A 55,729-nucleotide genomic window follows, 5' to 3' on the forward strand; every position below is an offset into this window, starting at 1 on the left:
GCCATACTAAATTCTCTCAATATCTACTTGATTTATTATTCCATTGGACAGGTATTTCTTAGTAAGCAGACCGTTCCATTTCGCTGCGGCGGCTGCTTTCCGGCGGGGAGGTAGCCTGAGCCGCTTCGGCTGGCGCCTCCAGGGTCTCAACTTTGCCTCTGATCCACGCAGGAGTCGGCCGCGACCCTTTATACACGGAATAGGAAAGGAAGGTAGCCCTTTCTTACGTTGCTTGGAGTCAATCAAATTGTATAAAAAGAAAACCCGAGCCGAATCTCATAACGAGAATCGGCTCGGGTTCTTTTGTGCTTGGTATGAATCAGAAGCTTTCTGTTTTCAATTCCACGTCGATGTTGCCGCGTGTTGCTTTGGAGTAAGGGCAAGCTTGGTGGGCTTTTTCGATCAGGTCTTTTGCTTCGCTTTCGTCTACGCCATTGATGGCAGCTGTGAGGACTACTGCGAGTTTGAAGCCTCCGTCGGTGTCTTTGCCGATGGATACTTCAGCTGTTACGCGTGAGTCGATTTTCTTGCGTTCTTGACGTGCAACCATGTTAAGGGCGCTGTCGAAGCATGCTGCGTAGCCTGCTGAGAATAGTTGTTCAGGGTTGGTGGAATCCATGTCTCCAGATCCGCCGAGGGATTTAGGCATGGCCAAATCAAAATCGATCAATCCGTCGCTGCTTACCACTTTACCTGTACGTCCGCCGTCTGCTGTTGATTTTGCTGTGTATAATGCTTCCATGTTCATTCACTCCTTAAATTTTTTATTTAATTAGGTTGTGTACAATTGATTACTACAAAACCTATATTACATCTGTATGTTTTAGTTGTCAACGATTTAATTGCGCGCAATTAAATTTGATGATTTTGTTCTTATTCTGTATGATATCGATAATGAGTTTAAATAAGAAAGGACATGAAATGCATGAAGGAATTATTGCTTCTTGAGAATCAGATTTGTTTTAAGATTTACTCTGCCGAGCGGGAGATTACGAAATTATATAGAGAACTTTTGGATGAGATCGGCCTCACATATCCTCAGTATCTGGCCATGCTGGTTCTTTGGGAGAAGGGGAAGGTGACCGTCAAAGAGCTCGGGACACATCTTTTCCTTGATTCCGGTACGCTGACTCCGATGCTGAAAAGGATGGAGGCGAACGGGTTGGTGGAACGCCGGCGTTCTGTTGAAGATGAACGTAGTGTATGTATTACCCTCACACAGGAAGGGGAAAACATGAGGGAAAAAGCTGAATGTGTGCCGACCCGCCTTCTTGAGAACCTGGATATGAACCCTGAGGAATTGATGCAGCTTGATGGCACGCTATCAACGATCTTGAAGAAGCTGCGGCATCAGGAATAAGGTTATTCGGCTGTTTCCTTCATCCCCCTGTAAGTCAGGAAAGACGTCTTCATGGATGCGAAGCTGCCGATGGCTGCATATCCATAAAAGAAGCCCATGAAGATCCCGGTGGCAAGATGACCTTTGTGGCTGACGAATATTGAGAGGAGAAGTCCGATGATGGTGGCAATAGTCGGTACCCAGAATGGGCGTGGTTTGATGGTGACCTTGATCAACTGGGTCAGGACGATGATGATGGGAATGGCCGTGACGGCATCCCAGAAATTCGTATGGATCGTCGGAAAGTCCATGCTGTCTCCACCTCTTCAACTGAATTAGTAGTAGTATAACCGGGTTCCCATGGCTTATTCTTTTGTAAACGTGGAGCACAACGTAAAAAGCCAGGCATTGACCATGCCTGGCTTTTTGAAATGGTGTTTATATCGGTTACTTGAATGCTTCATTCCAGCGTGCTGCTTTAAGAAGGGATGCTTCATCATTCAGGATTTCGCCCGGTTTGACACCGGCACCTATGATATAGTCGACAAATTCCATGTTTACGAATTCGCAAATGTAATTGAATTGCTGTACAAGGGGGAGCCCCTTCACTTTGGCGCTGGTACCGCCTGTGATGATGACGTAGGCTTTCTTTTTCTTCAGTTCTTCCTTCAGGTTGAAACGGTCATCGCGAAGATACTGGCTCCAGCGATCGAAGAAGTCCTTCATCGGTCCGCTCATTCCGTACCAATACAGAGGGGTGGCGAATAATAGGACATCATGCTCTTCCATGAGGGTGACGAGTTTTTCGTAATCATCATCCACCGGTGAGAATCCTTCAGGCGTGTGCCTGAGGTCGGTGATGGCTTCAATGGTAAGGTCTGCCAGGGTGACGATGGTGTGATCGGTCCCTTCCACTGCTTTACGGGCAAGGGTTTCTGAATTCCCATTTTTTCTCGTACTACCTAGCAACGTCAAAATCTTCAATCGAAGTCACTCCTTTTGTGAAATAGGCGATAGTATATTTAGTATGTCAACACACTTTGGTAGGTGTCACTTTCTTTTCTTACTTCCGGTGCTTGAAGCCTTCTTCCCGGAGATAATGGGCAGCGTCTTCATATCCGCCGAAACTGTCTTCGAGATTTTCCCCTGAATAAATATTCCAGCGATCATCTTCTTCAGTGAGCAAGAGGGTGTGTCCCTCTGCGTCGATCCAGGTCTGTTCTTCAGGCGGAAGGATTTCTTCTTCCGTACTTAGGAAGGAGATTGAATCTGCGATGATTGTGCGTAATTGCTCTTCATCAAAGTCCCTTACATTCACAAGTCCTTTGGCATTTGGCGAATAACCCGGAAGATTGCCTGTATAGACGAAGCCGTTCCCATTCGGGTGAAGGTGATAAACGACGGTCGTTTTTTCGTACAGGCTGTCTTCGAAGTGATAGTTCACCCGGCCGAGGGATACGTCCTTGCGGGTCAGCTCCTCGAACCCTTCTATGATCGTGCATTTTTGTTCAAACGTCAGCATGTTTCATCCTCATTTCTGTTTTCGATTGTCCCATTATAGCATAGAGCCTATGTATCTTGGTTCGTTCCATGTATAATGGACCAAGAGGTGACAGTATGAATGAGTTTAAAGAGTTAGGCATTAATCAACAGTATATCCAGGCATTGGAAGGGCAGTCCATCACGGAGCCGACCCCGATCCAGAAAGAGACGATCCCCTTGCTCATGGCAGGAAAGGACGTCATCGGGCAAGCCCAGACGGGGACAGGGAAGACCTTGGCCTTCCTGCTTCCGATGCTTCATTCCATAGATAGTAACAAGGACACGATCCAATCACTGATCGTGACTCCGACGCGCGAATTGGCGATCCAAGTCACAGCAGAGTTGAAGCAGCTTCTTGCTGCAACCGAGGAAGACATCAATGTCCTCGCCGTATATGGTGGTCAGGATGTTGAAAAGCAGATCCACAGGCTGAAAAATAAAGCCATCCATGTGGTGATCGGGACTCCTGGGCGGATCCTTGATCACGTTCGGAGGGGAACGATCGAATTCATCGATGTCTCGTTCCTTGTACTCGATGAAGCAGATCAGATGCTTCATATCGGATTCTTTGATGAAGTGGAATCCATCATCAGGGAGACGCCATTCACAAGACAGACGGCTTTATTCTCGGCAACCATGTCCAAGGATATCCGCAAGATCGGGAAGCGCTACATGAAGTCCCCAAGCAATGTGGAGATCAGGACAAAGGAGCGGATCGTCGAAGAGATCCGTCAGGAAGTCGTCGAGACAACAGACAGGAAAAAGCTCGATGCCCTCTCCAAGGTGATCAAAGAAGAGCAACCATTCCTTGGCATCATCTTCTGCAGGACGAAAAGAAGGGTATCAAAGCTTTACGGAGAGCTCAAGGCACGTGGCTTCCTCGTGGACGAACTCCACGGAGACCTTTCCCAGGCTAAACGTGAAGGCGTGATGAAACGGTTCAGGGAAGTGAAGCTCCAGTACCTGATCGCAACCGACGTAGCCGCCCGAGGTCTCGATATCGATGGCGTCACCCATGTGTTCAATTACGATATTCCTCAGGATGTGGAAAGCTACATCCACCGGATCGGTCGTACGGGAAGGGCGGGGAAAGACGGCCTTGCCATCACATTCGTGGCGCTTAAGGACAAGCAGGATCTCCAGACGATTGAAAAAGGACTGGGATTGAATCTTCCGCGCAGGATCGTGGAAGTAGCGTTATCCCAGCCGACTCCAAAGGTGTCGGGCGGAGAGTCCACCAAAGATCGCAGGGAAAAGAACATCCGCGAAAGCCGGGATCGCAATCGGGGGAACCGCTCGAAGGAAAGACCGAGAGCCGGTAAATCCCAAGGTTCTGGTTCTTCACGCCGAGGCGGGGAGCGGAAGAGAAGCACAGATCAAAGAAGAAGTCGATAATGTGAACGGAGGCGATCATGCCTCCGTTTTTTTTGCAAGGAGAATCGGATGTAACCGACCGCCATTAGAAAAAGGGGGTCACAGGATTCCCTTTTATAAAACGAAATGATTGAAAATTCACATAAATTACCTTATAACTGAATCAAGGACAAAATAAGGGGTGGAGTTCATGCATGTACCATTGGTTTTAACAGATTTTTTGGACAGGGCCGTTGAATTGTACGGTGATAAGGTCGCGGTCATTGACGGGGAGAGGAAGTTTACTTATAGTGATATGAACCGTCGGGTCAACCGTCTGGCCCGGGGATTGAAGAACGCCGGTGTGGAGAAGGGGGATAAGGTTGCTTACCTTGCTCCGAACTCGGTGGAGATGCTTGAAGGATTTTACGGCGTATTCAGTGTCGGTGGCATTATGACCCCGCTCAATACCCGTCTAAAACCGGAAGAATACCGGTTCATCCTCACTCACAGTGAAAGCAAGGTACTTCTTGTTGATCACGAGCTCCTTCATCTCGTCGAGCCGATCCTTGATCGGGTGCCCGCACTGGAGAAAGTAGTGGTCCATGGAGACTATAGCGGGAAGCATGCCAATTATGAAGAATGGATTGCTTCTTTCGGAGGGGACCCTTTCAAACGGGAGCCGCTTGAGGAGACGGATATTGCCTCCCTTCTGTACACGAGCGGTACCACGGGCGATCCGAAGGGCGTCCTGTTGACGCACCGTACCAACTACCTGCACACCATGTCTGCTATGCACCATTTACGTGTATCCGACAGGGATACGCTTCTGCATGTCCTCCCCATGTTCCATGTGAACGGCTGGGGCTCGCCTTTCTACTATACGGCAAATGGTGCCACACAGGTAATGCTGAGGAAGGTGGACCCGAAAAACATCTTCCGGCTTCTTAACGAGCACAAGGTAACGGTCATGCATATGGCACCGACGGTCCTTACGATGATATTCGATGAGTTCGAAGCATCGAATCCCACCCTGAATCAAAATGTAAGGGTTATCATCGCTGGTTCTGCCCCTCCTCCTGCTTTTGTGAGGAAAGTGGAGGAGGACCTTGGATGGGAGTTCGTCCAAGTATACGGAATGACCGAAATCGCTCCCCTCATCACCACCTCAGTGATTCGCTCAGCCGGAAAGGAAATCGAACGGGAGGATCGATACCGGTTGAAGGCGAAAGCCGGTTATGCCATGATTGGATCCCGCGTGAAGGTTGTGGATGAACGCGGAAGGGAGGTTCCTCATGACGGGGTGACGACAGGAGAGATTGTCACCCGGACCAACACGGTGATGGAAGGGTACTTTAAGAATCCGGATGCAACCTCTGCTGCGATCCGGGATGGGTGGCTCCACACGGGAGATATGGCGACGGTGGATGCCGACGGCTACATTGATATCGTTGACCGTAAGAAGGATGTCATCATCAGTGGAGGGGAAAACATCTCTTCTATTGAGGTGGAGGGGATGCTTTATGAGCATCCGGGTGTGTTGGAAGCTGCGGTCGTCGCCGTACCCCATGAGCGGTGGGGGGAAGTCCCCCATGCAGTGGTCGTGGTGAGGGGAGGGGTGGACGTCACGGAAGAAGAATTGATCGATTTCTGCCGGGACAGGATGGCGCACTTCAAGGCACCTAAAGGGATCACCTTCACGGATGAGCTGCCAAAGACTGCATCGGGTAAGATCCAGAAGGTCGTCATCCGGAATGCATTTTGGAAAGACCGGGACCGGTTGGTGCAATAACGAACGCTTTGTCAGACACCCTGCTCAACTCCTTTATATGGAAAGTCCATTGAGGTATGCTGGGCTGAAAGGATCCATTGGTTTAATTAGACGTTTTGGATTCATACTAAAAGGGAAAAGGTTCAGACAGAGAATCTTTATTGAAGGGGTGTCACTATGAGTTTACATTTCCCGGTGATGGGGGATGCCATCCATTGCCCGAATGAATATGATCCACTAAAAAAAGTGGTGGTCGTTTCACCAGAGTACATGCACATAGAAGAAATCATCAATGAAACCCAAAAGCATTTCCTGAAAGAGAATATCGATACGGAGAAAGCGGTCAGGCAGCACCGTGAGTTCGTCAGGGTCCTTGAAAGCAACGGTTCCGAGGTCATCCATCTCGATCCTTCCAAAGAACTGAACGAGCAGGTGTTCACTAGGGATATCGGAATCTCTATCCATAACCGGTTCTTCGTTTCCGCCATGAACACGGAGATTCGTCAGAATGAAGTCATCACGTTGAAAAAATGGCTTGACGAGGAGGATATTCCGTATCACGAACTGCGGCATTCCATTGAGGGTGGGGATGTCCTTGTTGACGGGGAGCATGTCTGGGTAGGCATCAGCGGACGCACGAATGACCTCGCGGCTCAGCATTTGAGGAAACAGCTGCCGGATCTCAAGGTCCATACGCTGCCTCTGAATGAAGGCATCCTCCACCTCGACTGTGTGTTCACGATCATATCAAGTGAATGGGCCCTCGTTTATCCGCCGGCATTCACTGAATCCGATTATGAAGAAATCAGGAAGCATTACAACGTCATCACGGTTTCTGAAGAAGAGCAGTTCAGGATGGGACCCAATGTCCTTTCCATCGGGGACGGCAAGATCATCAGCCTTCCACAGAATAAAGAGTTGAACCGACGTATTGCAGCTGAAGGGTTTACCGTAAAGGAAGTGGATCTGTCTGAAATCATCAAATCTGGTGGATCTTTCAGATGCTGTACGCTTCCGTTAATCAGACAATGATGATGAGACCGATTGAAAAGACCGCATCCGTGGTAAAGGATGCGGTCTTTTCAATACGGATTAAATCAATGGTCCTTATTTGTTTTATTCTGCTGATCTTTATTATGTTTATTTCCCTTGCTGTTATCGCCACTTGTGATTTCTTTGGCGAATTCAGTTGTTCCACGCTTTGGTGAATTTTGATTCTGGCTCCCATTATTCGGTGATCTGGTCATATCAAACCCTCCTTTATCTATTCAGATTCTTAAGTAGGATTTCCCCACAAAGAAAACCTATTCAGGTCCTGAGGACAAAAAAACCGACCAGATCCGCATGGGCCTGGTCGGCTGTTGAGCTTTTATAAGCTGCTGAGGAATTCGGTTACCTGCTCTGGTGATTTGGCATTCGCACTGTGAAGATGGGCAATCTTTTCGCCATCCTTGTATACCAGCAGGCTTGGAATGCCCATGACGTCGTATTTTTCGGCAAGAGCAGGAAGCTCGTCCTTATTCACATCGTACCATTTGAACTGATTGTATTCAGCCATGATGTCGTCAATGAACATATCCATCCGGCGGCAGTCAGGGCACCAGTCTGCATGGAATTTCACGATGACTGGGTCACCAGAGTTGATGAATTCATAAAAGGTTTCTTCGTTTTTAATGGATTGCATGATGTATTACCCCCTTATGCCCATTTATTATACCGGATAATGAGAGATTGTAAATCGCTTCTACTCGACGGTACCGGCTTCAAGAATTTTGACCTTGGCTTTCACCTTGATGTCGGCTTTGGGGTAGATGTCTTTTTTCCATTCTTTGATATCGAACCCGCGGACTCCATGCTTTTGGTATTGGCCGATTCCTAATGGGTCGATTCCTTTTTCTTGGAAGGATTTTACCATAGCAAGGCATTTCTCTTCTATATCCTTTTTCATTTGAGCTTCCACCGCAGCCATTTGTTTTGAGCCGAGGAGCTCTCCAGTATATTCTTTAATAATTCCATCAATGGTAACTTCTATTCTCACATTGACTGGGGAGGACTGTCTATCAATCGTGATTTTTTGTTTAGAGTATAAGCTGGTTACAGAAGCTTCCACATTTTTTTTGGGTTTCTTCGGATTTTTCCCCATTTTTACGACATGACTGCCCTCTGCAATCCGGTCTACCATGATTTTAAAGAAAAACATTTCTTCATCAGGGATTTTTCCGACTACCTGGTCGTAGCTTAATAACGCAATTCCTGTAATCTTCACATTTCCATCGTCTGTTTTTTTGACTATGGGCAGATAAGATGATTGCCCTTTCTGATAATAGTCATAAAGGAACATATGAAGATTGGTCTCGGGCAGCTCTCGTTTATTGATATTATGCTGAATGAGGTTGGAAAGATAAATCCCGTTTCCTCGATTTCCATAATTCCCTTGAATTACTTCTCCAGCTTCGCCTTCTGTAATAATGAGGAAGACTCTGGCCCCAACACTGGCATCACGTTGGAGTGAATCTGCGATATCTATAATTCCTTTTTCACTTAGTTTCTCCCCTATTAATACCACATCAAGTGCTCCCCGGACCAATGGCTGTTGAGCTCTTCTTTCAATTTTTTCTATAACTTCCTGAGTAGACGAGGCTTCTTCAGAGAGGAAACCGTTCTTTATCGTTTTGTCTGGCATATAAATGGGGAAGACTGCCGTACCTCTGATTTTGTTTTCAGAGACGTAATCATATGCTTTGCCAGTTTCTAAATACAGATCGTCCAAGATCTCTTTCTCTACACAGCCCGACAATACTAGGCAGATTGTACATAAGACCAATGGAATTACGTATTTCATTGTTTCTTCACCTTCTTCACAACCATTACCAGAACAAAGAGTAGTGGAATGTACAGGAAATTAAAATAAAATCCAGTCTGACCAGAAATTGTATTTAACATATTGATTTGATCCCTTTTATCAACGAAGGTCAACACACCTAAACATAAAATGCTAATGATGATGAGTGTGTTACGGTGTTTAATAGGGGTTATCCGTTTGATTACCCTACTGGAGCACCAAAGCGTGATGCAAACATTGGGTAGGATAATTAAGCACCAGTTGGCAATTCCTATATACTCAAATCGTTCAACGAAGGGCATTTCCACTATTTTCCACATTGATAGTGTAGCCCAAATAGTTTTATCAAGTTGAGCGGGTGCAAAAAATCCAAACGATATAATCGCTATTACCGTGTATATTGTCGTAGTGAAAAATAAACCCCACTGTGAAAATTTCAAGGACTTTTCAGGGTTCTTAATAAAAGGGTAAAGCATGAGTATAGCTTCATATCCCAAGTAAGTAAGGGACATATCTCTCGTTGACAATAGAATATCCATCACACTGTGATCAAAAACAGGTAGAATATTTCTGAAGTCAGCGTACTTAAACGTAAATACAAATGTCAGGACGAGATAACTAGGAAGAATCGTACCCAGATAGGCTGTGCCAGTTATCGTTCTTACTCCACCATTTACGATATAGTAAGTGAGCAGTAAAAAAAACAAAGAAAAGATAAAGGTACCTAAGCGGGGGTACATCCAAACCTGTACTACTTCAATGTAAGAACGGATGATGGTTATAACAAGCATACCGAAGTATAAGGAATATAAAAGAGAGAAGAAGTGACCGATCCATTTACCAAAAACAAAAGAGTGGATTGATACAAGGTCACCATGCACGGTTCCCAACATTTTGTACATCATATACATGAGAATATGAGTGAATGCACCTGCAAGGATAACCGACATCCACCCGTCGTAACCAGCATGTTGAGATATGATCCGTTGAAACCCTAGCACTCCTGTCCCTACCTGGGTAGAGTGTACAAGGAAAAAGGCAAGGCCAGGGGATACTTTGCGGTTTTCAGGTATCGGTTGCATTAATGTTCACCTCCGGGTATCACTCATCAATATCCTTTTTCTTCTTCTTTTTATCTGATTCTTGGAATCGTAAAGGTTTCTGTGTTCGTAGAAATTGAGGACGCATCGTTTGTAAGTTAAAAGGTAACCGAATAAGCGAATCCCTAAGATCCTTTAATCTTGGTGGATAGATAGGTGCAAGAATGGGACGTCCAAGGGAAGTGAGTTGAAGCAGGTGGCCCATTAAGAGACAGAAACAAAAAACGATGCCAAGGAGCCCCCACAATTGTGCAAATAATAAAAATGGGAATCGCAGGATCCGGATCGTATTGCTCATCCGGTAAACAGGCGTCGTGAAGGATGCCAGGGCAGCAAGGGCGACGAGGATCAGGAGGACGTTACTCGTGATACCCGCTTCCACCGATGCAGTCCCGATGACGATACCGCCTACGATACCGATTGTCTGACCAACCTTCGTTGGAAGGCGTGCGCCTGCCTCTCGAAGCAGCTCGATCGTCAATTCAAGGAAGAGTGCTTCCAGGATCGGTGGCAAAGGTACTTCCTGACGCGATGTGACCAGGGTTGCCGTCAAGTCCTTCGGGATCAGCTCATAATGATAGGTCAGGGCAGCCACGTAAACCGGTGTGATCAAGACAGAGAACGCCACGGCAAAAACACGGACAAGCCTGAAAAATGATGCAATGGAGAAATTGAGGAAGTAGTCCTCATATGCCGAAAAGAATTCCACTAGGGTGGTCGGTCCGATCAGCACGTGGGGAGACCCGTCGACCATTATCCCGATCTTCCCTTCTGCGAGGACCGATGCCACCCGGTCGGGACGCTCCGAATCCAGCAGTTGGGGGAAGGGGGAGTAATTATTGTCGGCGATGATCTGCTCAATAAAGGAGCTGTCCATGATCTGATCGAAATCGATAGCCTGAAGACGATTCTTTACAATCTCGACGTTGGCTTTATCGGCAAGTCCGTCCAGATAGACCAGTGCAACCCGGGTATGGGTCATGGATCCGATGTTCATTTCATCCACCACCAGTTCCTTGATCGGAAGCTTCCTCCTGACAAGATTGATGTTATCGCTCAGGTTCTCAACGAATGCTTCCTTCGGGCCGACGACGCTGAATTCCACTTCAGGTTGTGACACTTCACGTCCCAACTCATTTTTCGTGGCAATGAAGGCGAAGGATTGTCCGCTGTTCATCTTCAGGAGGGTATAGCCGTTAAACAGCTTCTGCTCGATGTCTTCTTCCTTCTTTGAAACCTGGATGTCGAGGATGGGTACAAGGGTAACCAGATCGTCGATGGAGTGGAATTCTTTCGATAATAGTGAAGGCAGGACATCCTCCTGAAGGATTTTCGGATCGATCAGGGTGGTGATGAAGAAAAGACTGAACTCAGCACCTGTGAACGGGTTCTTATAGTGGGATTCCTTGAAGTCCGCAGATTTCCCTGCGGTCTTGACCACTGTTTCAAAGCTTTGTTTCTTCTCATTTTCATTGGTGTTTTTCTTTTTCTTAGATTTGAAAAATGGAAACATGCTGATCCCTCATATCGATGTTTGTCTAGGGAGTAGTGTTTCCGAATATAGAAGAATTATGAATGAATAAGGGGAATCGAGCGTGGAACAAAAAAACGACCAAAAGGAGGTTTCCTTTTGGTCGAGCCGGTTTATTGTTTATCGAGGAAGATCTTTTCGATATCATCCAACATCTTGTTTGCTGCAAGTACACCGCCTGCTGTATTCCAGATGGCATCATTCACTTCATACACCTGATCTTCTTTTGAGACCTTCAGGTTTTTGAAGAGGGGATCGTTCAGCCAATCTTCAGCCAGTTTGTTGGCTTCACCGTCTCCGGTTTCGTAAGTGAAGTAGAAGAGGACGTCCCCATCCATGGCAGGGATCCGTTCCTTCGTCACGCCTTGCTCGGCGAGGTCATCGACTTCCTGTGATTCAGGACGTGCGAACCCAAGCTGGTCTAGGATCACACCTGAGAAGGAGTCCTTATGATAGATGCGGACATCCCCAGAGATGAAGCGCACCATGGATACTTCTTTCTTCAGCTGGTCGCCAAGCTTTCCCTTCATGTCTTCCACACGCTTGTCATAGTCGGCTATGACCTTCTCGCCCTCGTCTTCTTTGTTCACAGCTTTAGAGTATAGCTCGAAGTTTTCTTTCCAGTTGCCGCGCAGGGTCTCGGCCATGACGGTCGGAGCGATCTCCTTCAATTGGTTATATTGCTCTTCCTGTCTCATCTTGTTCCCGATGATGAGATCAGGCTTGAGTTTGACGATGGCTTCAAGATTCAGTTCGCTTTCGGTACCGACGACTTCCACATCCTTCATATCATCTGCGATGTGATCGTACCAAGGATCACCAGTCCACGATTGGACGGCTCCGACCGGCTTCACACCAAGAGCGAGGAGGGCTTCCGTTCCTTCATTCGTCAAGATTACGACCCGCTTCGGAGTTCCTTTGACGGTTGCAGTCCCCATGGCGTGCTCGACTTTATAGCTGTCTTCCTTGCTGCCTGAAGAGTCTTCCTTCTCTTCATTGTTGCCGCAGGCAGCGAGCAAGAGTATGGAAGAAATGAATAATAGCGTCAGTAAACTTTTCCATTTCATATGTACATATCCTCCTGAGTGATAATCGTTATCAATTACAAATTTTATAATAATTGAGAAGGGTTTCATTGTCAATCCTTAATTGATAATGATTTTCAAAGTCATTGACGCAACCTTCAAACTTCTTTAAAATAGATAGAGATAAAAAGAGAACGGGCGGGCGTGAAGACCGGTAGCGGATCTGCGTCCGGGTCCTGGTTAATGGAAAGGGAAACAGATGATGAAACCGAAGAATCAGCTGCTTGTATTCATAGGGACGGTCGTCTTGCTGGTGGCTTTCATTGCACTGAGCATCGTGTATGGATACACGGATACGTCCTGGAAGGCAGCGTTCGATACATTTATGGAACCAGATGGGTCGACTGAACACCTGGTGATCCAAAATATCCGGCTTCCCCGTGCGCTCATTGCTGCGGCAGTCGGGGCTTCCCTGGCCATTTCAGGGGTGCTTATGCAAACCTTGACGAAGAATCCCCTTGCTTCACCCGGAATCTTTGGGATCAATGCGGGAGGAGGATTCATGGTCGTCATGGCCGTGACCCTGTTTGGCGTCACGAGCCTTCAATCTTTTGCATGGCTTTCATTCCTGGGTGCCGCCATCGCTGCTGCCGGGGTCTTCATCATCGGCGGCGCATCCGGCTCCAACGGACTGACGCCCATGAAGCTGACGCTTGCGGGCGCGGCCATCACCGCGATGTTTTCATCCTTCACCCAGGGACTTCTTGTTCTGAACGAGTCGGCACTTGAACAGGTGTTGTTCTGGCTCGCAGGTTCGGTACAGGGAAGGAGCCTCGAAATCCTTGCCGGGGTGTTTCCATATATTCTTGCAGGTTGGATCCTTGCCCTCATGATAGCCGGTAAGGTGAATATACTTGCCATGGGGGAAGACGTCGCCAAAGGACTGGGCGTCAAGACGAATATCCTGAAGGTGATCTCCCTCGTTGCAGTGGTCCTTTTGGCAGGAGGATCCGTGGCGGTGGCAGGGCCGATCGGCTTCATCGGGATTGTGATCCCCCACATCGCCCGGAAGATGATCGGAGTGGATCACCGCTGGCTCATCCCGTATTCCGGCCTGCTTGGTGCCATTCTTCTATTGGCAGCAGATATCGGGGCCCGCTATATCATCATGCCGCAGGAAGTGCCTGTCGGCGTGATGACGGCTGTCATCGGGGCACCATTCTTCGTGTATGTGGCCAGGAGGGGGTACTGAGCAATGAGTCGTTTTACAGGGAAAAGATGGTTGAAAGAACGGGTATCCGTTCTTATGGATACATCGGCTTTAAAGAAAATCGTTCTGCTGATGGTACTCACAATGCTTGCCGTGATCATCAGCACCGGCATCGGTGATATGCAGATCGCGCCGTGGAAGGTGGTATCCGTCTTCTTCGGGGGCGGTTCGAGCATCGATCAGCTGGTGGTCACATCCTTCAGGCTTCCAAGGATCCTCATCGCGCTTCTGGCAGGGATGGCCCTTGCCGTTGCAGGTGGGATCCTTCAGGGCATGATCCGCAACCCCCTTGCTTCCCCGGATATCATCGGGGTGACAGGTGGTGCAGGGGCAGCCGTCGTCGCTTTTCTGACGATTTTCAGCAACAAGGATAATACATTGATGGTCAGCATCAAATGGCTCCCGGTGGCAGCTTTCATCGGTGCGGCGGTCATCGCATTCCTCGTCTATTTCCTGGCGTGGAAGAAAGGTGTTTCCCCCGTAAGGCTCGTCCTCATCGGAATCGGGATCTCAGCCCTTACACAGGCATGCACGACTCTCCTGATGATCATGGGGCCGATCTACCGGGCAAGTCAGGCAAACATATGGATCACCGGCACGGTGAATGGATCAGACTGGCAGGACGTATGGATCCTGCTTCCGTGGAGCATCATCTTCATCTTCCTGAGCTTCATGATCACCCGTCAGCTGAACATTCAGGAGCTTGGTGAGGAAGTGGCGACAAGTGCAGGTGCCAACGTCCAGCGACAAAGATTCATCTTGCTCCTCATGTCCACGGCATTGGTCGGGGGAGCGGTCGCTTTCGCAGGTGGGATCGGGTTCGTCGGATTGATGGCCCCCCATATGGCGCGGCGACTTGTGGGCTCGTCATTCGGGGCACTGCTTCCCGTGGCGGCACTGATCGGCGGACTGCTTGTGATGCTCGCAGACCTGATCGGAAGGACACTGTTCCTTCCCCTGGAAGTACCGGCTGGCGTGTTCACCGCCGCGATCGGAGCCCCTTACTTCATCTATCTATTATTCAAAACCAGACATTCTTAAAGGAGTTGGCCAGAATGAGCAAGTGTCTTCAAACGAAGGATCTGACATTGGCATATGGAGAAAGAACGATCATCGATCAGATGGACCTCGACATCCCCAAGGGTGAAATCACGGTTTTCATCGGAGGGAATGGCTGTGGGAAATCGACGCTGCTGCGATCTATCGCCCGCTTATTAAAACCGAAGGAGGGGTCCGTCCTTCTTGATGGTGAATCCATTTCCCGTTTGTCGACGAAGGAAGTTGCCCGGAAAATGGCCATTCTCCCGCAAACTCCGGTATCACCTGAAGGATTGACAGTCCTTCAACTTGTGAAGCAGGGAAGGTATCCCCACCAGTCATGGCTCAAGCAATGGTCCCGAAAGGATGAAGAAATCGTTGAAGATGCGCTTCGTGCAACGGGAATGGAGGAATTCCGCGATCGCAAAGTGGATGAACTATCCGGTGGTCAGCGTCAGCGTGCATGGATTGCCCTGACCCTTGCACAAGATACGGATATCATCCTCCTGGATGAGCCGACGACCTATCTCGACATGACCCACCAGATCGAAATCCTCGATCTCCTGTTTGAGTTGAATGAAAGGGAGGGCCGCACGATCGTCATGGTCCTTCATGACATCAACCTTGCATGTCGATATGCTCACAATATCGTGGCCATTCGTGACCGGGAAGTCTATGCACAAGGTAAGCCGGAGGATGTCATCAGCTGTGAATTGGTGAAGAATGTATTCGGCATGGACTGTCAGGTTTCAAGTGATCCATTATTCGGTACTCCGCTCTGCATTCCGTTCGGGAAAGGGCGCTGCATCCTCAAACCTGTCGGTGTCACGGGATGACGGTAGCCGGTCTGAGCAGGGACCAATGGCGCATACTGGAGAAATATCGTTTCACGGTGCACGATGGTGAAGACGGTACCGATGTGGCATCTTTACTCGATCCTGCCGAATTGGACGTGTACATCTCAAACAGGCTCCATTTAATCGGGACGAAAGACCGTACGGCAGCCGCATCGATCTTTATGAAACGATACGCTTTCACCGCTGCCATGGCGCTCATGGCAATGACCTACTGGAATCGTAAGGTGGACGTGAACCTAGAGAATATGATCCTTGTCGATCATATGAAGAGTGGACTATGGCTTCCCCATGTGCATGTGAAAAACGCGGGGATGGAAGCTTTCCATTCTAAGGAAGAGAAAAGGGCATATATCCAAAACCTCTTCCATAAAACCATCGTTCCGATCATCCAAGCTGTGAGCTCAACATTCAACGTGTCAGAGATGATTCTTTGGGAAAATGTTGCCGTCTATATCTACTGGGTTTATGAAACGGACGATTTTTTCATCGGGGAAGGGAATGAATCTGACAGGGAAGAAGATTTCCGTATGATCCTGTCTGAAGAAAACGCCCACTGGTTCGGCACCTGCAGGAAAAATCCCCTTAACCGCTTTTTCAGAGAGAAATCCCCGGTTGACGGGGAAATGATCAGAGTCAGAAAAACCTGCTGTTTTTCATATCGTCTCGACGGAGCTACCGGTAAATGTATAACCTGTCCCCTTCATGACAGAACCAGAAAGGAGAGTTGAACCATGAGTGAATTCGACGATCAGTTTGATGCCTTGATTGAAAAATACACGGAGCTGCTCCTTGGTGAGAGCACATCTGAAAAGAAAGAGATGGTCACCCGCTATGCGCTGTATTCCTTCATTGCCAAAAATATGCCTGCCCTCGTCAAGCATTGGAACTCCCTATATCCAGAAGGAAAAGCGGATATGAAAGAGATGGTGGAGCAGATCAAGGAGTGGAACAGGATCCACCGCGAGCAAACGAAAGGCCAGGATGATTCATAAGAGCCATTCCCAAACGGATCGCAGAATGCGGACCGTTTCGGGTGGCTCTTTTTGTATCATGTTTTAGGGAGGGAGAGAAGGGAAAATAATCTATGTATTCAACAAAAGGTGGTGCAACTTTATGAAAGGATATTATCTCGGAGCGGCATTTTTGTTGGCAGGATTCCTTACGTTGTCGGCGTGCAGCCAGGACAGTAGTGCTACAGATGACGGGGATCAAAAGGTTGCCTCCCAGGAACAAACTGACCAGGCCAATGAAATGGAAGAAACTCAAGGGACGTCAGTATCCGATGAAGATGAAATGAATGATAGTAATGAAGACAAAGAAGAGCAGGCGGCAGGGGAGCAGGAAGGTGAGAATCAACTAAATGTTGAAGAGGAAAAGTATGAAACAGCTGAAAAAGCAGCAGGGTCCATCAAAGACTATTCGACAGTGGAACAAACCAATACCGATTTGGGCCATGGACTCAAAGCGCTTCAAGAAGGAGCGGCAGGACATGAATATGTTTCATGGAACGAAGGAAACTGGCTGATCAGGGTCGATTTCCCTACTGACGGGCAATATGCCATTGACGGCTATGATGGGGGCCTTGATATGGCCAAAGAGGTTGTGGCCTACCTTGAAGACCACGCTCTTCCTGCCCCGCATGACAGAGGGGTCATCACCATCAACGGATTCAAGGAGCATCCCGGTACGGAAGTGATGTGGCAGGATGGGAAAGTAGTCTATACCATTGATTCAGATGACAAGAATCCCTTCAATGCCATTCAGCGTGCCGTCGATGAAACGTAAGAGTACAAACAAGCCCGTCCCGATGTGTGATGAAACACAGGGACGGGCTTTATTATGGAACGGGTATCAGCACTTGTACTGGACATCCGGTTCAGTCAGATTGTAATACGTGGTCCTGACCTCCGCCGTCCAGAAGGCAAAGACCTCTCTCCAAGATACGCTCTCGAAGAATTCATCCACGGTTTGGTTCTCTGAATCCCATTCGATCAACGTGTTGAGCGGTGGGATGCCTCCTAGCCATAGACCGTTTGTCAAATCTGTTCCTTTCTCCCTGACCAGAAGGATCGGGATGCCTCGCTGGAAGGCCATCGCGGGCTCGATCTGAGCAAAGCTAGAGCCCTGCCAAAACGGTTCAGGAGAAGGTGTCCCTCCTACATTGGTATCCACCACTTCTACAAGAAAGCGGCGGAAGTTCATAGCCAGCATGCCGTAGCTTGATGATACCAGTCTTCGAACGTTGGTTAAAATGGTTTCCGGATAATTTTCGGTAATAGGGCCGGTGCGTGGAAAGAGAAGGGCTTCTTCCATTTCTGCGATCAGCCGGTTAAGGAAGCGCTGCTGGCGGGGATTGAGGGTGTTGGTAGTACTTAAGAAAACAGGAAGGCGAAACGCCCTGTCCATACACTCCTTGTGAACCATGCACGTATCATCGTGATCCGAAGAAGCAGGAGGAACTTCCCCTCTTTGATGCCTTCGGTTTCTTGCCATGTAATCACCTCCGTTTCTAGTAATAGTATATGAAAATGATAGAGAAGGGTTCGGACTATTTCTGCAGAATTTAGAAGAGTAGACTTCTGATGATCGCTCTTTACCAATCGGCCAGTCCCCTCTATTAAAAAAACGCCCTGATAAAAGGGCGTGGATAGTGAGTGTGCAAAATAATCGACCAAATCCTAAATGAATAGGCCATTTCTTGAGGGAAACTCAAAAAAAGCAAGAAGGAGCGATGTAAGCTCTGTGATGTTAATAGGGGTGGTATATGTGTGAAAAGGTGGAATACCAGAAAGCAATTATTCCTCCAGATGCAGACAGTGCAACGGAGGTTACCCGATAAACATAGGAAAAAGTGGGCTGAATGAAAAGCCAGCTCGCTTGCCGAAGCGGCTCACCCAAGTCCATGTAAGTAAGGCGACCCGAGCGGAAGAGAAAGCCCGTCTTCCATCCATACCTAATGAAAAAGAGGATTACCAGATAACGACAATCAATCCAGATGCACACAGTGCAGTGAAGCGAAGGCCACCCGACTCCTATGGGAAAAGCGGGCAAGGTGAGACCCTGCAGGCCTGCCGAAGCGGCTCACCGCAGTCCCATGTAAGTCAGGCGATCCCAGCGGAAGAGAAAGCCTGTCTTCCATCCATACCTAATGAAAAAGAGGATTACCAGATAACGAAAACCAATCCAGATGCACACAGTGCAGTGAAGCGAAGGCCACCCGACTCCTATGGGAAAAGCGGGCAGGGTGAGACCCTGCAGGCTTGCCGAAGCGGCTCACCGCACGCCCCATGGAAAGCGGGTGGCCGAAGCGAAACGGAACGGACTCCTGACCTTTCCATATGAATCAAAAGATACTCTCCTTGCCCTTCCTGGAATAAAAACGCCCCCGTGCTTACACTTGATCCAGATAAACAAAAACATCCTCTTTATCCATGCTTGAAGAAGCCTTCAATACTCTCCATCCCTTCAGCCTGCTTCCACACTGGAAGGAAAGCGATTCTCCTTCAGATACACGGAAGGGGATTTTCTTACTCTTGCACCAGTCGATCTGCAACTGTATGACATGTTCACCTGGAGTGACAGATATCTCTTCTGTCCCCCCATTTTTGATTTCCCCCGTTTTTTCCCCATCCACATAGATGTCATAACTGCGCATTTTGTTCATGAATTGTGATTCTCTTGAAATTTCAATTTTACCCATTTATATCCTCTCCTATCATCTTTTTAATCATCATACCATGATGAGCAGCCAGGAGAAGAAAAAAAGCAGACAGGAATGTTCGCCTGTCTGCTTGTGGGATTATTGAATGGGCCCATTCCCCTTATAAGGGAACTGGGATGCGGTCTGCTGATGCTGAATGAGGGACTGCTGCAGTGTTTGGCTGTCCGCTGCTTCGAGTGAATACCAGCCTTTCCGGAACATCTCATTGTAGAGCTCCCGCTGGGCATTCTGGGTTTCCGTGAAGACGGAGAGGATATCCTGGTACAATCCGTCATGGCTCGCTTCGTTCAATGCGGTCCCGTAAGATGCAGTCATATGCTTTTCAAGTGACAAGATGTCGGTCATGAAGTCCCGATCATTCATCTGTGGTGTGTCGGGTACTTGGGTCTTGGGGTTTTGAATCTTGGACTGATCCATGTGAATTCCTCCTTATGATTGTTGCATCGTATGCTTCTGAAGATGACTCATCAATTGTTCGTAATGTCGCTGATGCATCTGACCGCACCGATCGAGCATGGAGCGGATGGATGGGTCTTGTGAATGGGCAGCGGCAAAATGACATTTTTTCATGGCATTGAGGTTCCATGCCAACATATCGTTTATATAAAGGGAATCCTTTGTTGTGATCACTTGCGGCGGTTGTTGATAGACGGTACCTTGGGAAATATTCATTGGTTGTTGTTCCAAAATGGGTTCCTCCTTTTCTTAATGGGCGAACATGTATTATTGTGCCTCACCCACAATCAAGTATTCAGTCGGAACGTTCTCCTGATAAAGTAATCAAACGCTATATTCAAACTCGACAAAAGGTGATAGAATGTTGGTAAATATGATAATTGTTTGAACATTTTATTTTTTGGCACTAAAGAAAACGTTTTCCGAATAAAGATAATTGTTCTACAGGGGGCATAACAACATGGAACAGGCAATGCGTAATTTCTTTTTATTCCTTTCAAAAAATAAATCAATGACGAAGCTTGCCAAGAAGTACGGTTTGCGATTCGGTGCCGCACGTTTCGTGGCAGGATCATCGATCGTCCAGGCAACAGAGGTCATACGGGAGCTCAACAAACAGAATCTTGCCGTCACCATCGATTACCTTGGTGAATTTGTGGATAACGAAGAAGAGGCGAATGCCATGGCGAGGGAGTGCGTAGAGGCGATCCGCGCCATCGGGAAAGAACATCTGAACTCCCAGTTGTCCTTGAAGATGACGTCCATGGGACTGGATATCTCAGAGGAAGTGGTCATGAAGAACATGAGGATGATCCTCGATGAGGCAACAAGGCAAAATGTATTCGTTACCATCGATATGGAGGATTATGGACGATGCGGCCAGACCATCGATATTTTCAAGAGGCTCAAATCCGAATATGACAACATCGGTACGGTCATTCAAGCCTATCTATATAGAACGGAAAAGGATATCGACGATCTTAATCACTACTCACCCAATCTGCGCTTGGTGAAGGGAGCATATAAAGAATCACCCGAAGTGGCGTTCCCAGACAAAAAAGACGTGGACGAGAGCTTCAAGCGTATCATCAAGACCCATCTCCTGAACGGTAATTACACCGCCATCGCGACTCATGATGATGCCATGATCGAATACACGAAACAGCTCGTCGAGGAATATAACATTCCTTACGACCAATTTGAATTCCAGATGCTGTTCGGTATCAGAGTGGAGCGTCAACATGAACTCGTGAAGGAAGGATACAAAATGCGGGTCTATGTTCCGTATGGTACCGACTGGTATGGATACTTCATGAGGAGGCTCGCTGAAAGACCGGCAAACGTCGCGTTTGTTCTAAAAGGGGTCATGAAGAAATAAGAATGGCAAGGACCCCTCTATTGGGGTCTTTTTGGTTGGATAGAATGGAGGGGTGGAATGGAGCTTATACCGATGGAGATCCACAGTCCTTATTTTCCAAGGATGGTGAGGTTGTACAGCAGACTTTTTAACGTGGAACGCATACCGATGGAGATCCAGTTCAGAAAACATGCGAAATACCCAGGGCATGAAGGGTATCTTGTGGTGGAGAACGGGGCTGTTATCGGATACATTTATGGTTACACGTCACTTGCCGGCCAGTATTATCACGATCTTCTCGCCCGGCATCTGCTACCTGAAACACAATGGATAAGGAACGCCATGGAACTTGTGGAACTGGGCGTGGCTCCTGAACATAGAGGAAAAGGAATTGCAGGGAAACTCATGGATAACCTCTTTGAAGGGAGAAGGGAAGAAAAGGCACTTCTGACTGTCAGGAAGGAAAATACAGGAGCGATTGGATTTTATGAAAGAAAAGGATGGGTGGTCGTAAAGGAAGGATTCTACCCCCATGTACCGGAAGAATATTTCATCATGGGCAAAAGACTTACGTAAACAGGCGTTCCCTTTAGGAAACGCCTTCCGCATTACGGTTGTTTTTTGTATTGGTTGTTCTGGCTATTGCGCTTGCCGCCAGGTTCAGTACCAGGACCGGCATCCCCTTTGATGCTGGCTGCGCTGACCCCGCCTTTTGATGGATCCTTCTTATGTTTGACCACGTTTCTCACCTCCATCCTTAGCGTGCCCGCAGGCGGAGAGGGAGATGTACCGTTAACAAAAAATAGAATTTTTAAACGTTTAAATATTGCGATAGTTTTGATTTTCGTTTATATTATAGGTAACAGAAACTCATTCGGGTCTTTTTTTTCGACATAAAATGAATGAGTATTCATTCAAAACCTTCAAAGGGGGAAAATAGATTGGTACGTAGAATTCAGAAAGCGGCAGTATTGGGATCGGGTGTCATGGGTTCCGGCATCGCTGCACACCTTGCAAATATCGGGATCCCCACCATGCTTCTCGACATCGTCCCTAAAAACCTCTCCGACAAAGACGCAGCAAAAGGATGGACAATGGAGCATCCTTCTTTTAGGAACCAATTTAGTGAAAACGCTTTAAAGAAGCTATTGAAACAAAAACCGGCACCACTCACGGTAAAAGGGAATCTCAGCTTGATCACTCCAGGAAACCTGGAAGACGATCTTGAATCACTGAAAGACTGTGATTGGATCATTGAAGTGGTCGTTGAGAACTTGGATGTGAAAAAACAGGTGTTCGAGAAAATCGAGTCGTTCAGAAAAGAAGGGAGCATCATCAGCTCCAATACGTCCGGTATTTCCATCGAAGCGATGAAGGAAGGGCGATCTGAGGACTTCCGCAAGCACTTCCTCGGCACCCACTTCTTCAATCCTCCCCGCTACCTGAAGCTGCTGGAGGTCATCCCGACGGGCGAAACCGATCCTGAGGTCCTGTCATTCATGAAGGAATTCGGCGAAGATGTGCTTGGGAAGGGCGTCGTCCTTGCGAAAGATACGCCGAACTTCATCGCCAACCGTATCGGGACGTACGGCCTCCTCGTCACAGTACAGGAAATGCTCAAAGGCGGATACAGCGTCGGCGAGGTGGACTCCATTACGGGTCCTGCCATCGGACGGCCGAAGAGTGCGACATTCCGGACCCTTGACGTTGTGGGGCTCGATACATTCGCCCATGTGGCGAAAAACGTGTACGACCAGGTGGACGGAGATGAGAAAAACGTATTCGAGATCCCGGCCTTCATCCAGACCATGCTTGAAAAAGGGTGGTATGGAAGCAAGAGCGGTCAGGGTTTTTACTTGAAGCAGGGTAAAGAGATCCTTGAGCTTGATCCGGAAACACTTGAATATGGCCCGAGGAAAAAATTGAAAACGGCCTCAACAGAGCTGAGCCGTAATGAAAAAGGCTTGAACAATAAGATGAAAGCATTGGTCTATGCCAAGGATCGTGCTGGTTCCTTACTATGGAATATATTATCTCCGGTCCTTCTCTATTCCGCAGAGCTCCACGGTGAAATTGCCGACGATATCGTTGCCATCGACCAGGCGATGAAATGGGGCTTCGGCTGGGAAAAGGGACCGTTTGAAACATGGGATGCCATCGGAGTGGAGCGGTCCGTCAGTTTAATGAAGGAACAAGGGCTGAACGTCCCTGCTTGGGTAGATCAAATGCTTGAAGCTGGGTTCAAGACGTTCTATAGCGAGGATGAATCCGGGGAGCGATCCTTCTACCACGAAGGAAGCTACAGAACGGAAGAGAAAAATCCCAAGCATATCAGTTTGAAGCAGCTGAAGAAGCAAGGGAAGGTCATCAAGAAAAACACAAGCGCAAGCCTGATCGATATCGGCGATGGCGTGGCACTCCTCGAGTTCCATTCTCAGAATAATGCCATTGGTCTCGACATCCTGCAGATGATCCATGCTTCCATTGATGAAGTGGAGAAGAATTACAAAGGACTGGTCATCGGAAATCAGGGCAAAAACTTCTGTGTGGGGGCAAATCTCGCCATGATCCTCATGGAAGCGCAGGATGACGTGTTCGAATTGGATATGGTCGTCCGCCACTTCCAATCGGCAATGATGAAAATCAAGTATTCATCCAAACCGGTTGTGGCTGCACCATTCGGTATGACACTCGGGGGTGGGAGCGAAGTCTGCCTGCCGGCAGCCCGCATCCAGGCAACCATGGAAACGTATATGGGACTTGTTGAAGCCGGAGTCGGATTGATCCCTGGCGGAGGAGGCAATAAGGAGCTTTATATGAAGCACCTGCAGGACCTTCCGAACGGAGTGGACTTCGACCTTCAGAAGGTAGCGAATAAAGTATTCGAAACAATCGCCATGGCAAAGGTGTCCACGTCGGGTGATGAAGCGAGGGAAAACAATTTCCTCAGTAACCGTGACGGTGTGAGTGTCAATCAAGATCACCAGCTCTATGATGCGAAGCAGGCGGTCCTTGCCCTCCATCAAACCGGGTATCGCGCCCCGCAACGCAAAAAAGTGCCGGTCGTGGGTGAAACAGGCTACGGGACATTATTGCTAGGAGCACAAGCGATGCTTCATTCCGGGTATATCTCGGAGCACGATCTGAAGATCGCCCAGAAGCTTGCCTACGTGATTGCAGGCGGGAAAGTTCCATTCGGTACGGAAGTGGATGAACAATATCTTCTGGACCTTGAACGGGAAGCGTTCCTCAGTCTTGTAGCAGAACCGAAATCACAGCAGCGGATGCAGCATATGCTCGTTAAAGGAAAACCATTGCGCAATTAATCGAAGGAAGCGGGGGAATCATCATGCGTGAAGCAGTCATTGTCGCCGGTGCTCGTACACCGGTGGGGAAATCAAGGAAAGGTTCGCTTGCCGGGGTGAGACCGGACGATCTTGGAGCACTGGTCGTCAAGGAAACGTTGAAACGCGCAGGCGGTTATGAAGGGAACATCGATGATCTCATCATCGGCTGTGCCATGCCGGAAGCAGAACAGGGATTGAATATGGCCCGTAACATCGGTGGCCTTGCGGGTCTTCCAGATACGGTTCCAGCCATTACCATCAACCGCTATTGTTCTTCCGGTTTGCAATCAATTGCCTATGCAGCGGAGAAGATCATGCTGGGCCATTCAGACACAGCCATCGCCGGCGGTGCAGAAAGCATGAGCATGGTCCCGATGATGGGGCATGTGGCACGACCGAATCCAACCTTGGCTGAAACAGCACCTGAGTACTATATGAGCATGGGCCACACGGCTGAAGAGGTGGCCAGGAAATTCGGTATATCACGTGAAGATCAAGACGCCTTTGCGGTTAGAAGCCACCAAAAAGCCGCCAGGGCCATCGCAGAAGGAAAGTTCACCGACGAGATCGTACCGGTCGATGTCGTGAAACGCTCCGTCTCAGATGCCAACAAACTGGTGGAAAAATCATTCTTATTCGCTACAGATGAGGGGGTTCGGGAAGGAACGAGCACCGACGTACTGGCTAAACTTCGTCCGGCATTCAACGTAAGGGGGTCGGTTACAGCCGGGAACTCGTCCCAAACGAGTGACGGGGCAGCTGCGGTCATGGTCATGGATCGCGAAAAAGCTGGCTCACTCGGACTTCAGCCATTGGTGAAATTCAGAAGCTTTGCCGTTGCAGGTGTTCCACCTGAAATCATGGGGATCGGTCCTGTTGAGGCGATTCCAAAGGCACTCAAGATGGCTGGGCTTGAGCTCTCAGATATCGGCCTGTTCGAACTGAATGAAGCATTCGCATCCCAGTCCCTCCAGGTGATCCGTCATCTTGGTCTGGACGAAGAGAAGGTGAACGTGAACGGAGGGGCCATTGCCTTGGGGCATCCCCTTGGATGCACAGGATCGAAACTCACCCTCTCCTTGATGCACGAGATGAAGAGGCGCAATGAACAGTTTGGGATCGTCACGATGTGCATCGGTGGTGGAATGGGCGCAGCAGGAGTCTTTGAACTGATCTGCTGATTTCCAACACTAATGGATGAATAAACGTATGAAACCATAGAAATTGGAGGAGACCAAAATGGCAAATCAAACAGATAAATTGATCAAAGGTGGAAGCTTCCTGATTGAAGATGTAACGTATGAGCAGGTGTTCACGCCTGAAGACTATAGCGATGAGCACAAAATGATCGCCAAGACGACGGAAGATTACGTACTGAACGAAGTTGTTCCGGTCATCGATAATCTTGAAAACCATGAGTTCGATCACTCCGTGCGCCTCTTGAAAGAAGCGGGTGAGCTGGGACTTCTCGGTGCAGATGTACCAGAGGAGTATGGTGGACTTGGCCTCGATAAAGTGAGCTCAGCCCTGATTGCAGAGCGTATGTCAAGAGCAGGAGGATTCTCGATTTCGCACGGTGCACACGTGGGGATTGGTTCCCTTCCAATCGTCCTCTTCGGGAATGAAGAACAGAAAACAAAGTATCTGCCGCCTCTTTCCACGGGAGAAAAGCTTGCGGCGTACGCTCTGACAGAACCGGGATCAGGATCTGATGCATTGGGGGCAAAAACGACTGCCAAATTGAACGAAGCAGGGACCCATTACGTATTGAATGGTGAGAAACAGTGGATCACGAACTCCGCCTTCGCCGATGTCTTCATCGTATACGCCAAGATCGATGGCGAGCATTTCTCCGCCTTCATCGTAGAAAAAGAATTCCCTGGGGTATCGACGGGTCCTGAAGAGAAGAAGATGGGAATCAAGAGTTCATCCACACGTACGCTGATCCTTGAAGATGCAGAAGTACCGGTTGAAAACCTCCTCGGTCAAGCCGGGAAGGGGCATATCATCGCATTCAACATCCTCAACATCGGCCGTTATAAGCTCGGGGTAGGGGCAGTCGGGGCAAGCAAGCGAGCATTGGAAGTAACGGTAGCCTATACGAATCAGCGTCAGCAGTTCAAGACGCCGATCTCTTCTTTCAACCTGACAAAAGAAAAACTCTCAACCATGGCATCCAAGCTATATGCCGCAGAAAGCTCCGTCTATCGTACGGTCGGTCTCTTTGAGGATAGGATGAGCAAGCTCTCTGATGAAGAAGTGAAAAACGGGGCGGAAGTGGCTAAATCCATTGCTGAGTATGCCATCGAATGCTCACTCAATAAATTCTTCGGTACGGAAGTGCTGGACTATATCGTGGATGAAGGCGTACAGCTTCACGGTGGTTACGGATTCATGCAGGAATATGAAATCGAGCGCCTTTACAGGGATTCCCGTATCAACCGGATTTTCGAAGGCACAAACGAAATCAATCGTCTCCTTGTACCTGGCACCTATTTGCGAAAAGCCATGAAAGGCGAACTTCCACTGCTGCAAAAAGCACAGGCCCTGCAGGAAGAACTGATGATGCTTATGCCTGAAGAAGTGGGCGACGAGCCTCTTGCACAGGAAAAGTACCTGGTGCGCAATGCAAAGAAAATCGGCTTGATGCTTGCAGGACTTGCCGCGCAAAAATTCGGTAAGGCCCTTGAGAAAGAGCAGGAAGTCCTTGTGAATATCGCTGATATCGTCTCAGAAGCATATGCAATGGAATCCGTTGTATTGAGGACCGAAAAAGCGATCGAAACGACTGGTTTGGAGAAAGCTAAGCAGAAGCTCCTCTATACTCAGATCTTCTGTCAGGAAGCTTTCAACAAAATCGAGCAGCATGCCAAAGAAACATTGGTGGCTACGGAATCAGGTGACACGCTCCGCATCATGCTGTCGGCCCTGAAAAAATTCACCCGCCACACACCGGTCAACGTCATCGCCCTCAAACGCGATGCATCCGTGAAACTGATCGACGCTGAAAAATATATCGTGTAAGAAGAAAGGGGCTGCCTGCATGCAGCCCCTTTTTAATGGAAGCATAAGAGTGGGAGCTCGATAGGAGTCCTGATATGCAGAACAGAATGTTGATGCATGCAGATCCTGCTTACCCATCGCCCTCTTTCCGCCTATGTGATTCCTGGAAGTTGCGCATAGCAGCAGATTGTGCTTTTTTAATGGAACAGACGACAGCGTCAAATCATTCTCTACAACAATCGACAGCCGGTATTGTTCGCCAAGCACAAAAACGGATATAATGATGAAGAAAGCACTCAAATGAAAGGTGGTGAAAACAATGGCAATCACATTCTATTCCTACCCTAAATGCGGGACGTGCCGCAAGGCGAAAAAATGGCTTGAACAAGAAGAGGTTGATTTCAACGAAATACATATTGTCGAGGAGCCACCGTCCAAGGAGACGCTGAAAGATCTTTATGAAAAAAGCGGACTGCCCCTGAAAAAATTCTTCAATACAAGCGGCATGAAATACCGGGAACTGGGCTTGAAAGACAAGGTCAATACCGCCTCAGAAGATGAACTCCTCGAACTACTGGCTTCAGATGGGATGCTGATCAAGCGCCCCCTCACGACCGATGGTCAAAAGGTAACCTTGGGCTTCAAGGAAGAAACGTTTGAAGATACTTGGAAGTAATGGAAGCAGCAGAATATTTGTGCAAGACTTCCTTGCTTTTCTCTTAAAGAATGTGTCAATATTAGTTTGTATAACTAGCATGGAGGGATAAAGATGAGCACACCGAAAGAACTGCGTTATTCAGAAGAACATGAATGGGTAAAGTCCGAAGGCGGCAACGTCCGAATCGGGATCACAGCATTCGCACAATCAGAACTTGGTGACATCGTCTTTGTCGAGCTGCCGGAAGTCGGCGATGAAGTCAAAGCGAACGAGCCTTTTGGAAGCGTTGAATCGGTCAAGACCGTTTCTGAACTTTACGCTCCTGTATCAGGAAAAGTGGTCGAAGTGAACGAAGACCTGTCTGACAGCCCTGAATTCGTCAACGAATCTCCATACGAGAAAGCATGGATGGTTGTTGTGGAACCTTCAGACGCTGGTGAAGTGGACAAACTGATGACATCTGAAGAATACGATAAAATGATCAACGAAGGCTAAAACAGGAACACCTTGGGATAAATTCTCAAGGTGTTTTTTTATTCTCAAGGGCAAGATAAATTCAACCTTTAATGAAAGGATGATGGTCATGCTCACACCTAAACAGGCCGATGTGACCGATCGTGTCATCGGAAAAGTGAAGGATGGCTCCATTGAGCTATTCCTTGATAACCAATCAATCGGGAAAGTCCCCCTTTCGTTGGAGGGGATCAGCATGCAGCCGAATTTCGAGGCGAAAGAAAATAAAATCTACCAGAGCTATACCTCATCAGAAGGGCATGACGCCCGCTATACGGATTGCGATGAAGGTGGATGGTGTTAACATGACATCGGGGGATTCCCCCCGGTGTTCTTTAGGATCAAATCCTTTGCAAAATACCACTGACATGAGAAAATAGAGATAATAAGTGGACCATTAATAATCTTTTACTACTTCACTGAAAGTCAAGGTGATTGTCATGGAAGTCGTGGATGAAAAAGTCCTGATCGTAGAAGGCACATCCGATAAACGAAAGGTCAAAGATATCATCAGTGAGCCCGTGGAAATCATTTGTACCAATGGTACGATCAGTCTGACTAAAATGGACGAACTGATTGATTCATTAATCGACAGGGACGTATACATCCTTGTGGATGCCGACGAAGCCGGTGAAAAACTCCGCAAGCAATTCAAGCGGGAGTTCCCGGAAGCAGGCCACCTGTATATCGACAGGATGTACAAGGAAGTGGCTGCTGCCCCGGAATATCACCTCGCTTCCGTTTTGATCGGAGCCAATATTGATGTCCACCAACAATATCTTGGAAAAAGGATGAATTAGCTTTGAAAGAGTTGAACAGCCATGAAGCGCTGCAAACGATTCGAAAGAATGAAAGACTGCTTGCCCTCTATTTGTATACACCCATGTGTGGGACCTGTCAGGTTGCAGGGAGGATGATCGAGATCGTAGAAAATCTGCCCCAACCGTTTGTTTTTGCAAAGGCAAATCTGAATTACATGGCGGATTTCGCAACTGAGTATGCGATCGAGAGCGTTCCTTGCCTCCTCCTGTTCAAAGATGGAGTCGAGGTCGACCGGATCTATGCGTTCCAGTCTGTACCGTTTCTGTATGAAGCATTGAATAAGATAGCGTGAAGGGGCCAAAAAGGCCTTTTTTTTATGCTCGAATAGCAAAAGAAATAGATGGATTTCAACGGAAACCACTACGACTTTTCTACATACCGGGACATATTTCTCGGGAAATGAAACGAACCCGCCAATATATTGTCTATTGGGCCCTTCCTTCGACAGTCCGTCCACAATCTGTCGAGAAAGTACGGGAGGATAAACAATCCAGTAGTGGAATTAGTTAAGTATCCGAGATACTGGAGGGGTTGCATGAGAGAGTATTTAGAGAAAGTAGTAGATCAATGCGAGACCAGGTATCACTTACAATTATTATTTCCAGACACACCTTTCGTCCTACACTTCCAAAGTGGCTCAAGCGGGTACAGTCTGTCTATTTCGAATAAGGGATGCGCCGTACTTCCCGAACCACACCCTGATCCCCATCTGACGATAATTGCTGGAGAGGTCCGGCAGTTACTTTCTTTATTTGCAGGGAATGAGCGATTAACTTCCCTTGTTGATAAAAAGGATGTCGTAGTCCGTGGGGGTTACCGGCATTTGTTGTTTGCTGAATCCGTGCTTTGGTTGACCCGTTTTCACATCGTTGAACCAGTGAGCGTATAATGTGCAAAAATGAATTGACACCATGTTTATTCGGTGATAGTATCTTTTTAGTAACAAATTTCTGAGTATTTAGTATGGATAATTAAATAACGTTTATCTCTTATTAAGAGTGGTGGAGGGAAGTGCCCGATGAAACCCGGCAACCGTCAATGAAAATTGACACGGTGCCAATTCACTCGAAGCGAAGGCTTCGACAGATGAGAGAAAGTCTGCTATTGAAATAGTATGCCTTTCTGCTTATCGCAGAAAGGCATTTTTATTTTTCAAATGACGTTCGATGATTTAACAGCAAACGTCATTTGGATATAATTCCTAGTAAACCGGTGGTTTTACTGATGGCGAGGTGGATACAACATGATTACGATTTCTGATGTAAAAAAAATCTTTCAAACGAAAAACGGAACGGTTTCAGCTGTCGATGGGGTGGATATGACCATCAAGGATGGAGAAATCTTCGGTGTGATCGGATACAGTGGAGCCGGAAAGAGCACGTTGATCCGGATGCTGAACGGGCTTGAGGTCCCTACTGATGGTTCCGTCGATGTGAACGGTCAGCTCATTTCACAGGCAAAAGGGAGGTCCCTCAGGGAGGCAAGGCAGTCAATGGGTATGATCTTCCAGCATTTTAACCTTCTTTGGTCGAGGACGGTCCTGGAAAATATCCAGTTTCCCCTCGAAATTGCAGGTGTATCGAAAAAAGAGAGGATCAAAAAAGCAAATGAGCTTCTCAACCTGGTCGGGCTTGAAGGCCGAGGTGATTCTTATCCATCGCAATTGAGTGGAGGGCAGAAGCAGCGGGTCGGCATTGCCAGGGCGCTGGCGAATGATCCGAAAGTGCTGCTATGCGATGAAGCGACTTCCGCCCTTGATCCACAGACCACAGACAGCATCCTCGACCTCCTGGTGGATATCAATGATCGCCTTGGATTAACGATCGTGTTGATCACCCATGAGATGCATGTCATCCGCAAGATCTGTCACAGGGTAGCGGTCATGGATTCAGGTAAAGTCGTGGAAGAAGGGGACGTACTTGACGTGTTCCGGAACCCTAGGGAAGAAGTGACGAAGCGTTTTGTAAAAGAAGTTTCTCAGCAACAGGAATCGGATGATGTCTTGGAACATTGTCCGGATGGGAAGGTGCTGAAACTGACGTTTGTAGGAGAAAGCACAGATCAGCCTCTCATCACAGCGCTGATCCGCCGGTTCGATATTGAAGTGAACATCCTTCAAGGGCAGATATCCCAAACGCAAAAAGGGGCCTTCGGAACGTTGTTCATCCAGCTCACCGGAGATCCATTGATTGTGGATCAGGCCGTCGCTTTTGCTGAAAATCAAGTGAAAGTGGAGGTGATGGAGAGATGATTGAAAAAGTCTTTCCGAATGTCGATTGGGAGAAAATGTGGGAGGCAACACTTGAAACCTTATACATGACGGGGATGTCGGTCATTTTGACCTTTTTCCTCGGTCTTGCCCTTGGAATCCTCTTGTTCCTTACATCGAAGGGGAACATTTGGGAGAACAAGGCGGCTTATTCGATTACCAATGCGGCAGTCAATATATTCAGGTCCATCCCTTTCATCATTCTGATTGTGTTACTGATTCCATTTACGAAGGTATTGATCGGGACGATCCGGGGGGCCAACGCGGCCTTGCCGGCCCTGATCATCGGTGCTGCCCCGTTTTATGCCCGGATGGTGGAAATCGCCCTCCGCGAAGTCAATAAAGGGGTCATCGAAGCAGCGAAAGCCATGGGGTCCAAGACGAGTACCATCATCATGAAGGTCCTTCTCCCAGAATCCATGCCGGCTCTCATCTCGGGAATCACCGTGACGGCCATCGCATTGGTCGGTTATACCGCAATGGCAGGCGTCATCGGAGCTGGCGGTCTCGGGAATCTGGCATTCCTGGATGGATTCCAGCGCAGCAGGACCGATGTCACCTTGGCGGCGACAATCTTGATCCTGGTTCTTGTATTCATCATTCAGCTTGTCGGTGATTATTTCACCAATAAAATAGATAAACGATAAAAGGAGAGAATTCAGATGAAAAAATGGCTAGTGGGAACGATTGCAGCAGCGAGTATTATAGGATTGGCAGCATGCGGAACCGGCGGGAGCAACGGTAGCTCAGGCGATTCAAAGGAACTCGTGGTCGGAGCATCCAATGTCCCTCACGCTGAGATCCTTGAGGAAGCAAAACCGATCCTTGAAAAAGAAGGGATCGACCTGAAGATCGAGACGTATCAGGATTACGTACTCCCGAATAAAGATCTGGACAGCGGGGACCTGGATGCGAACTACTTCCAACACATTCCTTACCTTGAGGGGCAAAAGAAAGAACACGGATATGATTTCGTCAGTGCCGGCGGAATTCACATTGAACCGATGGCTGTCTACTCGAAGAAGCATAAATCCCTTAAAGATATCCCGGAAGGCGGAACCATTCTATTCAGTAACTCCGTGGCAGAGCACGGAAGGATCCTGACTTTGCTTGAAGCAAACGGTCTGATCAAATTGAAGGATGGGATCGATAAAACCCAGGCGACATTGGATGATATCGCCGAAAACCCTAAAAAATTGAAATTCGACTACGAATACGAGCCGGCCCTTCTTACTCAGCTTTACAATAATGAAGAAGGCGATGCAGTCGTCATAAACTCCAACTATGCCATCGATAGCGGACTGGATCCGGTCAAGGATTCCATTGCCATTGAAGACAAGGAATCACCGTATGTGAACATCATCGCGGTCAAAAAAGGCGATGAAGACAAAAAAGAAATCAAGGAACTCGTGAAGGTGCTTCAGTCTGATGAAATTCAGGACTTCATCAATAAAGAGTGGAAAGGTTCCGTGGTTCCGGTCAAAGAATAAATACCAAACATAATCTTTTTGCAATAAGCTCATACTATTTTCGATCACTCGAATTAGAATGGAGCTGAAAGTGATGCAGGTAGAGCCTAGAAATACGACGGAAGCGGCCCTGCTCGATTATAAGACGGGGCTTGGGATCTTCACTGAAAAAATGCCGGACCTGGCGCAGCAATACAATGCTTTCACGGAGCATTGTTTCCGTGAAGGGGTATTATCAAAGAAAGAGAAGCAGCTGATCGCCCTTGGCATCAGTTTGTATTCTCAAGATGAGTACTGCATCATCTACCACACAAAGGGTTGTCTCGATCAAGGATGTACGGAAGAGGAAATCCTTGAAGCCGTGGGAGTAACTGCTGCATTTGGAGGCGGAGCAGCCATGAGCCAGGCGGTCACGCTTGTTCAGCAATCCATGCACGATCTGAATGAACTGAAGCATTAAATGAAAGGAGGGTCTTCGGACTCTCTTTTTTTGCATTTCAAAAGAGGATGAACTCCTTTCAGGAGGATACAGGCGGAAACGTGTAAGAAAGTCTGACAATTTAGCGCAGAACAGGAGTGAAGGATGATTTTCTGAAAAAATCACCCCACACACGTTTTGGCAAAAGAATGGCAGGGTAGTATCCTTAATGAGTAACACAAAAACCTGAAAGGAATGATTCACTATCGACTCTCTTGACAGTATGTCGTACACAAGCGAAATGGAAAAGGCCATGCATGGAGCCCACGGAGTAGGGTACGAGGTGTACAAACGAAAGCATGAAGTTCGGATGCAAGTAGAGAAGCAGAGAGAGAAGGATTATAGGGAAAGCCGCAGGATGATTGCTGCACTCGATCGAAAAGTGCATGCTAATATATAGAAGAATGACGGAGGAGCCGGTGATGGATGAATCACTGGTTTTTCTTATGTATAGAGGTTTAAATGGGCATTCATCCGTGATAAGGTAGGGGATGTAGGAACGTGATTTGCTCATGGGACGGATCATGTATGCAGAAGGGCGTTTGGGCCAACAATAGAAGGGTATTTTTTCCCGTTTCCACGCCGTCCCCTTTTGTCTGAAAAAGTTGATTATAGCTTTTATTTGTTATAAGATTGTAATGATAATAAATTGAGAATGGATAAAGAATCCCTTTATTTCATTTATAAAGTCACGGAGGTAATATACATGGCAGGTTCTACTTTAACAATCAAAGATCTTCATGTGGAGATCGAGGGTAAAGAAATCCTCAAGGGTGTCAACCTTGAAATCAAAGGTGGAGAAATTCACGCGGTCATGGGACCGAATGGTACTGGTAAATCCACTCTTTCATCTGCAATCATGGGTCACCCGAAATACGAAGTGACAAAAGGAAGCATCACGTTCGACGGTGAAGATGTCCTTGAAATGGAAGTGGACGAACGCGCACGCGTAGGTCTTTTCCTCGCTATGCAATACCCAAGTGAAATCAGCGGTGTGACGAATGCCGACTTCCTTCGTTCTGCTATCAACAGCCGACGCGAAGAAGGGGAAGAAATCTCCCTTATGAAGTTCATCCGCAAAATGGATTCTGAAATGGAATACCTTGAAATGGATCCGGATATGGCACAGCGTTACCTGAACGAAGGATTCTCCGGTGGGGAGAAGAAGCGTAACGAAATCCTTCAGTTGATGATGCTTCAGCCTAAGATTGCCATCCTTGATGAGATCGATTCAGGACTTGATATCGATGCCCTCAAAGTCGTGTCAAAAGGAATCAACAAAATGCGCGGAGAAGACTTCGGCTGCTTGATCATCACTCACTATCAACGTCTGTTGAACTACATCACACCTGATCACGTTCACGTGATGATGCAAGGTCGTGTTGTGAAATCCGGCGGTAAAGAACTTGCTCAGCGCCTTGAAGCAGAAGGATATGACTGGATCAAAGAAGAACTGGGAATCAAAGACGAAACTGTCGGCCAAGAAGCGTAAGAGTTAGGGGGATGAATATGACTGTAGAAACGAAACTACCAGTAGATCAAGACTATGTCAGCTCCTACTCAAAACAACTCGGAGAACCAGAATGGATGACGGCCCTGCGCACAGACGCATTCGCCAAAGTCTCAGACCTGAACCTCCCTGTTGCGGATAAAACGAAAATCACCAACTGGAACTTCACACAATTCCAGAAGCATACAGTCGAAAGTGCTGCGTTTTCATCCATGAGCGAGCTGCCCGAAGAAATAAAAGCCTTAGTAGAATCTGAAAGTGAATCAGGCAGCCTGTATATCCAGCGTAATAATACTCCTGCCCACTTGAAGATCACGGACGAACTAAAGGACAACGGCGTCATCTTCACCGATATCTTCACTGCTGTGAAGGAGCACGGTGACCTTGTTCAAAAATACTTCATGACCGATGGTGTGAAAGTGGATGAGAACAAGCTGACTGCTCTTCATGCGGCCCTTTTGAACGGTGGTACGTTCCTTTACGTTCCTAAAAATGTGGAGCTGACTGAACCGGTTCAAGCCGTATTCATCCATGATAATGCGGAAGTAGCCATGTTCAACCACGTACTCGTTGTGGCAGAAGACAATAGTTCTGTCACGTATGTGGAAAACTATATCTCTACAGTGGAAGTGGAGAACGGCGTGTTCAACATCGTATCAGAAGTGGTGGCAAAGGATAATGCAAAAGTCGCTTACGGTGCCGTTGATACCCTTAACAGCGGAGTGACGACATACGTCAACCGTCGCGGTGTGGCATCACGTGATGCGCGCATCGAATGGGCACTCGGCCTGATGAACGACGGAGATACGGTTTCTGAAAACGTGACGAACCTGATCGGTGACGGTTCTTACGGCGATACGAAATCAGTTGTTGTCGGTCGTGGCAAACAAAAGCAGAATTTCACCACCAAGGTTGTTCATTTCGGTAAAAACTCCGAAGGCTATATCCTTAAACATGGTGTGATGAAAGATGAAGCTTCTTCCATCTTCAATGGAATCGGAAAGATCGAGCACGGTGCTTCGAAATCGAATGCCGAGCAGGAATCACGCGTCCTCATGTTGAGTGAAAAAGCGCGCGGAGATGCGAATCCGATCCTACTGATCGATGAAGACGATGTAACGGCCGGACATGCTGCCTCTGTAGGCCGCGTTGATCCACTTCAACTTTACTACCTCATGAGCCGCGGGATCCCTCAGAAAGAAGCTGAACGTCTCGTGATCCACGGATTCCTGGCGCCGGTTGTCAACCAGTTGCCGATCGAGGGCGTGAAGAAACAGCTTGTCGAGGTAATCGAAAGGAAAGTCAACTAATGGATATCCAAGAGATTCGTAAACATTTTCCGATTCTCGACCAGGAAGTGAACGGCCATCCATTGGTATATCTGGATAGTGCAGCCACCTCTCAAAAGCCGATTTCGGTCATTGAGGCTGTTAGCGACTACTATAAAGGCTATAATTCGAACGTCCATCGTGGGGTCCATACCCTCGGTACAAGGGCGACGGATGGATATGAAGGAGCACGTGAAAAGTTACGCTCCTTCATCAATGCGGCGACCACAGAAGAAGTAATCTTCACCCGTGGGACGACGACATCCATCAACACCGTCGCAGCGAGCTACGGGCGCGCCAATGTGGAAGAAGGCGATGAAATCGTCATCACCCACATGGAGCACCATAGCAACATCATTCCATGGCAGCAGCTTGCCAAGGAAAAAGGCGCTGTCCTGAAGTACGTTCCCCTGCAGGAAGATGGAACCATCACCCTGGAGGATGTCCGTGCAACAATTACGTCCAAGACGAAAATCGTTGCCATCATGATGGTATCAAATGTACTCGGTACGATGAATCCGATCAAGGAGATCACCAAGATTGCTCATGAAAACGGAGCGGTCATGATGGTGGACGGTGCCCAGGCTGCCCCGCATATGAAAATCGACGTGCAGGATCTCGACTGTGATTTCTTTGCCTTCTCAGGGCATAAGATGGTCGGACCTACAGGGATTGGTGTTCTATACGGGAAGAAGAAGCACCTGGAAGCGATGGAACCGGTAGAGTTCGGCGGCGAGATGATTGATTTCGTTGGTTTGTACGACTCTACTTGGAAAGAGCTTCCTTGGAAGTTCGAAGGAGGTACCCCGATCATCGCAGGAGCGATCGGTCTTGGCGCCGCCATCGACTTCCTCGAAGATATCGGTCTTTCCAACATTGAAGCCCATGAGCATAAGCTTGCCGCTTATGCCCTTGAAAAAATGAGCGCTGTGGAAGGGATGAAGATTTTCGGTCCACAGGATCCTGCTCAGCGTGCCGGGCTTGTGACGTTCAACATCGACGATGTCCATCCCCACGATGTCGCTACCGTCCTTGACTCGGAAGGCATTGCCGTCCGTGCCGGGCATCACTGTGCACAGCCGCTGATGAAATGGCTCAATGTATCAGCAACGGCCCGCGCCAGCTTCTACCTGTACAACACAGAAGAAGAGATCGACAGACTGGTTGCGGGGCTAGTGAAGACGAAGGAGTTTTTCAGCGATGTCTTTTAATAACTTAGATCAGCTTTACCGGCAGGTCATCATGGATCATTACAAAAATCCACGCAATAAGGGTTCTCTGGAAGATGGCAGCTTTACCATCGACATGAACAACCCGACCTGCGGTGACCGCATCCACCTTACACTGAAGGTGGAAGACGGGATCGTCCAGGATGTGAAGTTCGACGGAGAAGGATGTTCCATCTCCATGGCTTCAGCGTCCATGATGACCCAGGCGGTCAAAGGCAAGGAAATCGACGAAGCACTCAAGCTTTCGAAGATCTTCTCGGATATGATGCAAGGAAATGACTATGACGATGATGTCGATCTTGGAGATATAGAAGCATTACAAGGAGTCGCCAAGTTCCCAGCGCGCATCAAGTGTGCGACGCTCGCATGGAAGGCGATGGAAAAAGGAGTGCGTGAAGAAGAGCAGAACTAAGCTTTTCTTCTTGCTCCATTAATGAATGGAGGAATCAACATGGCGAAGAAGATGCCTGAGATCGGAGATTACAAATACGGTTTTAGTGATAAAGACGTATCGATTTTCCGTTCAAAACGCGGTTTGACGCGGGAAATCGTTGAAGAGATCTCCCGTATGAAAAATGAACCGAAATGGATGCTTGATTTCCGCTTGAAATCATTGGATCATTTCTATAATATGGCGATGCCTCAGTGGGGAGGAAATCTCCAGGAACTGAACTTCGACGATATCACATACTACGTGAAGCCATCTGAGAAGTCCGAGCGCAGCTGGGATGAAGTTCCGGAAGAAATCAAGCAGACGTTCGATAAGCTTGGAATCCCTGAAGCAGAGCAAAAATACCTTGCCGGTGTATCGGCTCAGTATGAGTCCGAAGTGGTTTACCACAACATGCAGGAAGACCTCGAGGAAATGGGTATCGTCTTCAAGGACACAGATTCTGCTCTTAAAGAAAATGAAGAGCTGTTCCGTGAGCATTGGGCGAAAGTCATCCCTCCTACAGACAACAAGTTCGCAGCATTGAACTCGGCTGTATGGTCAGGTGGGTCCTTCATCTATGTACCGAAGGGCATCAAGGTGGATACGCCACTTCAAGCCTACTTCCGTATCAACTCTGAGAATATGGGTCAGTTCGAGCGTACGCTCATCATCGTTGATGAAGACGCGAGCGTTCACTATGTAGAGGGATGTACAGCACCTGTCTACACAACAAACTCCCTTCACTCGGCTGTCGTTGAGATCATCATCAAGAAAAATGCGTACTGCCGCTATACAACGATCCAAAACTGGGCGAACAACGTTTACAACCTGGTAACGAAACGTGCAGTATGTGAAGAGAATGCAACGATGGAATGGGTCGATGGAAACATCGGTTCAAAACTGACGATGAAATACCCTGCGGTCATCCTTAAAGGGGAAGGCGCTCGTGGTATGACGCTTTCCATCGCACTTGCAGGTAAAGGGCAGCATCAGGATGCCGGTGCCAAAATGATCCACCTTGCACCGAACACGTCCTCTACGATCGTTTCCAAATCCATCTCGAAACACGGTGGGAAAGTAACGTATCGCGGAATCGTGCATTTCGGACGCAAAGCAGAAGGCGCACGCTCGAACATCGAGTGTGACACGCTGATCATGGATAACCAATCCACTTCTGATACGATCCCTTACAACGAAATCCTGAACGATAACATTTCCCTTGAGCACGAGGCGAAAGTATCGAAGGTTTCTGAAGAGCAGCTCTTCTACTTGATGAGTCGCGGAATCTCAGAAGAAGAAGCAACGGAAATGATCGTAATGGGCTTCATCGAGCCGTTCACGAAAGAACTTCCAATGGAATATGCTGTTGAAATGAACCGTCTGATCAAGTTTGAAATGGAAGGTTCAATCGGATAATAATCAACGCAGATGATAAGACGGAGCCCATTTCGGCTCCGTCTTTTTTATTTATCTTGATAAGGAAGAAACTTATCTGTTGGTAGTCCGTTCACAGGCTCTCATACCGCCGGAGCTAACTTCTTTTGCCCTTTTCGATTTTGCCACTGTTTCCTCACATAAGGCATTACCCACCGATCCAGTCCATACCGGCCGGCATTCGTTCCTGCGACAATAAGGAAGATCGTGAGGATGACCATCTGCGGATTTGTGCTGGTGGTTCCACTGAGGAGAAAACTGAAGTTCATCATGATGCCGCCGAGTGCTGCAAGATTTGTGAACAGTCCGAGGATCAAGCCGATCCCGACGAGCACCTCTCCCCACATGACGAGTGTGGCAAACAACTCATGGTTAGGGAGTGCGACCTGTTCAAGGAACGTTGCCCACCACGTCTGTACAGCCGGATGATCACCTGTCGCCTTGCTGATTGCTCCCTGGAGGAACCCGGTGACTTCAAATCCCCCAGTAATCTTTCCGATGCCGGAAGTCAGCCAGAAGTACCCCAAGTACAGCCTGATAATCGTCAAGAAACCTGCCACTGCTTTATTATTACGTAAAAATGCGTTTACCATCGTCATTCACTCCCTGATTCCGTTTTAAGAGGGCTAGCTCCTCTACAATTTCAGTATAAGCACGTAAGAGAAAAAAGACGATAAGTTTGTTCAGCATTTCACAAACTAGACATGTCTTCATGACAAACTTGTTAACTTTTGGATTATAGAGTTAAAAAGAATGTTGAAGGTTCTTTTGACATGCGACTCCGACACCTCTAACCGGAAATCAGATGGGTTCTGTGATAGAATGAATTCACATAAAAGGCAGGTGCTGAACGATGATCTATGTTGGCGTGACTGGGTGGGGGGACCATGACACCCTTTATGAAAACGTCCCGGCAAGGGATAAGCTGAAGGAGTACGGCGCCCACTTCCCGGTGGTGGAAGTGGATGCATCTTTTTATGCCGTACAGCCGGTGAAGAATGTAAGGAAATGGGTGGATGAAACACCTGATGCGTTCCGATTCATCGTGAAGGCCTATCAGGGGATGACGGGGCATCAGCGCGGTGAGATCCCGTTTGAATCAAAGGATGCCATGTTTGAGGCATTCAAGGAATCCCTCGTTCCATTCCTGGAGAGCGGTAAGCTTGCCATGGTCCTATTCCAATTCCCGCCATGGTTCGACTGTACAAAAGATAATGTGAACTATATCAGATATTGCAGGGAACAGATGCAGGGGATCCCGGTGTCTCTTGAGTTTCGTCACCAAAGCTGGTATTCACCCGAATTCCGTCAGGGGACGCTCGGTTTCATGAAGGATGAAGACTGGATCCATTCGATCTGTGATGAGCCTCAGGCTGGAGAGGGATCTGTCCCAAGAGTAGTCGAAGCGACGAACGGAGATGCCACCCTCATCCGGTTCCACGGACGGAATGTGTATGGCTGGAATCACACGGGTAAGGAAAACTGGCGTGAGGTCCGTTATCTCTACCGGTATAATCAGGCCGAGCTTGAGGAGTGGATTCCCCATATCAGGAAGCTTGAGCAAGAATCTAAGGATCTGTATATGCTCTTTAATAATAATTCAGGCGGTGACGCAGCGGATAATGCCAAACAGATGATCGAACTGCTTGGAATACAGTACAGCGGACTTGCACCGAAGCAGCTGGATCTGTTCTGATGCACATGTAGAAAAAGGCAAAGCCTTACAGGAGTGAACTTAATTGAAGGAAACGATCCATATTTATCACACCAATGATTTGCATAGTCATTTTGAGCACTGGTCGAGGATAAGGGACCTCATGAAGGACCGGAGACTGCTGCATGAGAGCGAAGGAGAAGAGGTCTTCGTATTTGATGTAGGAGATCATGTCGATCGCTCCCATCCTCTCACAGAGGCCACCCTCGGAAAGGGTAACATCAAGTTCCTGAACGAAGCAGGGTACGACGGAGTCACGATCGGGAACAACGAGGGCATCACCCTTGATCATGAAGAATTGAATCACCTGTATGATGAAGCGGCATTCCCGGTCATCCTTGGGAACCTCTTTGACGAATCCATGGCGATGCCGGATTGGGTCACCCCTTATCAGATCTACCGGACGAAAGGGGACGTGAAGATCGGGGTCCTTGGTTTAACGGCGCCTTTCTATCCTTTTTATCAGGCGCTGGGCTGGACCGTCACCGAGCCGATCGCTGAGCTGAGGAAACTGTTGGGCGAACTGAGGCCGAAAGTGGACGTGCTCATCCTTTTATCCCATCTGGGCATCCGTGATGATGAATGGATCGGGGATGAGTTCCCCGAAGTGGACGTCATCCTCGGAGCCCACACCCATCACATCCTTCAGGAAGGGAAGGAGGTCAACGGCACCCTTCTCGGTGCAGCGGGCAAGTACGGGAATTTTGTGGGTCATATGGTGATCGAAGTGGATTCTTCAAGCAAGAAGATCCTCACGAGGAAAGCCGGGCTCTATGCGTATGAAGATCTTCCTGAGACCGGGGTTGAGCCGGATGAGGAGCGAAGGTGGATACTGGAGGGGCAAGTATTACTGGAGGAAGAAATTGCTGATCTTAACACAGGGCTCTCCGTCGACTGGTATGCTCCGTCGCCGCTACCGCTCCTTCTCAGTGAGGCACTCATGGAGTGGACGGATGCCGATTGTTCGTTCGTGAATGCGGGACTCCTCATGGAAGGTCTGCAAAAAGGGCCAGTTACTAAGAGAGACCTCCATCATATATTGCCTCACCCTATCAATCCGTGTCTGATCACGCTCACTGGAGAAGAACTCAAGGAGGTCATCACGCTTACCCTTAATGAATCATGGCCAGCCCTTGAAGTGAAAGGGCTGGGATTCAGGGGCAAGGTGCTTGGGCAATTCGTCTACACCAATATCAGCTTTACTGAAGGTGATCCGTTGGTGGGGGGAGCACGTCTTGACCCACATGAGAGCTACAAGGTGGCTCTGCCTGATATGTTTACATTCGGTCACTTCTTTCCTTCTCTAAAAACAAAACCCAAGAATTATTTCATGCCTGAGTTCTTACGGGATGTGCTTGGGTGGAAACTAGGCAAAATGAAGAACTGATGGAACCTGTTTGCCATTCTTCTATGAATAATCCCCTGCAATAGGTAATTATACCTTGCAGAATTACAGGTTTCCTTTATAATGGACATATTAGTAAATTTTGTCGAAAAATGAAGGGGATATATAGGAGATTAGTATGATGCTCATTTCTACAAGGTCCATCAGGTCCGGCATGGTTCTAGGTTCACCGGTCTATAACATGAGAGGAAAGATGCTGATTCATGATCGCGTGCCGCTCACGGATCGCATGATTCAGCGGCTGTTAGAGTTGAATATTCAATATGTTTATATCGAAGATTCTCTTTCCCATGGAATTGAGGTCAAAGAGACCGTTTCAAAGAAAGTGAGACAGGAGACGATCAAAAGCATCGAGAAGGCATTCAGTCAGGTCAAGCAATCGGGCATCCCGAAAAGCGTGCTGTTTGAGGAGAGTGCCAGGCAAATGACTGGCATCATCGGAGTCGTCCTGCAGGAAGTCAAGGAGAACAATGACCTTCTGACGATCCTGACAGATGTCTTCTCCTATGATTCTTATATCTTCCATCATTCGTTCAATGTGACACTTTATACCCTTTCGATCGGCCTCAAGCTGAATCTTCCCCAAAAGCAGCTGGAACAGCTCGGGGTGGGAGCGATTCTTCATGATATCGGCAAGATGTGCATATCTGAGGAAATCCTCATGAAGCCGGGCAGACTGACGGAAGCGGAATTTGCTGAAATCAAACTTCACTCCGAGAGGGGATTCGAAATTCTCCGCGGCCTCCATTCAGTATCCATCCTGGTAGCGCACTGTGCGTATCAGCATCATGAGAGATTAGACGGATCCGGGTATCCCCGGGGGATCAAGGAAGAAGATATCCATCCATTCGCCAAGATCATCGCGGTCGCTGACGTCTTTGATGCCATGACCTCCAATCGGGTATACCGGGATGCCATGCTTCCCCATCAGGCCCTCGAGATCCTTTATGCAGGAGCGGGGACCTTGTTCGACAGGGAGGTCATCGAAGCCTTCAGGCGCTCCGTGGCCATCTATCCGAATGGAATGATCATCGAGCTGAATGATGATCGGAAAGCCATCGTGGCCGAGCAGAATCAAGGGGTGACCGACCGCCCTGTTGTCCGGATCGTCGAAGAAGGGGGAGAACGGCTGGAATCCCCTTATGAAATCGATTTAAGCAAGGAATTTGATGTGATCATCACAGGCTTTGATCCGGATTTTGAAGTCGGGATTCCTTCCCGTACATGACCTCTCACTAGTGGGGGTCTTTTTTGCGTGAAAGGTTTAAAATATTTCCATTGGGGAATATCCATTGTCATAGACCCGGCAGTCTGATATAGTTGTATAGAAAATTTTATAAGCAACCACATCATCAATCCGATGGGGTAGAGGCGCAGGGTTCATTAGTAAGCTGTTTGAGGATGACAACTGAGAGAACAGATGAAAGGGAACTTTTGCCGAAGTAGCCATGTATGTCGAATGCATGGGTGCTGGGGTCATCTTGAAAAAGGATGACACTGTCATTATAGAGGTACTCTATAATGGGGAGCTACAGATCGTGATGGAGCACTTACGTTACTGCCAAGGTAATGATAGTATCTCTATCATTGCCTTTTTTGTTTGCCTTCTGTCATGTTTCAGCATTCCCCCCTATCAATTCATAGGAGGAAGTTATGGAAAACACCATTTATTCATTAATTCCGCCACTCTTGGCCATCTTGATGGTCGTACTGACGCGGAGGGTACTATTGTCCTTAGGAGTGGGGATCGTGTCGTCTGCCCTACTCATTGCAAAGTTTTCTCCCATGGAGACACTTTCCCTGGTCTGGGACGGTTTTATCGGAAATTTATACGCAGATGGAGAGTTGAATAAAGGAAATATCTATATCATTCTCTTTCTCCTCTTGCTAGGAATCATCACGGCTTTTATTAATATTACAGGAGGCAGCCGTGCATTCGGTGAATGGGCAATCAAGCGCGTGAAGACCCGCAGGGGTGGCCAGCTCTTGGCTGCCGTGCTCGGAATCATCATCTTTATCGATGATTACTTCAATGCCCTTGCGGTGGGACAGGTAGCAAGACCGGTCACAGACCGTAATAACATATCGAGGGCAAAACTTGCCTATATCATCGACTCTACTTCGGCACCAATCTGTGTGGTTTCACCTGTATCCAGCTGGGGAGCTTACATCATCGGGATTATGGGGTCGATTCTTGCTACACACGGTGTGACCCAATACACAGCATTTTCTGCATTCCTTCAGGTGATTCCAATGAACCTATACGTATGGGCAACAATCTTATTTGTTCTGTTGATTGCGGTAAAAGGAATCGACTTTGGAAAAATGCGTGAGCACGAAATGAAAGCAATCACGACTGGTGAGCTCTATGATCCTCAAAAGGAAATTCCAGGAGAATTGAAAAATGAATTACCTGTTTCCAAACAGGGAACAGTAGGGGATCTTGTTTGGCCGATTGTTGCACTTGTTCTTGGGACAGTTGGAGCCATGCTTTGGACAGGCTATTCAGCTGTGGGAACTTTCGACCTTCTGAAAGTGTTTGAAAATACCGATGTCACTCTTTCGCTTATCCTTGGAGGTATTATAGGGTTTATTGTATCCCTCTTATTTGTATACAGACAGATGAGACTGAATGGAATTGAAGGCAGTGCAGTTGGGAAAGGCATCGCAGAAGGTGTGAAAGCCATGCTTCCAGCTGTGTACATCCTCTTCTTTGCTTGGACCATCGTGACCTTGATCGGGGAATTGGAAACCGGAAAGTACCTGGCAGGACTTGTTCAGCAGTCGAACATTCCCGTCCAGGCCCTGCCTTTCATTTTATTTGTCGTTGCAGGCTTTATGGCATTTTCAACCGGAACATCATGGGGATCCTTTGGACTATTGCTCCCGATTGCAGGTGAAATTGCCGCCAACACCGATATAACCATATTGCTTCCTTCAATGGCGGCGGTTCTCGCGGGATCTGTTTTTGGTGATCACTGTTCACCGATTTCAGATACAACGATCCTGTCCTCTACCGGTGCCGGAAGCAACCATATCGATCACGTGCTTACACAGTTGCCATATGCCCTCATTGCGGCATCTGTGGCCGGAGTCGGGTATCTAGTCCTTGGATTCACCGAGAATACGTGGATTGCGTTATTGACGGTAATTGTCCTGACTGTAGCTGCAGCACTTGCCTTAGGCAGGAAGAATGAAGGGGAGGCGGACACCGCTTCATAATAATAGTTTTTATACTTAACATGGACCTGTCACAGGTCCATGTTTTTATGTAATGATCAATAAGTCCCTCTCTTGGTAGATATAGGACCAGGTGATCAAAAATCTCTTTGACAATTGTCCTAGAACTGGCTATACTAGTGAAGAATTAAATATCAGAAAATAAAAACATTTCAAATTCTTCAGTGGATTTGGAGGGGGATTAGGGGGACCAGTATGGAGAATCGTAGTCAATTCGGCTCTAGGGCAGGCTTTATTATGGCTGCTGTCGGGTCGGCAATCGGATTGGGTAATATTTGGAGATTCCCGGCGGTTGCATATGAAAATGGTGGAGGGGCGTTTTTCATTCCGTATCTTTTCGCCTTATTAACGGCAGGAATTCCGCTTCTAATAATGGAATTCAGCATCGGCCATAAGTACCGTGGATCAGCACCACTGTCTTACTTCCGGATGAACAAAAAAGTCGAGTGGTTGGGCTGGTGGCAGGTGGCCATCGCTTTCATCATCTCTACCTATTATTCCGTCATCATTGCATGGGCCTTATCTTATAGCGTTTTTTCAGTCAACCAAAGCTGGGGGAGCAATACGGAAAGCTTCCTTTTCAATGACTACTTGAAACTTACCGTGGATCCTGGTCAAACCGGGAGTATCGTACCGGGAGTATTCATTCCACTCCTTATTGTATGGGCAGTTACCCTGGGAATCCTTTTCAGGGGAGTGAAAAAAGGGATCGAGGTTGCCAACAAGATCTTTATTCCATTGCTTGTCGTGATCTTCCTGCTTATTGTCATCCGTGCTGTCACGCTTCCCGGAGCGCTTACGGGTCTTGATGCCTTCTTCAAACCGGACTTCAGCCTGATTGCTGATCCTGGTGTGTGGGTAGCAGCCTATGGACAGATTTTCTTTAGTCTTTCTATTGCGTTTGCAATCATGGTAACCTACTCAAGTTACCTTCCTAAGAAAGCAGACATCACCAACAGTGCATTCATTACCGGTTTCGGTAACTCCGGATTCGAATTGCTCGCCGGTATCGGGGTTTTTGCAGCACTTGGCTTCATGGCTCAGTCACAGGGACTTTCAATCGATGAGGTCGTTGCAGGCGGAGTAGGCCTTGCCTTTGTCGTATTCCCTGAAATTATCAATTCGTTCCCAGCATTCAATGCCTTTTTCGGAATCCTATTCTTCGTTTCCTTGGTACTTGCGGGACTGACCTCTCTCATCTCTATTTCGGAAACATATATTGCAGCAGTTTCCGAAAAGTTTGGGATTTCCCGTAATAAGGCAGTTCTTTTCGGTGGCGGTTTATCAGCTGTCCTTTCTATTCTATTTGCAACACAAGGGGGGCTTCTCTTCCTCGATGTGGCGGATTACTTTATCAACCAATTCGGAGTCGCTTTCGTAGGGTTGGTCGAAGTCATTGTCGTAGTCTGGTTCCTCAGACAGTTGAATCCGTTACAGGCTCACGCCGACAATGTGTCTGATATCCGTTTGGGGCTTTGGTGGAAAATCTGCCTTGGAGTCATTACCCCGATCGTACTTGGCTTCATGATGTTCGGTCTGTTCAAGATGAATCTTATGAAGCAATTTGATACCCCGAATGGCAACTACGAAGGCTACCCTGATTACTTCATTAACTTTGGAGGCTGGGCAGTAGCAGGGTTTGCCCTAATCTTCGGTTTCATCATCGCCGTGAAACGTTGGCATTCCAAAGCGAATGTGGACAGCTATAAGGAGGTCAGCTAATGGGTACGAGTGCGATTATCAGTATGACCATCGGAATGGTGATTATCTGGGGCGGTCTCATTGCGAGCATAGTGAATGCCGTTGTGAAATCAAAGAAGCAGAAACAAGCGTAATGCAAAAGCAGACAATGCATGTTAGATGCGATTGTCTGCTTTTTTTATTCCTTCTTATTTCTGTCTTGCCTCTCCCACATTTTAAGATGGGGATATGGATCAAACGACCATTCGGTGATGCCATTATCCTTATACATCCCGTAGTGAAGATGAGGAGGGAATTTTCCTGCCGTTCCTGGAGGACCGTACCCTGAACTGCCGACTCCACCAATGAGGGTGCCTGGTTGAACCACTTGCCCGATGTGCAGATCCTTGGCGAATCCGTTGAGGTGTGCGAAGTAATGATACGTATTATTGATATCACGAATTCCGATACGCCACCCCCCGTATCGATTCCATCCTTTCATTTCAACGATGCCGTATGAAGTCGATCGGACCGGGACCCCATAATCGGCAAACAGGTCTGTGCCTTCATGCATTCGCTTACCGCCCCAACCCCTGGCATCACCCCATGTATTCCGGTAGCTGTAGTTATACCTCTGGGGGAGCGGGAATGCTTTCGCGTTCAGATGGATCGTGTCGAACTTCTTGTACACCAGTGCTTTCCCCATGATGATGCTGACAGTCTTATCGCGCTTATAATACTCCCATAGAGCAAGCTTCACATTATCGTGATCGATCCCATAGCGAAGAATGAAGTGGGAAAGGGATGCAAGGCGATCTTCATCGCTCAGCAGGCTGGCTTTCCCGTCAAGGTCTCCATCGCGACCGAACCCGTCGAATAGGGAGATGGTCAATGGATTGGCATCTTCCCGGTTGGGATTGAGGGCGCCGGTCCATGTTTCAGGGCTGATGTGAATGGAGATCGGCGAGGTGGGTTTTTCCCGGTCCTGCCGTGAGAAGCGTAAACTTCTCTCGTATTGATCGATGGCCGCCATATAATACCAGGGAATCTGGGTGAGGGCTTCATTTTTTTTGAAAAGCTCCATCCTTTTGTTATGGATCTGTTCTTCTGACATTTCCTTTGCGACGGTCAGTTGAACCGGATGGATGACAATGAAGAAGAACATGAGAACAACGAAAATCACCTTTTTCAACAAGGGCAACCCTCCTAGGATTTCTATCTGTTTTTAGTTTGTTTCCAGAATGCATTTTCATTAACATCAATAAATGGTAATCGTGGTCCGTATGCTTGTTTTCGCATTTTTAGTATGATAAAGTGACAAAAGAGACTTATTGATGATGGCTTTTTTACATAAGATGAACGAGCTGTATTTGCGTTTCACTCTTTGCCTAAGTCAACTATTTAGGATGGGAGATGTGGAGGATGAGCAAGAAAGAAGAACATATCAGAAAACCGGATTGGCTTAAGATTAAGCTGAATACGAATGATAATTATATGGGTCTTAAGAAAATGATGAGGGAAAAGAATCTTCACACAGTATGTGAGGAAGCCCGCTGCCCGAATATCCATGAATGCTGGGGAACACGCCGTACGGCTACATTCATGATCCTTGGTGACGTATGTACGCGTGCCTGCCGCTTCTGTGCGGTCAAAACAGGCCTTCCAAATGAACTTGATCTGGCAGAACCGGAACGCGTTGCGGATTCCGTTCAGCTCATGAACCTGAAGCACGTGGTTGTTACCGCTGTTGCTCGTGATGATCTGAAAGACGGAGGTTCCCAGGTATTTGCTGAAACGGTACGTGCGATCCGCCGGAAGAGTCCGTTCACGTCTATTGAAGTACTTCCTTCCGATATGGGCGGAGTTTTCGAAAACATCAAAACATTGATGGATGCGAAACCGGATATCATGAACTATAACGTGGAAACGGTACGCCGTCTGACTCCAAGAGTTCGTGCCCGTGCAACATACGACCGTACCCTTGAGTTCCTTCGTCGTGCAAAAGAACTCAACCCTGACATCCCGACAAAATCAAGCATCATGGTAGGTCTAGGTGAAACGAAGGAAGAAATCCTTGAAACAATGGATGATCTTCGTGCGAACCATGTGGATATTGTTACGCTTGGTCAATATCTGCAGCCTTCCAAAAAACACTTGAAAGTTCAAAAATACTATCACCCTGATGAGTTCGCTGAGCTTCGTGAAGCCGCCATGGAAAAAGGCTTCAGCCACTGTGAAGCAGGTCCACTCGTGCGTTCTTCGTACCACGCGGACGAACAAGTCAATGCCGCAGCCAAAGCAAGACAGGCAGCTGGTGAACAAGAAATCCAAAACGCATAATACCCAAAAAGCATCCCGGAACCCGGGATGCTTTCTTGATGTTCGGGGGAGGGAGGCTCAAGGTCATAAGTCAAAGCACTCAAAAGCACAGAATGCCTTTTTTGTGCTTCGCCTTATGCTTGTCGCCTCAGTGCGACCCGCCTCCGCTTTTCGTTAGTCCATGATATAGTCTTTTCTAATTTTATCCGGATTGATCTGGTGGACGTCGTCGTCTTGCATTTCGTAATCGGAGGACATTTCGCCGTTGGCGTTTTCACCGTTGTTTATTTCCCTGCCCTGGGGGGAATCCTGTAGCATGAGGCTGATGGTGTTGTCGATGCTGTCGCTTACATGCTGGCTATCGGTATCCATCTTGGCCAGGTTTTCCACGTCCCTCATGAGGGCTTTATCATCGGTTACATACACATGGTACCATCTCGGTATGACCGACATGGCGGTTTTCTTGACCTGGTCGGCGACATTGAACCGTCCGTCTTTATCGGTTTTATCCGTTACATATGAAACGAGGACCTCTTCGTCGGTGACGAGGGTCGCACAGTCTTTCACGTGAGGGATGGCGACGCTCATTTTACTGATGGTGTCTGCCACTTGTTCCCGGTTGATGCTGTACATATCCTTCATGGGCATGACGTTGCCGCCGGGAGTCTTTTGGTGTCGCACGTATCCAAAGTCTTCTCCGCGTTGTGAGCCCTTTTTGGTCCAGCTGTCTTTGTTATAGAGATCTTCTCTGTCATTGACATTGATCGTATTACCGTTGTCATGGAACATTTCTTCATTCGATTTGTTGATACCATTACAGCCGGCACTGGTCACAGTCAGGCCGAGTATGGCAAAGCTTACGAATGTTTTCTTCAATCAAAACACCCCCTATTTCTAGGGTGACCAACCTGAAATGCAATTTATCATAGTAATTAATGGACAATCCGTTATAATTTAAAGTAGAGAGATAAATGGAAAGTAGGTGGGAGCATATGATCTGCATACAGAATGCGTGCTATGAAATCATAGATGAGTACCGGGATGGGTTCAATGAGGAAGCTTTCAAGGAACGGTACAGTGATATCTTGAGTAAATATGATTACATCTTGGGGGACTGGGGTTATGGTCAGCTTCGATTGAAGGGATTCTTCGATGATCAGAACCAGAAGTCATCTTTCGACACAAAGGTAAGCACCCATAAGGATTACCTGTATGAGTACTGTAACTTCGGTTGTGCATACTTTCTTGTGAAAAAAGTAAAGAAATGAACAAAGGAACAACGTCTATGTTGTTCCTTTTGTTTTTACTCATTTTCTGTATAGGGCGGTTCTTCATTCCGGTCCGGATCCGCATGAGGAGGATGGGCACCCGGCATTTGCCGGGGGATATCTTGGTGGAGCGATTTGTTTTCGTAGTTGAAGGCGCTATAATAGCGCTGTCCCTCTTTCCATGGGGTGCTCTTGTTCTCAACCGGGGTCTTCTTCCCGATGGGCGATCCATAGGGACCTTCTGGAAGGGTCTCGGGGACGAGGAAGTTTCGACCCGTTTCTACATTGGAGAAGTCTGTATATGACTGATTCTCTTTATCCGGCATGGTATTCCCTCACTTTCGTTTGGGAATAGTATGTGAAATGCGGTATAGCTTCATTCATGATTACATGATGACTTCAGAGAGGAAATCCCTTAATTCACAGGCTTCTTCTTCCGTAAGCTTGAATGTGCTTTCCAAATAGCCGGGTTCGTCCAGGTCGTCGCGTCCGATGATGGCGAAGCGGTTTCCCTGTAGATCAAAGACCAAGGATTTCCCGTAGTATCGTTCAGTCTGGGTGATGGCCAGGTCGTAGCGCTGCTCTTCTCCCATGAAGCTCACGAACCGGGTGCGGGTCTGTTCCAGGTCATCATAAAGATAAAAACGTTCTTCCACTTGAATTCCCTCCATTTGTATATCGCTCCATTCATCATAACAAAATCAGGTTGATGTGCAACATCCGATCTTAGTCGGCTACCGGAATCTGTGATAAAATGGGGACAGTACTGCGAGATGAGGTGGACATAATGTATTTTGTGGACAGGGAAAAAATCGAAGAAAGACTCGTATTTATGCAGGATCAACTGGTCCTATACACGGAAGGCCGGGAATGGGACAAGCCCTACGGGAAGCTTGCCCTTGAGCGCATCGCCCACACCTTGATTGAATCGATCCTGGATGTAGGCAATAGCATGATCGATGGTTTCATCATGAGGGATCCAGGGAGTTATGATGATATCATTGATATCCTCCTCGACGAAAAAGTGATCGACGAAGCGATGAGTGGGGACTTCAAGAGGTTCATTGCCAAACGGAAGGATCTTGTTCAGGACTATCCGTCTGTCGATATTGAGGAAATCCAGGTCTTGCTGGAAGATATCAAGACCAATCTGGAGCGCTTCCCCGATGAAATCAGAAGCTATCTTGAAAACGAGCTTGGCCCGGTATCGGCATTTAAAAATTAATAACGAAACGCTTTCTGTTCAGAAAGCGTTTTCTTGATGAGGTGGAGAAAATGAAGGACTACAAAGGATATCTCATCGATTTGGATGGGACCATGTATAAAGGGACAGAAAAGATTGAAGAAGCGGGTGATTTCATCCGCAGTCTTCAACATAAGGGGATCCCTTATCTATTTGTGACGAATAACTCTTCAAGAAGACCGGAGCAGGTGGCAGAAAAATTGCGCGGATTCGATATCCCGGCTGAATCCGCGCAAGTATTCACGACGTCGATGGCAACTGCTCAATACGTCCATGAAAGGAAAGCAGGGAGCAGTGCCTACGTGATCGGTGAGGAAGGAATACGTGATGCACTCGAGAACAAAGGCATCACCCTAAAGGACCAAGGAGTGGATTTCGTCATCGTTGGGATTGACCGGGAGATCAACTATGAAAAGTTATCCCTTGCTTGCCTTGCGGTTCGAAATGGGGCAGAGTTCATCTCGACCAACGGAGACATCGCCATCCCGACTGAAAGAGGACTTCTTCCAGGGAACGGTTCGCTGACGTCAGTCGTGACCGTCTCGACGGGGACCGAGCCAGTATTCATCGGGAAGCCCGAGCCGATCATCATGGAACAGGCGCTTTCTGTACTCGGCACAAGTAAAGAAGAGACCCTCATGGTGGGGGATAACTACGACACCGATATCATGGCCGGAATCCGTGCCGGTATCGACACCCTGATGGTTCACACGGGAGTGACACCGAAGGAGATGTTGAAAGAAAAGAAAGAGCAACCTACGTATTCATTGGACCATCTTGGCCAATGGGAAATATGATCAGTGAAGAGAAGCCTGTATCTCCCTCGGGAAGACAGGCTTCTCTCTTAATCAAGTGTGAAAATTTTTGGTATTTAAGAGGGAAATCCCATAAGAAATAACACATTTTTCGTGGACAACGTCCCCTTGTATAAGTAAAATAGAACTAGTGTTTAAGAAGAAAAAAAAGACAGATATCTGTTTTGAATGCCTACACACCCTATGATTGTGACATCCCTCATTCAACTTAACGTATGAGCGTTCGTGGAATTTGCGTTTACTCCATCAGGATTTAACTACTCCCTCTAGCTAACTTTCCCAGTACCATCAATTCGAACAGAAGGTCTTCTTCTTGCCAATACTGATAGAGTTTGAAAAGGTTTAAAAAAGCTACAATTTTTCTAATCTTTTCATGTGTTAAATGAGACTTAATCGGGTAAAGACAACAGACAAGATGAAAATTGTGGACTATTAGCATTGGTACCTTTTCAGTTTCTAACTATTCTTTACGAAAAGTAAGGCAACTTTAAGAATGGAAGACATTGTTTCTTATTTGGACGCGAAACAACACACATCAATTCTAAAGAATTTTAAAAGGGTAGTGAGGTAATGAGTGTTACAGAACTTGTCGGGAAGAAAATCAGACATCATAGAAGATCGAGAGAAATCACCATTCAGGAATTAAGTCGTGTATGCGGATTAACGGTTAATTACATCTCGTTAATTGAAAAAGGGGAGGCGAATCCATCGTTGAATAAACTCCATGCAATCATCAATGCATTGGAAGTTCACTGGTCGGATATCATGCCGTCGAAGGATGAGCAAAAGGTCATCAGCGAGAAGGAACTATCGAGTTATTGATCCCAGTTTTCTTTTCTTCAATTCCTCTTCAATCAATAGAATGAATTCAGAGCTGAGGTTTAATAACTTTGCTTTTTTATATGCATCTAAAAGGGCTTGATCACTTAATGTTTTCATGGAATCCACCTCTATTTCCGTTTTGGGTAGCGTGAAATTTGATTCGAATTCTGCGAAATGCATAAAGTGATCGCCTTGTTAGATGTATTTTGCCGTTCAATGCTTTAGTACCACTATACTGATAATTATTACAACTATAATTGTAACTATATCTAAGTATAGCACATAGTGCAACAGTAAGTTAGTAAAAAGGTTCTATTTAATGGTTATATGATGGTTGAATGAGGGGAATGTTTTTTGAAGAGAGGGTCACTAGGCATCGCTTCTTAACACACTAAAAAAATCAGACGGGGCTCCGTCTGATTTTTCTTTTGCCCTCAGTCTTGGTGCTTGGCACGGTGAGCGAGCCTGCTTGAAGCAGCGGCAGCGATGGCACCGACGATGTCATCGAGGAAGGTGTGGCACATACCGGTGGACTTATCGTTCAATCGTTCCAGTATCCCCGGTTTTAATTTATCGATATACCCGTAGTTGGTGAACCCGATTGATCCATAGACATTTACAATGGAAAAAGCGAGGATTTCATCCACCCCGTATAAGCCTTCGTCTACTTCGATGATGGCTTGAAGGGGTTCTTCAAGCATTTTCTTTTCACCCAGCTTATCCAGTTGAATCCCGGTCAGGATCGCATTTTGGACTTCCCGTTTCGTCAGCACCCTCTCGACATTGTGGATGCATTCCTTCATTTCAAGATCAGGATGATATTTTTTCTGCAGGAACATGACCAGCTCTGCAATATCTTCGATAGTCACTCCTCTTTCGAGAAGCCAGTTGCGTGCCGTTTTCTCTAATAAATCCATCGATTCTTTATCCTTCATCCTATTCACCTTTTCCTTGGAAGATAATGATAGCCCCTGTTTCGATTAGACGAAGCCCTGTTTTTTACTCATATGATGATGGCATGCAAAATAGACTTTACTAATAAGTCATTCTTTTCATTCATGCCCACGGCACGATGAGCGTATTCATATTTATGATGACGATATGGGCCACTATTCTGGTTTTTAAGGAGAGAACGTGATGTCTTCAGAACTATTGATGAACCATTTTGGGTTGCGCCCAGAACGAACATTCTTTGATGGGACGATGAACCGATACATGGCTGGGGGATCTTTATATAGTATTGTCGGCGTATCGAATACGGAACAGGAAACCCTCGTGGAGATCTATAAATTGTCGGAGCATCTCAGCGCTCAAGGGGACCGGTATACGTCGCGTTTTGTACAGAGCAACGAAGGGAAGTTCCTGGTCACGGAAGGAGAAAAGGACTTCGTCGTCCTCCGGAATGAGCCGCTTTCGCCTCCTGAGGGAAATGCACTCGGAAGGAAGTTGGGCAAGTTCCACTTCAGGGGAAGGCTGTATGAGGAGAAGGTCGAAAAAATCAACCGGATGGGACAGTGGAAGATGCTAT

65 protein-coding genes and 2 riboswitches (1 of these 67 cut by a window edge) are annotated in these 55,729 nt (G+C 47.5%); of the genes, 43 read left to right on the plus strand and 22 right to left on the minus strand.

Features of this window, described 5'->3' with window-relative positions:
• Window positions 1-319: 319 nt before the first annotated feature.
• Complete coding sequence (locus ABJ225_RS18595) at window positions 320-742, minus strand: organic hydroperoxide resistance protein (RefSeq protein WP_056540956.1); 423 nt, start codon at window positions 740-742, stop codon at window positions 320-322.
• A 183-nt stretch (window positions 743-925) separates the two neighbouring features.
• Between ABJ225_RS18595 and ABJ225_RS18600 the strand changes: the two genes are divergently transcribed.
• Window positions 926-1,360, plus strand: coding sequence for a MarR family winged helix-turn-helix transcriptional regulator (locus tag ABJ225_RS18600; protein WP_347321307.1), 435 nt, complete (start codon window positions 926-928; stop codon window positions 1,358-1,360).
• A gap of 2 nt (window positions 1,361-1,362) precedes the next feature.
• On the opposite strand, the gene ABJ225_RS18605 is transcribed toward ABJ225_RS18600, so the two are convergent.
• The 3 genes from ABJ225_RS18605 to ABJ225_RS18615 form a co-directional block, all read right to left on the minus strand.
• Window positions 1,363-1,650: a hypothetical protein gene (locus ABJ225_RS18605; protein WP_048013307.1), complete on the minus strand. Its 288-nt coding sequence runs from the start codon at window positions 1,648-1,650 to the stop codon at window positions 1,363-1,365.
• Between the two features lie 136 nt (window positions 1,651-1,786).
• The gene (locus ABJ225_RS18610) at window positions 1,787-2,323 is read right to left on the minus strand and encodes a flavodoxin family protein (protein ID WP_048007086.1); all 537 of its coding nucleotides are present in this window, start codon (window positions 2,321-2,323) and stop codon (window positions 1,787-1,789) included.
• Between the two features lie 79 nt (window positions 2,324-2,402).
• Complete coding sequence (locus ABJ225_RS18615; RefSeq protein WP_347321308.1) at window positions 2,403-2,861, minus strand: hypothetical protein; 459 nt, start codon at window positions 2,859-2,861, stop codon at window positions 2,403-2,405.
• A gap of 95 nt (window positions 2,862-2,956) precedes the next feature.
• Between ABJ225_RS18615 and ABJ225_RS18620 the strand changes: the two genes are divergently transcribed.
• From ABJ225_RS18620 to ABJ225_RS18630, 3 genes are all read left to right on the plus strand, one after another.
• Complete coding sequence (locus ABJ225_RS18620) at window positions 2,957-4,276, plus strand: DEAD/DEAH box helicase (protein WP_347321309.1); 1,320 nt, start codon at window positions 2,957-2,959, stop codon at window positions 4,274-4,276.
• A 169-nt stretch (window positions 4,277-4,445) separates the two neighbouring features.
• Window positions 4,446-6,026: a long-chain-fatty-acid--CoA ligase gene (locus ABJ225_RS18625; RefSeq protein ID WP_347321310.1), complete on the plus strand. Its 1,581-nt coding sequence runs from the start codon at window positions 4,446-4,448 to the stop codon at window positions 6,024-6,026.
• A 156-nt stretch (window positions 6,027-6,182) separates the two neighbouring features.
• A complete protein-coding gene (locus ABJ225_RS18630; RefSeq protein WP_347321311.1) occupies window positions 6,183-7,037 on the plus strand; it encodes a dimethylarginine dimethylaminohydrolase family protein in 855 nt (284 codons plus the stop codon).
• 65 nt (window positions 7,038-7,102) lie between these two features.
• Here the strand turns inward: ABJ225_RS18630 and ABJ225_RS18635 are convergent, their stop codons facing one another.
• From ABJ225_RS18635 to ABJ225_RS18660, 6 genes are all read right to left on the minus strand, one after another.
• Window positions 7,103-7,252, minus strand: a complete 150-nt coding sequence (locus ABJ225_RS18635; RefSeq protein ID WP_197084324.1) for a hypothetical protein — start codon at window positions 7,250-7,252, stop codon at window positions 7,103-7,105.
• A 122-nt stretch (window positions 7,253-7,374) separates the two neighbouring features.
• On the minus strand, window positions 7,375-7,689 hold the full coding sequence (locus tag ABJ225_RS18640) for a thioredoxin family protein (RefSeq protein WP_048013305.1): 315 nt from the start codon (window positions 7,687-7,689) through the stop codon (window positions 7,375-7,377).
• A gap of 60 nt (window positions 7,690-7,749) precedes the next feature.
• Entirely contained in the window at window positions 7,750-8,847 is a 1,098-nt protein-coding gene (locus tag ABJ225_RS18645; protein WP_048014599.1) for a Ger(x)C family spore germination protein, read from the minus strand.
• On the minus strand, window positions 8,844-9,929 hold the full coding sequence (locus tag ABJ225_RS18650) for a GerAB/ArcD/ProY family transporter (RefSeq protein ID WP_347321312.1): 1,086 nt from the start codon (window positions 9,927-9,929) through the stop codon (window positions 8,844-8,846). Before ABJ225_RS18650 ends, ABJ225_RS18645 begins: the two co-directional genes overlap by 4 nt.
• Before the next feature lie 19 nt (window positions 9,930-9,948).
• Entirely contained in the window at window positions 9,949-11,460 is a 1,512-nt protein-coding gene (locus tag ABJ225_RS18655) for a spore germination protein (RefSeq protein ID WP_048013302.1), read from the minus strand.
• Between the two features lie 131 nt (window positions 11,461-11,591).
• The gene (locus ABJ225_RS18660; protein WP_347321313.1) at window positions 11,592-12,545 is read right to left on the minus strand and encodes an ABC transporter substrate-binding protein; all 954 of its coding nucleotides are present in this window, start codon (window positions 12,543-12,545) and stop codon (window positions 11,592-11,594) included.
• A 217-nt stretch (window positions 12,546-12,762) separates the two neighbouring features.
• Here ABJ225_RS18660 and ABJ225_RS18665 point away from each other — a divergent pair, with 217 nt between their 5' ends.
• From ABJ225_RS18665 to ABJ225_RS18690, 6 genes are all read left to right on the plus strand, one after another.
• Window positions 12,763-13,755: a FecCD family ABC transporter permease gene (locus tag ABJ225_RS18665; protein ID WP_347321314.1), complete on the plus strand. Its 993-nt coding sequence runs from the start codon at window positions 12,763-12,765 to the stop codon at window positions 13,753-13,755.
• A 3-nt stretch (window positions 13,756-13,758) separates the two neighbouring features.
• Window positions 13,759-14,814: a FecCD family ABC transporter permease gene (locus tag ABJ225_RS18670; protein ID WP_048013299.1), complete on the plus strand. Its 1,056-nt coding sequence runs from the start codon at window positions 13,759-13,761 to the stop codon at window positions 14,812-14,814.
• 14 nt (window positions 14,815-14,828) lie between these two features.
• On the plus strand, window positions 14,829-15,647 hold the full coding sequence (locus ABJ225_RS18675) for an ABC transporter ATP-binding protein (protein ID WP_048013298.1): 819 nt from the start codon (window positions 14,829-14,831) through the stop codon (window positions 15,645-15,647).
• Window positions 15,644-16,396, plus strand: a complete 753-nt coding sequence (gene fhuF / locus ABJ225_RS18680) for a siderophore-iron reductase FhuF (RefSeq protein WP_347321315.1) — start codon at window positions 15,644-15,646, stop codon at window positions 16,394-16,396. The genes ABJ225_RS18675 and fhuF overlap by 4 nt, the downstream gene beginning before the upstream one ends.
• A gap of 3 nt (window positions 16,397-16,399) precedes the next feature.
• Window positions 16,400-16,660: a DUF2573 family protein gene (locus tag ABJ225_RS18685; protein ID WP_048007073.1), complete on the plus strand. Its 261-nt coding sequence runs from the start codon at window positions 16,400-16,402 to the stop codon at window positions 16,658-16,660.
• A gap of 121 nt (window positions 16,661-16,781) precedes the next feature.
• Entirely contained in the window at window positions 16,782-17,453 is a 672-nt protein-coding gene (locus tag ABJ225_RS18690) for a hypothetical protein (RefSeq protein WP_053073035.1), read from the plus strand.
• Window positions 17,454-17,519: 66 nt separating this feature from the next.
• Here ABJ225_RS18690 and ABJ225_RS18695 read toward each other — a convergent pair whose 3' ends face one another.
• Complete coding sequence (locus ABJ225_RS18695) at window positions 17,520-18,092, minus strand: hypothetical protein (protein ID WP_347321379.1); 573 nt, start codon at window positions 18,090-18,092, stop codon at window positions 17,520-17,522.
• A 453-nt stretch (window positions 18,093-18,545) separates the two neighbouring features.
• On the opposite strand from ABJ225_RS18695, the gene ABJ225_RS18700 reads away from it, so the two are divergent.
• Window positions 18,546-19,010 carry a hypothetical protein gene (locus tag ABJ225_RS18700; protein WP_347321316.1) on the plus strand — a complete coding sequence of 155 codons (465 nt, stop codon included), beginning with the start codon at window positions 18,546-18,548 and terminating at the stop codon, window positions 19,008-19,010.
• 49 nt (window positions 19,011-19,059) lie between these two features.
• Here ABJ225_RS18700 and ABJ225_RS18705 read toward each other — a convergent pair whose 3' ends face one another.
• From ABJ225_RS18705 to ABJ225_RS18715, 3 genes are all read right to left on the minus strand, one after another.
• Window positions 19,060-19,368 carry a hypothetical protein gene (locus ABJ225_RS18705; protein WP_048014608.1) on the minus strand — a complete coding sequence of 103 codons (309 nt, stop codon included), beginning with the start codon at window positions 19,366-19,368 and terminating at the stop codon, window positions 19,060-19,062.
• 99 nt (window positions 19,369-19,467) lie between these two features.
• Complete coding sequence (locus ABJ225_RS18710) at window positions 19,468-19,806, minus strand: spore coat protein (protein WP_079515642.1); 339 nt, start codon at window positions 19,804-19,806, stop codon at window positions 19,468-19,470.
• A gap of 12 nt (window positions 19,807-19,818) precedes the next feature.
• Window positions 19,819-20,076: a ferritin family protein gene (locus ABJ225_RS18715; protein WP_048014610.1), complete on the minus strand. Its 258-nt coding sequence runs from the start codon at window positions 20,074-20,076 to the stop codon at window positions 19,819-19,821.
• A gap of 229 nt (window positions 20,077-20,305) precedes the next feature.
• Here ABJ225_RS18715 and ABJ225_RS18720 point away from each other — a divergent pair, with 229 nt between their 5' ends.
• Together ABJ225_RS18720 and ABJ225_RS18725 are read left to right on the plus strand one after the other, a co-directional pair.
• Complete coding sequence (locus ABJ225_RS18720) at window positions 20,306-21,223, plus strand: proline dehydrogenase family protein (protein ID WP_347321317.1); 918 nt, start codon at window positions 20,306-20,308, stop codon at window positions 21,221-21,223.
• Between the two features lie 57 nt (window positions 21,224-21,280).
• Window positions 21,281-21,778, plus strand: coding sequence for a GNAT family N-acetyltransferase (locus tag ABJ225_RS18725; RefSeq protein ID WP_347321318.1), 498 nt, complete (start codon window positions 21,281-21,283; stop codon window positions 21,776-21,778).
• 32 nt (window positions 21,779-21,810) lie between these two features.
• Here ABJ225_RS18725 and ABJ225_RS18730 read toward each other — a convergent pair whose 3' ends face one another.
• Window positions 21,811-21,942, minus strand: coding sequence for a YuzL family protein (locus ABJ225_RS18730; protein WP_347321319.1), 132 nt, complete (start codon window positions 21,940-21,942; stop codon window positions 21,811-21,813).
• Window positions 21,943-22,104: 162 nt separating this feature from the next.
• Here ABJ225_RS18730 and ABJ225_RS18735 point away from each other — a divergent pair, with 162 nt between their 5' ends.
• The 18 genes from ABJ225_RS18735 to sufB all read left to right on the plus strand — a co-directional run bounded on the left by ABJ225_RS18735 (window position 22,105) and on the right by sufB (window position 39,677).
• Complete coding sequence (locus ABJ225_RS18735; RefSeq protein ID WP_347321320.1) at window positions 22,105-24,528, plus strand: 3-hydroxyacyl-CoA dehydrogenase/enoyl-CoA hydratase family protein; 2,424 nt, start codon at window positions 22,105-22,107, stop codon at window positions 24,526-24,528.
• Between the two features lie 23 nt (window positions 24,529-24,551).
• Window positions 24,552-25,730 carry an acetyl-CoA C-acetyltransferase gene (locus tag ABJ225_RS18740; RefSeq protein WP_347321321.1) on the plus strand — a complete coding sequence of 393 codons (1,179 nt, stop codon included), beginning with the start codon at window positions 24,552-24,554 and terminating at the stop codon, window positions 25,728-25,730.
• Between the two features lie 58 nt (window positions 25,731-25,788).
• Window positions 25,789-27,573, plus strand: coding sequence for an acyl-CoA dehydrogenase family protein (locus ABJ225_RS18745; protein WP_218246584.1), 1,785 nt, complete (start codon window positions 25,789-25,791; stop codon window positions 27,571-27,573).
• 298 nt (window positions 27,574-27,871) lie between these two features.
• The gene (locus ABJ225_RS18750; RefSeq protein ID WP_056541014.1) at window positions 27,872-28,228 is read left to right on the plus strand and encodes an arsenate reductase family protein; all 357 of its coding nucleotides are present in this window, start codon (window positions 27,872-27,874) and stop codon (window positions 28,226-28,228) included.
• A 93-nt stretch (window positions 28,229-28,321) separates the two neighbouring features.
• Entirely contained in the window at window positions 28,322-28,705 is a 384-nt protein-coding gene (gcvH, locus tag ABJ225_RS18755) for a glycine cleavage system protein GcvH (protein WP_048007063.1), read from the plus strand.
• An 88-nt stretch (window positions 28,706-28,793) separates the two neighbouring features.
• On the plus strand, window positions 28,794-29,027 hold the full coding sequence (locus tag ABJ225_RS18760; protein ID WP_222115231.1) for a YusG family protein: 234 nt from the start codon (window positions 28,794-28,796) through the stop codon (window positions 29,025-29,027).
• Between the two features lie 136 nt (window positions 29,028-29,163).
• On the plus strand, window positions 29,164-29,523 hold the full coding sequence (locus ABJ225_RS18765) for a toprim domain-containing protein (protein WP_079515648.1): 360 nt from the start codon (window positions 29,164-29,166) through the stop codon (window positions 29,521-29,523).
• A 2-nt stretch (window positions 29,524-29,525) separates the two neighbouring features.
• A complete protein-coding gene (locus ABJ225_RS18770) occupies window positions 29,526-29,837 on the plus strand; it encodes a thioredoxin family protein (protein ID WP_218246585.1) in 312 nt (103 codons plus the stop codon).
• Window positions 29,838-30,531: 694 nt separating this feature from the next.
• Window positions 30,532-30,638: riboswitch (SAM riboswitch) on the plus strand.
• A gap of 150 nt (window positions 30,639-30,788) precedes the next feature.
• Window positions 30,789-31,796, plus strand: coding sequence for a methionine ABC transporter ATP-binding protein (locus ABJ225_RS18775; protein ID WP_347321322.1), 1,008 nt, complete (start codon window positions 30,789-30,791; stop codon window positions 31,794-31,796).
• On the plus strand, window positions 31,793-32,461 hold the full coding sequence (locus ABJ225_RS18780) for a methionine ABC transporter permease (protein WP_347321323.1): 669 nt from the start codon (window positions 31,793-31,795) through the stop codon (window positions 32,459-32,461). Before ABJ225_RS18775 ends, ABJ225_RS18780 begins: the two co-directional genes overlap by 4 nt.
• A gap of 15 nt (window positions 32,462-32,476) precedes the next feature.
• Window positions 32,477-33,304, plus strand: coding sequence for a MetQ/NlpA family ABC transporter substrate-binding protein (locus ABJ225_RS18785; protein WP_347321324.1), 828 nt, complete (start codon window positions 32,477-32,479; stop codon window positions 33,302-33,304).
• Window positions 33,305-33,377: 73 nt separating this feature from the next.
• Window positions 33,378-33,743, plus strand: a complete 366-nt coding sequence (locus tag ABJ225_RS18790) for a carboxymuconolactone decarboxylase family protein (protein ID WP_347321380.1) — start codon at window positions 33,378-33,380, stop codon at window positions 33,741-33,743.
• A 241-nt stretch (window positions 33,744-33,984) separates the two neighbouring features.
• Complete coding sequence (locus ABJ225_RS18795; RefSeq protein WP_162838966.1) at window positions 33,985-34,161, plus strand: YuzK family famiily protein; 177 nt, start codon at window positions 33,985-33,987, stop codon at window positions 34,159-34,161.
• Between the two features lie 306 nt (window positions 34,162-34,467).
• The gene (sufC, locus tag ABJ225_RS18800; RefSeq protein ID WP_048007054.1) at window positions 34,468-35,253 is read left to right on the plus strand and encodes a Fe-S cluster assembly ATPase SufC; all 786 of its coding nucleotides are present in this window, start codon (window positions 34,468-34,470) and stop codon (window positions 35,251-35,253) included.
• Between the two features lie 17 nt (window positions 35,254-35,270).
• Window positions 35,271-36,581, plus strand: a complete 1,311-nt coding sequence (gene sufD, locus ABJ225_RS18805) for a Fe-S cluster assembly protein SufD (RefSeq protein ID WP_347321325.1) — start codon at window positions 35,271-35,273, stop codon at window positions 36,579-36,581.
• Window positions 36,581-37,810, plus strand: coding sequence for a cysteine desulfurase (locus ABJ225_RS18810; RefSeq protein ID WP_347321326.1), 1,230 nt, complete (start codon window positions 36,581-36,583; stop codon window positions 37,808-37,810). The genes sufD and ABJ225_RS18810 overlap by 1 nt, the downstream gene beginning before the upstream one ends.
• Window positions 37,800-38,240 carry a Fe-S cluster assembly sulfur transfer protein SufU gene (gene sufU, locus ABJ225_RS18815; protein ID WP_347321327.1) on the plus strand — a complete coding sequence of 147 codons (441 nt, stop codon included), beginning with the start codon at window positions 37,800-37,802 and terminating at the stop codon, window positions 38,238-38,240. The genes ABJ225_RS18810 and sufU overlap by 11 nt, the downstream gene beginning before the upstream one ends.
• A gap of 39 nt (window positions 38,241-38,279) precedes the next feature.
• On the plus strand, window positions 38,280-39,677 hold the full coding sequence (gene sufB / locus ABJ225_RS18820; protein ID WP_218246587.1) for a Fe-S cluster assembly protein SufB: 1,398 nt from the start codon (window positions 38,280-38,282) through the stop codon (window positions 39,675-39,677).
• Between the two features lie 101 nt (window positions 39,678-39,778).
• Here sufB and ABJ225_RS18825 read toward each other — a convergent pair whose 3' ends face one another.
• Window positions 39,779-40,288, minus strand: a complete 510-nt coding sequence (locus ABJ225_RS18825; RefSeq protein WP_048013288.1) for a DoxX family protein — start codon at window positions 40,286-40,288, stop codon at window positions 39,779-39,781.
• 260 nt (window positions 40,289-40,548) lie between these two features.
• Here ABJ225_RS18825 and ABJ225_RS18830 point away from each other — a divergent pair, with 260 nt between their 5' ends.
• The 6 genes from ABJ225_RS18830 (at window position 40,549) to ABJ225_RS18855 (ending at window position 47,889) form a co-directional block, all read left to right on the plus strand.
• Window positions 40,549-41,391, plus strand: coding sequence for a DUF72 domain-containing protein (locus ABJ225_RS18830; RefSeq protein ID WP_048013287.1), 843 nt, complete (start codon window positions 40,549-40,551; stop codon window positions 41,389-41,391).
• Between the two features lie 43 nt (window positions 41,392-41,434).
• Window positions 41,435-42,796: a bifunctional metallophosphatase/5'-nucleotidase gene (locus tag ABJ225_RS18835; RefSeq protein ID WP_347321328.1), complete on the plus strand. Its 1,362-nt coding sequence runs from the start codon at window positions 41,435-41,437 to the stop codon at window positions 42,794-42,796.
• Between the two features lie 139 nt (window positions 42,797-42,935).
• A complete protein-coding gene (locus ABJ225_RS18840) occupies window positions 42,936-44,042 on the plus strand; it encodes an HD-GYP domain-containing protein (RefSeq protein ID WP_347321329.1) in 1,107 nt (368 codons plus the stop codon).
• 130 nt (window positions 44,043-44,172) lie between these two features.
• Window positions 44,173-44,354: riboswitch (Lysine riboswitch) on the plus strand.
• A 113-nt stretch (window positions 44,355-44,467) separates the two neighbouring features.
• Entirely contained in the window at window positions 44,468-46,036 is a 1,569-nt protein-coding gene (locus tag ABJ225_RS18845; protein ID WP_048013284.1) for a Na+/H+ antiporter NhaC family protein, read from the plus strand.
• Window positions 46,037-46,249: 213 nt separating this feature from the next.
• Window positions 46,250-47,776 carry a sodium-dependent transporter gene (locus ABJ225_RS18850; RefSeq protein ID WP_347321330.1) on the plus strand — a complete coding sequence of 509 codons (1,527 nt, stop codon included), beginning with the start codon at window positions 46,250-46,252 and terminating at the stop codon, window positions 47,774-47,776.
• Window positions 47,776-47,889: a methionine/alanine import family NSS transporter small subunit gene (locus ABJ225_RS18855; protein WP_082140735.1), complete on the plus strand. Its 114-nt coding sequence runs from the start codon at window positions 47,776-47,778 to the stop codon at window positions 47,887-47,889. Before ABJ225_RS18850 ends, ABJ225_RS18855 begins: the two co-directional genes overlap by 1 nt.
• A gap of 44 nt (window positions 47,890-47,933) precedes the next feature.
• Here the strand turns inward: ABJ225_RS18855 and ABJ225_RS18860 are convergent, their stop codons facing one another.
• Complete coding sequence (locus tag ABJ225_RS18860; RefSeq protein WP_269430409.1) at window positions 47,934-48,926, minus strand: M23 family metallopeptidase; 993 nt, start codon at window positions 48,924-48,926, stop codon at window positions 47,934-47,936.
• A 230-nt stretch (window positions 48,927-49,156) separates the two neighbouring features.
• Between ABJ225_RS18860 and lipA the strand changes: the two genes are divergently transcribed.
• On the plus strand, window positions 49,157-50,074 hold the full coding sequence (gene lipA / locus ABJ225_RS18865; RefSeq protein WP_048007041.1) for a lipoyl synthase: 918 nt from the start codon (window positions 49,157-49,159) through the stop codon (window positions 50,072-50,074).
• A gap of 153 nt (window positions 50,075-50,227) precedes the next feature.
• On the opposite strand, the gene ABJ225_RS18870 is transcribed toward lipA, so the two are convergent.
• The gene (locus ABJ225_RS18870) at window positions 50,228-50,929 is read right to left on the minus strand and encodes a YhcN/YlaJ family sporulation lipoprotein (protein WP_218246591.1); all 702 of its coding nucleotides are present in this window, start codon (window positions 50,927-50,929) and stop codon (window positions 50,228-50,230) included.
• A 116-nt stretch (window positions 50,930-51,045) separates the two neighbouring features.
• Between ABJ225_RS18870 and ABJ225_RS18875 the strand changes: the two genes are divergently transcribed.
• A complete protein-coding gene (locus tag ABJ225_RS18875) occupies window positions 51,046-51,321 on the plus strand; it encodes a YutD family protein (protein ID WP_048007039.1) in 276 nt (91 codons plus the stop codon).
• A gap of 35 nt (window positions 51,322-51,356) precedes the next feature.
• Here ABJ225_RS18875 and ABJ225_RS18880 read toward each other — a convergent pair whose 3' ends face one another.
• Both ABJ225_RS18880 and ABJ225_RS18885 read right to left on the minus strand, forming a co-directional pair.
• A complete protein-coding gene (locus ABJ225_RS18880) occupies window positions 51,357-51,647 on the minus strand; it encodes a hypothetical protein (protein ID WP_053429302.1) in 291 nt (96 codons plus the stop codon).
• A gap of 60 nt (window positions 51,648-51,707) precedes the next feature.
• Window positions 51,708-51,977, minus strand: a complete 270-nt coding sequence (locus tag ABJ225_RS18885) for a DUF3055 domain-containing protein (RefSeq protein ID WP_347321331.1) — start codon at window positions 51,975-51,977, stop codon at window positions 51,708-51,710.
• A 131-nt stretch (window positions 51,978-52,108) separates the two neighbouring features.
• On the opposite strand from ABJ225_RS18885, the gene ABJ225_RS18890 reads away from it, so the two are divergent.
• The 3 genes from ABJ225_RS18890 (at window position 52,109) to ABJ225_RS18900 (ending at window position 54,201) form a co-directional block, all read left to right on the plus strand.
• The gene (locus ABJ225_RS18890; protein ID WP_347321332.1) at window positions 52,109-52,546 is read left to right on the plus strand and encodes a DUF86 domain-containing protein; all 438 of its coding nucleotides are present in this window, start codon (window positions 52,109-52,111) and stop codon (window positions 52,544-52,546) included.
• Window positions 52,547-52,596: 50 nt separating this feature from the next.
• Complete coding sequence (locus tag ABJ225_RS18895) at window positions 52,597-53,361, plus strand: TIGR01457 family HAD-type hydrolase (RefSeq protein ID WP_347321333.1); 765 nt, start codon at window positions 52,597-52,599, stop codon at window positions 53,359-53,361.
• 588 nt (window positions 53,362-53,949) lie between these two features.
• Window positions 53,950-54,201, plus strand: a complete 252-nt coding sequence (locus tag ABJ225_RS18900; protein WP_053429306.1) for a helix-turn-helix domain-containing protein — start codon at window positions 53,950-53,952, stop codon at window positions 54,199-54,201.
• Here ABJ225_RS18900 and sda read toward each other — a convergent pair.
• Together sda and ABJ225_RS18910 are read right to left on the minus strand one after the other, a co-directional pair.
• Window positions 54,187-54,381, minus strand: coding sequence for a sporulation histidine kinase inhibitor Sda (gene sda, locus ABJ225_RS18905; protein ID WP_056541070.1), 195 nt, complete (start codon window positions 54,379-54,381; stop codon window positions 54,187-54,189). The genes ABJ225_RS18900 and sda overlap by 15 nt on opposite strands.
• A gap of 254 nt (window positions 54,382-54,635) precedes the next feature.
• The gene (locus ABJ225_RS18910) at window positions 54,636-55,118 is read right to left on the minus strand and encodes a phosphatidylglycerophosphatase A family protein (protein ID WP_222115406.1); all 483 of its coding nucleotides are present in this window, start codon (window positions 55,116-55,118) and stop codon (window positions 54,636-54,638) included.
• A 220-nt stretch (window positions 55,119-55,338) separates the two neighbouring features.
• Here ABJ225_RS18910 and yutH point away from each other — a divergent pair, with 220 nt between their 5' ends.
• Window positions 55,339-55,729, plus strand: partial view of a spore coat putative kinase YutH gene (gene yutH, locus ABJ225_RS18915; protein WP_347321334.1) — the 5' end (the start) only. It continues 611 nt past the right edge of the window; the window shows 391 of its 1,002 coding nt (coding positions 1-391); the start codon lies at window positions 55,339-55,341; the stop codon falls past the right edge of the window.

Origin of the sequence: Rossellomorea sp. RS05 (assembly GCF_039822645.1) — a bacterium.
GTDB classification, from domain to species: domain Bacteria; phylum Bacillota; class Bacilli; order Bacillales; family Bacillaceae_B; genus Rossellomorea; species Rossellomorea marisflavi_B.

Coding starts and splice junctions, on each gene's coding strand:
- ABJ225_RS18760 (WP_222115231.1), top strand. CDS start 28,794: ATGCTCACACCTAAACAGGCCGATGTGACCGATCGTGTCATCGGAAAA.
- fhuF (WP_347321315.1), top strand. CDS start 15,644: ATGACGGTAGCCGGTCTGAGCAGGGACCAATGGCGCATACTGGAGAAA.
- ABJ225_RS18595 (WP_056540956.1), bottom strand. CDS start 742: ATGGAAGCATTATACACAGCAAAATCAACAGCAGACGGCGGACGTACA.
- ABJ225_RS18840 (WP_347321329.1), top strand. CDS start 42,936: ATGCTCATTTCTACAAGGTCCATCAGGTCCGGCATGGTTCTAGGTTCA.
- ABJ225_RS18615 (WP_347321308.1), bottom strand. CDS start 2,861: ATGCTGACGTTTGAACAAAAATGCACGATCATAGAAGGGTTCGAGGAG.
- sufC (WP_048007054.1), top strand. CDS start 34,468: ATGGCAGGTTCTACTTTAACAATCAAAGATCTTCATGTGGAGATCGAG.
- lipA (WP_048007041.1), top strand. CDS start 49,157: ATGAGCAAGAAAGAAGAACATATCAGAAAACCGGATTGGCTTAAGATT.
- ABJ225_RS18775 (WP_347321322.1), top strand. CDS start 30,789: ATGATTACGATTTCTGATGTAAAAAAAATCTTTCAAACGAAAAACGGA.
- ABJ225_RS18790 (WP_347321380.1), top strand. CDS start 33,378: ATGCAGGTAGAGCCTAGAAATACGACGGAAGCGGCCCTGCTCGATTAT.
- ABJ225_RS18605 (WP_048013307.1), bottom strand. CDS start 1,650: ATGGACTTTCCGACGATCCATACGAATTTCTGGGATGCCGTCACGGCC.
- ABJ225_RS18705 (WP_048014608.1), bottom strand. CDS start 19,368: ATGGGTAAAATTGAAATTTCAAGAGAATCACAATTCATGAACAAAATG.
- ABJ225_RS18720 (WP_347321317.1), top strand. CDS start 20,306: ATGGAACAGGCAATGCGTAATTTCTTTTTATTCCTTTCAAAAAATAAA.
- ABJ225_RS18825 (WP_048013288.1), bottom strand. CDS start 40,288: ATGGTAAACGCATTTTTACGTAATAATAAAGCAGTGGCAGGTTTCTTG.
- ABJ225_RS18875 (WP_048007039.1), top strand. CDS start 51,046: ATGATCTGCATACAGAATGCGTGCTATGAAATCATAGATGAGTACCGG.
- ABJ225_RS18630 (WP_347321311.1), top strand. CDS start 6,183: ATGAGTTTACATTTCCCGGTGATGGGGGATGCCATCCATTGCCCGAAT.
- sda (WP_056541070.1), bottom strand. CDS start 54,381: ATGCATTTCGCAGAATTCGAATCAAATTTCACGCTACCCAAAACGGAA.
- ABJ225_RS18745 (WP_218246584.1), top strand. CDS start 25,789: ATGGCAAATCAAACAGATAAATTGATCAAAGGTGGAAGCTTCCTGATT.
- ABJ225_RS18625 (WP_347321310.1), top strand. CDS start 4,446: ATGCATGTACCATTGGTTTTAACAGATTTTTTGGACAGGGCCGTTGAA.
- ABJ225_RS18845 (WP_048013284.1), top strand. CDS start 44,468: ATGGAAAACACCATTTATTCATTAATTCCGCCACTCTTGGCCATCTTG.
- ABJ225_RS18855 (WP_082140735.1), top strand. CDS start 47,776: ATGGGTACGAGTGCGATTATCAGTATGACCATCGGAATGGTGATTATC.
- ABJ225_RS18640 (WP_048013305.1), bottom strand. CDS start 7,689: ATGCAATCCATTAAAAACGAAGAAACCTTTTATGAATTCATCAACTCT.
- ABJ225_RS18675 (WP_048013298.1), top strand. CDS start 14,829: ATGAGCAAGTGTCTTCAAACGAAGGATCTGACATTGGCATATGGAGAA.
- ABJ225_RS18910 (WP_222115406.1), bottom strand. CDS start 55,118: ATGGATTTATTAGAGAAAACGGCACGCAACTGGCTTCTCGAAAGAGGA.
- sufD (WP_347321325.1), top strand. CDS start 35,271: ATGACTGTAGAAACGAAACTACCAGTAGATCAAGACTATGTCAGCTCC.
- ABJ225_RS18635 (WP_197084324.1), bottom strand. CDS start 7,252: ATGACCAGATCACCGAATAATGGGAGCCAGAATCAAAATTCACCAAAG.
- sufB (WP_218246587.1), top strand. CDS start 38,280: ATGGCGAAGAAGATGCCTGAGATCGGAGATTACAAATACGGTTTTAGT.
- gcvH (WP_048007063.1), top strand. CDS start 28,322: ATGAGCACACCGAAAGAACTGCGTTATTCAGAAGAACATGAATGGGTA.
- ABJ225_RS18830 (WP_048013287.1), top strand. CDS start 40,549: ATGATCTATGTTGGCGTGACTGGGTGGGGGGACCATGACACCCTTTAT.
- ABJ225_RS18765 (WP_079515648.1), top strand. CDS start 29,164: ATGGAAGTCGTGGATGAAAAAGTCCTGATCGTAGAAGGCACATCCGAT.
- ABJ225_RS18780 (WP_347321323.1), top strand. CDS start 31,793: ATGATTGAAAAAGTCTTTCCGAATGTCGATTGGGAGAAAATGTGGGAG.
- ABJ225_RS18725 (WP_347321318.1), top strand. CDS start 21,281: ATGGAGCTTATACCGATGGAGATCCACAGTCCTTATTTTCCAAGGATG.
- ABJ225_RS18850 (WP_347321330.1), top strand. CDS start 46,250: ATGGAGAATCGTAGTCAATTCGGCTCTAGGGCAGGCTTTATTATGGCT.
- ABJ225_RS18895 (WP_347321333.1), top strand. CDS start 52,597: ATGAAGGACTACAAAGGATATCTCATCGATTTGGATGGGACCATGTAT.
- ABJ225_RS18620 (WP_347321309.1), top strand. CDS start 2,957: ATGAATGAGTTTAAAGAGTTAGGCATTAATCAACAGTATATCCAGGCA.
- ABJ225_RS18650 (WP_347321312.1), bottom strand. CDS start 9,929: ATGCAACCGATACCTGAAAACCGCAAAGTATCCCCTGGCCTTGCCTTT.
- ABJ225_RS18750 (WP_056541014.1), top strand. CDS start 27,872: ATGGCAATCACATTCTATTCCTACCCTAAATGCGGGACGTGCCGCAAG.
- ABJ225_RS18655 (WP_048013302.1), bottom strand. CDS start 11,460: ATGTTTCCATTTTTCAAATCTAAGAAAAAGAAAAACACCAATGAAAAT.
- ABJ225_RS18665 (WP_347321314.1), top strand. CDS start 12,763: ATGATGAAACCGAAGAATCAGCTGCTTGTATTCATAGGGACGGTCGTC.
- ABJ225_RS18660 (WP_347321313.1), bottom strand. CDS start 12,545: ATGAAATGGAAAAGTTTACTGACGCTATTATTCATTTCTTCCATACTC.
- ABJ225_RS18695 (WP_347321379.1), bottom strand. CDS start 18,092: ATGGTTCACAAGGAGTGTATGGACAGGGCGTTTCGCCTTCCTGTTTTC.
- ABJ225_RS18670 (WP_048013299.1), top strand. CDS start 13,759: ATGAGTCGTTTTACAGGGAAAAGATGGTTGAAAGAACGGGTATCCGTT.
- sufU (WP_347321327.1), top strand. CDS start 37,800: ATGTCTTTTAATAACTTAGATCAGCTTTACCGGCAGGTCATCATGGAT.
- ABJ225_RS18810 (WP_347321326.1), top strand. CDS start 36,581: ATGGATATCCAAGAGATTCGTAAACATTTTCCGATTCTCGACCAGGAA.
- ABJ225_RS18740 (WP_347321321.1), top strand. CDS start 24,552: ATGCGTGAAGCAGTCATTGTCGCCGGTGCTCGTACACCGGTGGGGAAA.
- ABJ225_RS18710 (WP_079515642.1), bottom strand. CDS start 19,806: ATGGATCAGTCCAAGATTCAAAACCCCAAGACCCAAGTACCCGACACA.
- ABJ225_RS18785 (WP_347321324.1), top strand. CDS start 32,477: ATGAAAAAATGGCTAGTGGGAACGATTGCAGCAGCGAGTATTATAGGA.
- ABJ225_RS18690 (WP_053073035.1), top strand. CDS start 16,782: ATGAAAGGATATTATCTCGGAGCGGCATTTTTGTTGGCAGGATTCCTT.
- ABJ225_RS18600 (WP_347321307.1), top strand. CDS start 926: ATGAAGGAATTATTGCTTCTTGAGAATCAGATTTGTTTTAAGATTTAC.
- ABJ225_RS18880 (WP_053429302.1), bottom strand. CDS start 51,647: ATGCCGGATAAAGAGAATCAGTCATATACAGACTTCTCCAATGTAGAA.
- ABJ225_RS18645 (WP_048014599.1), bottom strand. CDS start 8,847: ATGAAATACGTAATTCCATTGGTCTTATGTACAATCTGCCTAGTATTG.
- ABJ225_RS18890 (WP_347321332.1), top strand. CDS start 52,109: ATGTATTTTGTGGACAGGGAAAAAATCGAAGAAAGACTCGTATTTATG.
- ABJ225_RS18685 (WP_048007073.1), top strand. CDS start 16,400: ATGAGTGAATTCGACGATCAGTTTGATGCCTTGATTGAAAAATACACG.
- ABJ225_RS18735 (WP_347321320.1), top strand. CDS start 22,105: ATGAGTATTCATTCAAAACCTTCAAAGGGGGAAAATAGATTGGTACGT.
- ABJ225_RS18900 (WP_053429306.1), top strand. CDS start 53,950: ATGAGTGTTACAGAACTTGTCGGGAAGAAAATCAGACATCATAGAAGA.
- ABJ225_RS18795 (WP_162838966.1), top strand. CDS start 33,985: ATGTCGTACACAAGCGAAATGGAAAAGGCCATGCATGGAGCCCACGGA.